Source organism: Stenotrophomonas sp. TEPEL, assembly GCF_004348785.1.
Lineage (GTDB): Bacteria > Pseudomonadota > Gammaproteobacteria > Xanthomonadales > Xanthomonadaceae > Stenotrophomonas > Stenotrophomonas indicatrix.
Window position 1 is genome coordinate 2,729,485 of the sequence record NZ_QQXJ01000001.1, and the last position, 51,085, is coordinate 2,780,569.

Consider the following 51,085-nt stretch of genomic DNA (forward strand, 5'->3'; position numbering starts at 1 on the left):
CACCGCACCGCGTATTTCTGGGCCAGGCGCAGGCCGGGCAGGGTCTTGCGGGTATCAAGGATGCGCGTACCTGTGCCTTCCACCGCAGCCACGTAGCGGGCCGTGGTGGTGGCGGTGCCGGTGGCTTCGTAGCCCTGGACGGAACGCATGAAATCGAGCCCCGGATTGGCAGCGCCATCCAGCGTCGAGCGCAGCGTGGACGTCAACTCCATCGTATGCGCCTGGTCGTTGGTACAGCCAAAATGACCGGCCATGCGGATCTCACGCTGCAGCGTATCCATTGCGAAACGGCTGTTCTCCTGCACGCGGGCAAGACCCTCGGACAGTTGATAGGCGGTGCGCGAAGCAGAGAACACCTGCACCACGGCCAACAGGATAATCAGGCCGATGACCAGCGAGATCATCAGCTCGATCAGCGACAGGCCGTGCATGCGTCGGGGGAAGGGACTGACGCGGCTCACAGGCGGGTACTCGCGGTGAAGGTGGTGTCGACCGCATCTGCCTTCCAGCGTTCGTCGCCCCAAGTGACCTGAACCGAATACAGGTTGCCGTTGCGGGTGACCGAGGCTTTGCTCTCCGCGCCCAGCGATTTACCCAGCCGGCAGCGCCAGTCGGTCATGTAGGTATCCTTGGCGATGGCCGTGCCGGTAGGTGGTGCGCACTTGGTGGTTGTTGCGGTGTAATCACCTACGTACAGCGGCGCTGCCACGCGGTTGGCACGGATCTGGTCCAGCAGTTCGTAGCTGAGATTGGTGGCTTGGGTGCGGAAATTCGCGCTCTGCACGTAGCGGACGTTCATTGTCTGCAGCAGCGCGAAGCCCAGCAGGCCGAAGCCCAGCACGAGGATCGCGATCAGCACTTCGATCAGGGTGAAACCCTGCTGCGTGCGCCCGGAAAAACGACGGCGTTGATGCGCTGCGCGTGTCACTTGCAGGCCTCCTTCTGCAGGCGGGTCTGCCCGGTAAGCGAAATGGTCAACCGCCGCTGCAGCGGTTGGCTGCCGCAGTCGCTCGGACGCAGAGTGATGTCCTGCGCGGTTACGGCGCGGCTGCGGCCACGGGGATCGAAGGCTATGGTAAGGGCTTGGTCGCTGACGCCCTGCATCTTCGTCCGCGCCTCTGCGTAGCGCAGCACGACCTCACCGGCATCGAAGCTGCCGTTGCCATTGGCATCATTCCAGACCATCCAGCCGTCGGCCCAGGTCTTGCCATCGCAACTGGTGCCGGCCGTGGAAGCACATACACCGCCGCCGTGTGTCCCACGGATGGCTTCCGAGCGCGCCAACGCCAGGGAGGCCATCAACTCGTTGCTGGTGGTGGCCATGCGATTGGAGCGGATCGTGCCCTGGAAGCTTGGATAGGCAATGGTGCTCAGGATCGCCAGCACGGCAATCGTGACCATCAACTCGACCAGCGTGAAGCCATTGGACCGACGCAAAGACATTGGACGCTCCCCAGCGTGTTGGTGGCCACGATGGGCCATCGCCCTGCCACCGGCAAGCGGCGGCAGGATGAACGGTCAATCCGGGGCGACGGGCGTCAAAGCCTTGACGACCCCTGCCCTGTCGGCCGCCCGTGGCGGGGGTCGGAGCCCGATGGGATCCGACCCCGGGCCGATCAGGCCAGCACCTGGTAGCAGGGCTGGTATTCGCCGGAGATCTTCATCCGGCGCTGCTCGACGAAGGCACGCAACAGCGCGTCCAGGGCCTGCATCATGTCGGGGTCGCCATGGATCTGGAACGGCCCGAACTCCTCGATGCGGCGCATGCCGTCTTCCTTCACGTTGCCGGCAACGATGCCCGAGAAAGCCCGGCGCAGGTCGGCTGCCAGCGCGTGCGGCGCACGCCCGTGGTGCAGGTCCAGCGCCGCCATCGCTTCGTGGGTCGGCACGAACGGCTGCTGGTATTCCCACGGAATCTCGATGGACCAGTTGAAGAAGAATGAATCCTTCTGCGCCAGGCGATGCTCACGCACGCGCTTGATGCCGGCCGACATCTTCTTGGCCACCGCCACCGGGTCGCCGATGACGATTTCGTAGCGCTCGGCCGCGGCGTCGCCCAGGGTCAGGCGGATGAAGCGGTCGATCTGCTCGAAGTACGGCGCAGCGACGGTCGGGCCGGTCAGGATCAGCGGGAACGGCAGGTCCTTGTTCTCCTCGCGCAGCAGGATGCCGAGCAGGTACAGGATCTCTTCGGCGGTACCCACGCCACCGGCGAACACGATGATGCCGTGGCCGATGCGGACGAAGGCCTCAAGGCGCTTCTCGATGTCCGGCATGATCACCAGGTGGTTGACGATCGGGTTCGGCGACTCGGCGGCGATGATGCCCGGCTCGGTCAGGCCGATGTAGCGCGTCACGGTCCGGCGCTGCTTGGCGTGGGCGATGGTGGCGCCCTTCATCGGGCCCTTCATCGCGCCCGGGCCACAGCCGGTGCAGATATCCAGGCCACGCAGGCCCAGCTCGTAACCGACCTGCTTGGTATACAGGTATTCGTCGCGTGAGATCGAGTGACCACCCCAGCAGACCACCAGGTTCGGGTCACCCGGGTTGAGGATGCGCGCATTGCGCAGCAGCCCGAACACCGCATTGGTGATGCCCTCGGACGACTCCAGCTCGGCCGCGTAGGCCGGGCCCATCTCGATCGCCATGTAGGCCAGGTCGCGGACCACGGCGAACAGCAGTTCGGCCACGCCGCGGATGATCTCGCCATCGACGAACGCCATCGCCGGCGCATTGGCCAGGTCGATGCGCACGCCGCGATCCTGCTGTGCGACCTGGATATCGAAATCGGGGTAAAGATCGCGCGCGGCGCGCGGATCATCGGAGGCACTGCCACTGGTCAGCACGGCCAGCGCGCAGCGGCGCAGCAGCTCGTGCATGCCACCACTGGAGGCGTCGCGCAGGCGCGCAACCTCGGCCCGCGACAGCACATCCAGGCCACCACGCGGGTAGATCCGCGCGTCCTGCACCGGCAGCGTCCGCGCTGCCTTTTCATTCGTTGTCATATCCACTTTTCTGCTTCCTTTAAGGTGTCCGACTGTACTGCCGCCCCCTTAAAAAGCAAAACGGCCGGGAAGCCCGACCGTTGGATGGGTGCGTCCCGCGTTCGCCGCTCCGGGACCGCTTCGGCGGCATCTGCGCCGCGCACGTGTCTGGATGCTACGCCGATGCACCACCTCCCGCAAGGACTTTCGCCTGAACGGAAAACGGCCGGGTTTCCCCGGCCGTTTCCGTATGCAGCAACTACGTCAGTTCATCAGAACTGGTAGCGGAAGCCCAGCTGCACCGACCACTGCGAGACACCGACGTCAAAGCCATCTGCGTCGTTGTTTGCCACTGCCGGCAGGTCAGCACCGCGGAAGTTGTACACGTACTTGCCGTCCTTCATGCCCTGCAGGGTGGCCACACGCGCATCGGCGAAGAAGCCGTAGTCGTAGATGTTGCCCCACTTCTTGTTCAGCATGTTGCCGACGTTCTGGATGTCCACCCACACTTCCGACTTGTGACCCTTCATGAAGCCCGGCAGCTGCTGGCTGATGCGGATGTCGAAGGTGTTGATCCAGCCGGTACGGAACTGGTTGGCCGGAGCGTAGCTACCCGCGTACTTGGCCAGCTGCGGGTTGGCAGCCAGCCACTCGTAGAACGACTTCTCCATTGCCGCATCGGGGGTGAAGGTGGTGCCCACCAGGTTTCCGAACAGCACGTCGCCCGGATTCGGCACGTAGAACAGGTCGTTTGCGGAACGGCTGTCGCCGTTGGCATCGTTGACGTACACGTAGCTGTACGGACGGCCGCTGCGGCCTTCGTACACCAGACCGACCTTGGTTTCGTAGTCGCCGAAGAACTTGTGCTTCCAGTTCAGCGAGCCCGACAGGCGGTCACGGATCTGGTAGCGGGAGGTGTTCTCGGTTTCGCTGTTGGCGTTGAAGGCGTACTGGTAACCCCAACCCGAGCTGGCGGTGGAGCTGGTCAGCGAGCCCACTTCGGTGGCGTCGGTGTAGGTGTAGCCGATGTTCCAGGACCAGTCGCTGGCTTCCGACCAAGGCTTGCTCAACGACACAGTGAACTGCGAAGTGCGGCCCTTGTCGGTGTTGGCGATCTCGTACACCGAGTCGTAGGCGCCATTACGCCCGGCACGGGCGTCGCTGTTGCTCCACAGGCTGCCGTTGCGCGCCGTTGCGTAGTAGAGCTCACGGCCGTCCGGGCCCAGCTGTTGCACCGGACCCAGGTTCAGGTTCTTGTAGTACAGCGCGTCCTTGACCTTGGTTACCAGCAGCTCGGCCGAAGCCACGATGCCGTACCACGGGGTCTCATGGTCGAAGGCCAGGTTGGCCTTGTACACCGACGGCATGTTGAAGTCGCTGCCGACGAAGTTGACGTTCTGACGGTTCGAGCCCGGGGTGGTCGGGACCGGCTGGCTGTCCTTGTTCGGGTTGAACGGCAGCGTCGGGTCGTTACGCGTGTAGGCGTAGACCGAGTTGTTGAAGCCGGTCGCCGAGTAGCTGTTGCTCAGCCACACCTGCGGTGCATCACCCTGGAACAGGCCCACGCCACCGCGCAGCTGGGTCGGGCGCTCGCTGTCGAAGGTGTAGTTGAAACCGAAGCGCGGCTGGATCAGGAACTTGTTGCTCAGCACATCGCTGTTGTTGCGACCGAAGAACGTCGACGCCGCAGCGTTGTAGGCCGGCGCCGGGCTGGTGTCAGCACGATCGCCACGCACGCCCAGGGTCAGGGTCAGGTTGTTGTTGACATACCAGGTGTCCTGCACGAACAGGGCCAGGTTGCTGAACTTGTAGTCAGCCGGAATCGAGCCCGGGGTGCGCTCCGGGTTGTAGTTGTAGCTGCTCCAACGGCCAGCGGCGAAGTTGTCCAGACCGTAGAAGGTGTAGGCACCCCACGAGTTGGCGCCGAAGTAGTTGTAGATGTCGTTGGTGTCGTACGACGCACCGAACTTGACGTCGTGGTCGCCCAGGGTCCAGGTACCGGCGGCGTAGTAGTTCCACGCCTTGGTTTCCAGGATGTTGTTCTGCGAGTTGACTTCGGTACCCAAGTACAGCGAGTCACCCGACGGCGAAGCCTGGCTGCCGCCGAAGAAGATGCGGATGCTCGGCGCGTCGGTGGACACGTTGCGGATCGCCGAGTACTCGCGGTACGAGGCCTTCAGTTCGGTCGAGAAGTTCGAGGTCCAGTCGCTGAACAGCTGGGCGACGTAGCTCTCGTTGGTCTTGTCATGCTGGTACCAGTACGAGCTCAGCGAGGCAGAGCTGGTGGTCATGCCGTTGATGCGCAGCTTGCTCTGGTCGATCTTGCTGTAACGGATGTTGGCACGGTGGTTTTCGCTGATGTTCCAGTCCAGCTTCAGCGCGTACTCTTCCATCTCCGTGTCGCCGTTGCTTTCCAGGCCACCGGCGTTGATGCCGTAGCCCTGCGCGATCTGCTGCGCGCGGGTCACGTCGGCCAGAGTGAACTGCGGGTTGGCCTTGCCCAGTGCGGTGCCGCTCAGGTCGGCGCCCGGGGCGGCCTGCTTGAACTTTTCGTAGTTGGCGAAGAAGAACAGCTTGTCCTTGACGATCGGGCCGCCCAGGGTCATGCCATAGGTTTCTTCCTTGGTGAAGCCCTTGAACGGCTGACCTTCCGGGTTGTCACCGAACCAGTCGCCATCACGGTAGGTGCCGTACACCGAACCGTGGAATTCATTGGTGCCCGACTTGGTCACCGCGTTGACGGTGGCACCGGCGGCGGCAGCGATGCTGACGTCGTAGTTGGACAAGTTGATGTCCAGCGCTTCGATGGCTTCCATGGCGACCGGCTGGCGGCGGGTCGGCATGTTGTTGCCTTCCAGGCCGAAGGTGTCGCTGGCCGAGACGCCGTCGATGTTAATCGAGTTGAAGCGCGGGTTCTGGCCGCCGGCCGAGATCGAGCCCGAGGCGCGATCGATGAAGGTCACGCGCGGATCCAGACGCATCAGATCCTGGATGTTGCCGCCGATGGACGGCGCAACTTCGATCTGCTGCTGGCTGATGTTGGTGCCCGAACCCATCTTGGTGGCGCTGAACACTTCCGAGCCGCCGCCGACAGCGGTGACCTGCACGGTGTCCAGGTTGGTCGCGGCGAGGTCGCCGGCCAGGGTGGCGTTGATGGTGCCGGTCTGGTTCACGCCCAGGTAGACGCCATCTTCGGTCTTGGTGCCTTCACCCGGCTTGGTGATGGTGATCGAGTACGGACCACCCACGCGCAGGCCGCGCGCGTTGTAACGACCCGCCGCATCGGTCGTGGCACGCGAAACGGTGCCCGACTCGGTGTGGGTGATGGTGACTTCAGCACCGGCGACGGGCTGGCCGGCGCGGGACACGACCTGGCCGCCGACACCGGCAGAGGTGCTCTGGGCGAAGGCGGGAGCGGCGGCGAGCGCAGCCACGAGACCAAGGGTGAGCTTGGACATCCGGAGTGGGTGGGTCATTTTTCGGTAGCCTCGATGCGAGTTGGGCGATGGCGGAAAAAAGCGCATCCAAGCAGCCTTGCGGGTGGCTGACTGGACATTTATCTGGGGTTCCCTACCGTGAACGGCAGCTGCCGCAACGGTTAACACTAGATTAACACGCTACGCCCTGAATGTGACGGTTGTGCGACAAACGGCACCGGATCGCAACGCTATCGTGACGGAACCTTCATTCCGCTTTACGAACGCCTTCACCCGCCGATGGCGGATTGCCCGCATCGAGCACCTGTCCACGCCATGCCAGCCCAGCGGCGGACAACAGGGTCACGGCCGCTGCAGCGGCGGCCTCGGGGCCGCATGCGGCCGGATCCTGGTCGATCGAATAGGCCCGCGCCCGCAGGGCGGTACGCAAGGGGCCGGGATACAGGCCACTGACCCGCACCGGGCTGCGGGCCAGCTCGTCATGCAGGCTGCCGATCAGCCCGCGCAGGCCGTGCTGGGCGGCACCGTAGCCGCCCCAATATGCCTGCCCTACCCGTTCGGGGGCATCGACGGTGAACACCAGCGCCGCATCTTCACGCTGGCGCAGCAACGGCAGGCAGGCCTGGGCCAGCCAGGCCGGAGCGGTCAGGGTGACGTGCACGGCGCGGGCAAAGCTGGCGGGGTCGGCGAGCTCGAACGGGGTCAGGCCGGGAAAATGCGCTGCACAGACCAGCAGGCCATCAAGGCGCCCCAGCTCCTGCGCCACCGCCTGGGCCAGTTCGGCATAATCGTCGGGACCGGCACCTTCCAGGTCCAACGGGTACAGCAGGGGCTCCGGCCCGACCGCCTGCACCTGAGCGTAGACCCGGTTCAGCCTTCGTGGCTTGCGCCCCAGCAGGACCACGGTCGCCCCCGCCTCAGCGGCCGCAACAGCGGCAGCGCTGCCGAGCCCGCCACCCGCACCGGCAATGAGCACCACACGGTCCTGCAACGGGCGGCCATCGAGCGCCCCGTGTGCCGGTGACGTCGATGGCCAGGCGCTCATCCCTGCGCGGCCTCTTCGACGATGCGCTTGAGCTCGCCGGCTTCGAACAGTTCCATGACGATGTCGCAGCCGCCGATCAACTCACCGTTGATGAACAGCTGCGGGAAGGTGGGCAGATTGGAGAAGCGCGGCAGATTGGCGCGGATCTCCGGCTCTTCCAGCACATTGACCGTGCGCAGTGCGACGGCGCCTGCGGCCATCAGCGCCTGCACGGCGCGGCTGGAATAGCCGCACATGGGGTATTGCGGGGTGCCCTTCATGAACAGCACGAGCGGGTAACGATCCACCTCGGCCTGGATTTGCTGCATTACCGCCACACCTCACTCCTTGCTTCGCCGGACGAACCAACCGCGATGGTCGGCTAGACTGCCCACGGTAGCTGCCATTGTAAGCCGATGGTACCGGCTGCCGCCGCCCCCTGGCCACGAACCTGTCCATGCCCGTCGAACTGCCCGCCCTGCCCTACCTGCCCTCGTCCCTGCAGCCGCACCTGTCGGCACAGACCGTGGAACTGCATCACGGCCGCCACCATCGCGCCTACATCGAGGCGGTCAATGCCGCCATTGTCGGCAGCGAATGGGAGGAATCCACACTGGAGGACATTGTCCGCCACGCCCAGGGCGCGCTGTTCGATGCCGCCGCCCAGGCGTGGAACCACGGCTTCTACTGGCAATGCCTGCGCCCGCGCGGCGGCGGCGAGCCGCAGGGCCGCCTGGGCGAACTGGTCAAGCGCCAGTTCGGCGACGGCCAGCGTCTGCGCGAAGAGTTCAATCGAACCGCGCTGGGCCTGTTCGGCTCCGGCTGGGTGTGGCTGGTGCAGCACCCCGGCGGGCAGCTCGGCCTGCAGGCCACCCGCAATGCGGGTACGCCGCTGACCGGCGACAGCACGCCGCTGCTCTGCTGCGATGTCTGGGAACACGCGTACTACACCGACTACCAGAATGATCGTGCACGCTATCTGGAAGCATTCTGGCAACTGGTGAACTGGGAATTCGCCGAGAGCCAGCTGCGCTGAGATCGACGGGCATCCGCATTCTCCGGGCATGGCCGGCGCTCCCGGCATCACGGCGCGTCGTGGTGGATGCCCACCTTGGTGGGCCCTGCTCTGGTAGATGCCCACCTTGGTGGGCGTTGCCGGCCAGCGGCCGGCATCACCTTGGTCAACCGTTACGCAGCGCGTGCACCGCGGGGGCCACCTGGGCCTGGCGGTCGAGCTCCAGGCCTACCTGTTCCAGCGCATCGGCCAGCGCATCGGCATCATCATCGCGCAGGGTGGCGTGACCCACCTTGCGCCCGTCTCGCGATTCCTTGCCGTAATCGTGCCAATGGCCACTGGCCTGCTGCAGCACCGGCGTCGGATCGGGCATCGCCCCCAGCCAGTTCAGCATGCAGGCATGGCCGAGCATGCGGGTACTGCCCAGCGGCAGGCCGAGCACCGCACGCAGGTGGTTCTCGAACTGGGACGTCTCGCTGCCTTCGATCGTCCAGTGACCGGAGTTGTGCACGCGCGGGGCCATCTCGTTGGCCAGCAGTTCACCGTCGCGGCAGAACAGTTCCAGCGCGAACACACCCACGTACTGCAGGTGCTCGGCAACACGACGGGCGTAGCCGATCGCTGCTTCGTGCTCGGCAGCGGACAGCACCGCAGGTGCCACGCTGGCCGACAGCACGCCGTCGACATGCCAGTTGCCGGTGACCGGCCAGGCCTGGAAGCTGCCATCGCGGCCGCGCACGGCAACCACGCTGACCTCGCGCTGGAAAGCGACAAAGCCCTCGAGGATCAGCCCTGTGCGCTCGACCTGGGCACCCAACGCATCCCATGCCGCATCGATGTCCGCTTCGCTGCGCAGGCGGAACTGACCCTTGCCGTCGTAGCCCAGACGGCGGGTCTTGAGGATGCACGGCAGGCCGAATTCGGCGGCCTTGGCAGCCAGCTCGTCGCGGCTGCGGATATCGGCGAAGGCCGGCAGCGGAATGCCCAGCTGCTGGAACAGGGTCTTCTCGCTCAACCGGTCCTGGGCCACCGCCAGCGCCGACGGCGGCGGGTAGACCGGCACACGGTCGGCCAGCCATTGCGCGCTATCCGCCGGCACGTTCTCGAAATCGAAGGTGATCACATCGACTCTGGCGGCGAAGTCCGCCAGTGCCTGGCGATCATCGAAGGCACCCACGGTGAGCGGTGCCAGCGGGCCACTGCAGGCGTCGGCCGCCGGATCATACAGTTCGAAGCGCAGTCCCAGCGGCGCACCGGCCAGGACCATCATGCGGGCGAGCTGGCCGCCGCCGAGGATGCCGACGGTCAGGCTCATTGGCGCGGATCGTCGTGGGCCATCACGTCTTCGGTCTGGCGCGCGCGGAAGCTGTCCAGCGCCTGGCCGATGGCCGGCTGGTCGCTGGCCAGCATCGCGGCGGCGAACAGCGCGGCATTGGACGCGCCGGCATTGCCGATGGCGAAGGTGGCGACCGGGATGCCGGCCGGCATCTGCACGATCGACAGCAGCGAATCCATGCCGTTGAGGGCCTTGGACTGCACCGGCACGCCCAGCACCGGCACCGCGGTCTTGGCCGCGATCATACCCGGCAGATGCGCGGCACCGCCGGCGCCGGCAATGATCGCGCGCAGCCCGCGCGCAGCCGCCTGTTCGGCATAACTGAACAACACATCCGGCGTCCGATGGGCGGACACCACCTTCACTTCGAACGGAACACCCAGAGCTTCAAGCTTCTGGGCGGCGTGCTGCATGGTTTCCCAGTCGGAGCGGGAACCCATGACGATGCCGACAAGCGGCGCGATCGGGTTGGGGGTCATTGGCCGTCACCTGCCTTAAAGACGTATTCTAGCCATCTTCCACGCAAGACGAAGAACCATGGATCGCAAGCTGCTTGACCTGCTGGTGTCGCCCGACACCCGCCAGCCCCTGTCCCTGCTGGATGGCAAGGGCCTGGAAGCCCTCAACCGGGCAATCGCCGCCGGTTCCGTCAACCGCGCCGATGGCAACCCGCTGGCGCAGCCGCTGCGCGAAGCCCTGGTCACCCGCGACCGCAAGCAGGTGTTCCGCGTCGACGACGGCATCCCGGTGCTGCTGGCCGAAGAAGCCATCCCGACCGCACAGATCGCCGACTTCCCGTCCGCATGAGCGCGCTGCCGACGCCGGATCCAGCCGTCGTCGCGGCCGATGTCGCCCGCGCGTTGGCCGAGGACCTGGGCAGCGGTGACGTCACCGCCGCCCTGCTGCCCGACCAGCCCGACAGCGCCTACCTGCTGTGCAAGCAGGATGCGGTGATCGCGGGCCGCGCGTGGTTCGATGCCACCCATCGCGCACTCGATGCGGATGTGCAGATCGAGTGGCGGGTGGCCGAAGGCGACAGCGTCAGCGCCGGCACCGTGCTGGCCCTGCTGCATGGGCGCAGCCGCAGCCTGGTAAGCGCCGAACGCACCTCGCTGAATTTCCTGCAGACCCTGTCCGGCACCGCCACCACCACGGCCCGCTACGTGGCTGCGGTGGAAGGCACAGGTACGCGCATCCTTGATACCCGCAAGACCCTGCCCGGCCTGCGCCTGGCCCAGAAATACGCGGTGCGGTGCGGCGGCGGCGACAACCACCGCTTCGGCCTGTACGACACGGTGATGCTGAAGGAGAACCACATCCGCGCGGCCGGTTCACTGGCTGCCGCTGTGTCGGCCGCCCGCCAGCAATGGCCACAGCTGCCGCTGGTGGTCGAGGTCGAGGACCTGGAACAGCTGCGGCAGGCGCTGGAAGCCGGCTGTGAACGCATCCTCCTGGACGACTTCAGCCCGGAACTGCGGCGCGAAGCGGTGCGCATCACCGAAGGCCGCATTCCACTGGAGGTGTCCGGCAGCGTCGGCCTCGGCGGCCTGCGCTCGATCGCCGAAGATGGGGTGGACTGCATTTCCATCGGCGGCCTGACCAAACACGTACAGGCAATCGACCTGTCGCTGAAACTGGGTCCGCCACCGGGTTGAGGGTGGATTCGCGGATCGTGATGTTGCCGGCCAACGGCCGGCACTACCGTTCTCACACCCGGCGTTCACAACGGCGCTGCGACGCTGCGGCCATCCCCCACAGGAGCCGCGCATGCGCCGGATGCTCTTGCCTGCCTGCCTGCTGCTGGCCGCGACGCCTTTCTCGGCCGCCGCTGTCGAAGCCTGCGATGTACCACCGCGTTTCGGCCTGAGCCCATTGGCGGTCGCCATCCGCAACACCACCTGCAACGAGCATCGGCTCTGGTATCGCCCCTTCATCGACCGTGACGGCCGCGCCGCCAGCCTCAGTGTCACCGAGGCCGAAGGCGATCATCTGGCCGACAACGGCCTGATCGCCTGGCAACGGGTCATCAGCTACTGGCGCGAAAGCGGCACGCTCAACGCGCTGGGCAGCCAGCCCGGCGCCAGCAGCTGCCTGGGGCCGCTGGGCACGCGTTACACCGACAGCGATTGCCGCGCCTTCCTGATCGACAATCCTTGGTCGGCGGCCTTCATTTCCTGGGTGATGGTGCGCGCCGGCGTACCCGGCTTCAATACTTCCCCACGCCATATCGACTACATCCGCGCCGCCTACCAGGCAGGCCCTTCCGGCGTGCCCTACCGCCTTGTGGACCCGGCCACCGCCAAGCCTGCGCCTGGCGATCTGCTGTGCTTCCTGCGCGACCGCAGCAGCACGCTCAGTTACAGCGGATTGGTGCAGGCGCTGGGCAACGGCTCGGTCGGCCATTGGAAGTCGCATTGCGAAGTGGTGGTGGCGGCCAACCTCGGTGGCGACCAGACGCTCTACCTGGTGGGCGGCAATGTCATGAACACCGTGGCAATGCGCCTGCTGCAACTGGATCGCACCGGCACGATCAAGCTGCCGCCGCCGCGCGAGCGCGACACCACCGGCATCGACCCGACCTGCACACCGGGCCGTGAGGACGAATGCAGCTTCAACCGGCAGGATTGGGCGGCGCTGCTGCAGTTGAATGCCACTGCGCCGCGGGTCGCACCGCTTCCAACAGTGATTCCCGCTGCACCGTCACCGGTGCCGCCGCAGCCGGCAACAGAGCCTGGCAGCAATCGCTGAGCAGATGCCGCTTGATCCGGTCGCCATTCGTCGCCATCTTTGGCGGATCGACACCTGACGGCTGATGCCATGCCCACCCTGCTGTTCCTGCTGATTGCCGGCGGTATCGTCTACTTCTTCTGGAACGCAGCACGTTCGGCCGCCGAACGTGCGATCGAGCTGGGCCGCAACGCCTGCCGTGCCGCCGATGTGCAGTGGCTGGACCAGGCGGTGCACGCCACGGGCCTGCGCCTGTCGCGCGGGGAAGACGGACGGCTCGGCTTCGAACGCACCTTCAAATTCGAGTATTCCTACGACGGCATCGATCGCCATGTCGGCCGCATGGTACTGCGCGGCGATCAGCTGGTTTCCTTCACCGGCCCGGGCGCGGCGCGGATCAGCCAGATCCGTGCGGACAACGAAGATGCCGAGGATGTGTAGGGCCTGAGGGTGGGCCGACCAACGGTCGGCCCCCACCATTACTTGACCACGCGCAGGGTCGGACGGCCCTTGGGCGGCGGACCAGCGGGCGGCGTGTCGTCCGGCGGCGCCTGCTCATCGTCGTGCAGCAGCTCATCACTGGCCGGCGCCGGCTCGCCACCGGGAATGTCATCCGGCAGGGCCATGCCCTGCCCGGTTTCGCGGGCATATACCGCCAGTACGGCGCTGATCGGCACCTGCACCGGATAGCTGGTGCCGGAGAAGCGCGCCGAGAAGCTCACCGACTCGTTGTCGATCACCAGCCGTACCACCGCGCGTTCGGCGATGTTGAGCACCACCCGGCCATCCTTGATGGCTGAAGGCGGAACCTGCACGCCGGGAACGCCGGCGTCGACCAGGATGTGCGGCGTCAGCTGGTTGTCATTGATCCATTCCACCAGTGCCCGCAACAGGTACGGTCGGTGGCTGGTCATGTGGAAGAAGTCTTCGGTCATGCGTGAAGTGTAGCGCCCGACGCCCCGGCCGGGGCGGATCGTCTGCACGCCGGTCGGCGTGCAGACGGGAAAGCGGGTGGCGGATCAGCCCGGCAGATCGCGCAGCTTCTTTTCCTGCTCGGTCAGGCTGCGGACGAAACCGGGGTGGCGGAAGATCCGGTTGCCGTAGTCCTCGATCGCCTTGCCGTCCTTCGGCAGCGGTACATCCAGCGACTGCAGGCGCCAGATGATCGGCGCCATCGCGCAGTCGGCCAGGCTCATTTCCGGGTTGAGGAAGAACTTGCTCGCCTTGAACAACGGCAGCGAGGCCGTCAACAGTTCCTTCAGCCGCTTTCGCCCTGCCTCGGCCTGGGTCTTGTTGCCCAGCTGGATCGCCTGCACCTGCGGCACCCAGTCGTGTTCGATACGCAGCATGGCCAGGCGGATCCGCGCGCGCGACAGCGGATCGACCGGCATCAGCGGCGGATGCGGATAGCGCTCGTCCAGATACTCGCTGACCACCGACGCGGCATACAGCACCAGCTCGCGCTCGACCAGGGTCGGCACCGAGTGGTACGGATTGAGATCGATCAGGTCTTCCGGCGGGTTCTGTGGATCGACCGGTACGAAGTCGAAACTCACGCCCTTGGCCGCCAGCACCAGGCGCACACGGTGGCACAGTACATCGTCGTTCGAGGAAAACAGCGTCAGTGTATTGCGCATGCGTACGCTCGCCGCCATCAAAGGCTCTCCTACGACAGGAGACCGCCTGCCGCATCGGCGCCGTCAGCACCGTGCTGACGGTCGACTCCTCCCCGAGTGTGCAACCGACCATCACAAAAGCCAATAGGCCCATTGCGATGGCTGGCCCTGGATCAGTGCACGTCCTTCCAGTATTCCTTCTTCAACAGGTACACCAGGAAGGTCAGCAGGGCCAGGAACAGGATCACCCAGACACCGAGCTGCTGCCGCTTCAGCGCGGCCGGCTCGCCGGCATATTCAAGGAAGTTGGTGATGTCGCGAACGGCCTGGTCGTACTGCGCCGCATCGACCGAACCCGGGCTTTCGATGCGCAGGCCCGTCACCGGCGGGTCCATGCCCGCCGCTTCGGCCTTGCCATGCACCGCATGCTGCAGGCCCTGCATCTCCCACAACGGATTGGGCATGGATGCGTTGGCAAACAGCGCATTGTTCCAGCCGAGCGGGCGGCTGCTGTCCAGGTAGAACGACTTCAGGTAGGTGTAGATCCAGTCGCTGCCGCGCACCCGGGAAATCAGGCTCAGGTCCGGCGGCATCTTGCCGAACCACTTTTCGGCCTGCTCCTTGGGCATCGCCACGGGCACCGGATCGCCGATCGCCGAGCCGGTGAAGTTGAGGTTGTTCATCACCTCTTCCTCGCTCAGCCCCAGGTCCTCGCCCATCCGCGAATAGCGCAGGTACTTCAGTGCATGACAGCCACTGCAGTAGTTCATGTACAGCTGGGCGCCACGCTGCAGCGACGCCCGGTCACCCAGATCGTTGCCAGCCTGCAGCAGCTTGGTGCCGCCCTCGGCGGCCATGGCCAGGGTACTGCCCAGCATCAGGGCGGCCGCCAGGGCCAGCCGGACCATCCAGCGCTCAGTCATGCGTGGTCACCCTTTCCGGTACCGGCTTGGTCTTGTCCAGCCTTGTCCATATCGGCATGGTGATGAAGAAGGCGAAGTACAGGAAGGTCAGCACCCGCCCGACATACGTCTCGTGTGCATCGGTGCCCGGGCCGGAGCCGATCACGCCGAGCCAGACGAAGCACACTGCAAACACCCCCAGCAGCACCCGCGAGAGCACGCCGCGGTAACGGTAGGACTTGACCTTGGCCCGGTCCAGCCAGGGCACCAGGAACAGGATGGCGATGGCCGAGAACATCACGATCACGCCACCCAGCTTGTTCGGCACCACCCGCAACATCGCGTAGTACGGCGTGTAGTACCAGACCGGCTTGATGTGCTCGGGGGTGACCAGGCGATTGGCTTCGGTGAAGTTGTCGTGTTCCAGGAACAGGCCACCGAAGGCCGGTGCGAAGAAGATGATGAAGGCGGCGATGATCAGCAGGAAGCCCGCGCCGACGCCATCCTTGAGCGTGTAGTAGGGATGGAACGGAATGCCGTCGGTCGGCGCGTTCGGTGACCAGCGGTTGCCCTTCGGGCCCTTCTTGATCTCCACGCCATCGGGATTGTTCGATCCCACTTCATGCAGCGCGCCCAGGTGCAGCACCACCAGCAGCAGCAGGACCAGCGGCAGCGCGATCACATGCAGCGCGAAGAACCGGTTGAGCGTGGCGTCGCTGGGCAGGTAATCGCCCATGATCCATTCGGTCAGGCCGTTGCCGATCACCGGAATGGCGCCGAACAGCGAGATGATCACCTTGGCGCCCCAGAACGACATCTGGCCCCACGGCAGCACGTAGCCCATGAAGGCTTCGGCCATCAGCACCAGATAGATCAGCATGCCCAGGATCCACACCAGTTCGCGTGGCTTCTGGTAGCTGCCGTACAGCAGCCCGCGGAACATGTGCAGGTAGACCACGATGAAGAACAGCGAGGCACCGGTGGAGTGCATGTAGCGGATCAGCCAGCCCCACTCCACGTCACGCATGATGTACTCGATGGAGGCGAATGCTTCGGCGGCATTCGTCTTGTAGTGCATGGTCAGGAAGATGCCGGTGACGATCTGGTTGACCAGCACCAGCAGCGCCAGCGAGCCGAAGTAGTACCAGATGTTGAAGTTCTTCGGCGCGTAGTATTCGCTGACGTGCTTGCGGTAGATCGGCATCAACCCCGGCGCGCGGGCATTGACCCAGTCGGCCACGCCGGTAGCGGTACGGCTGAGGATGTTGGACATCAGGCAGCCCCCTGCGGATCGACACCGATGATGATGGTGTTGTCGTCCTGGTAGTGGTGCGCGGGCACCTTCAGGTTGATGGGTGCGGGCACGTCCTTGAAGACGCGGCCGGACATGTCGAAGCGCGACTTGTGGCAGGGGCAGAAATAGCCGCCCTTCCATTGCGGATCGTAGGGCTCGGGGCGGATTTCACCGACCATTTCCGGCGAACAGCCCAGGTGCGTGCAGAGACCGACCAGCACCGAGATCTCGGGCTTGATCGAACGCAGCTCCGGGTTCTGCTTGAGCACGTATTCCGGCTGCTGGTCCTTCTCGCCGGACTCGGGGTCCTTCAAGCGGCCATCCAGCCCATGCAGCGCGTCAAGGATCGCCTTGGACCGTTTGACGATCCAGATCGGCTGGCCACGCCACTCCACGATCAGGCGTTGGCCTTCCTGCAGGGCGCTGATATCGGCCACCACCGGTGCGCCGGCAAGCTTGGCGCGGGCACTGGGGTTCCAGGATTTTATGAAAGGAACTGCGGTGAATCCGACGCCGACGGCGCCCACCACGGCTGTGGTGGCAGTAAGAAAACGCCGACGTCCGGTGTTGACTGGATCGTGTACCCCATCGTTGGCCATCCGGCACTCCGATATTGATTAGGTAGCTTTAAGGCTGCCAGCGGTTCCGGTGGGGGCCAGAGCCGCATTGAATCTCGGTCGAGTGTAGCGGAACCGTCGCGCGCCACACAACGCATTGCAACAACATAGTTTGCGGGATTGCCGGCCAACGGCCGGCGCCTACTGCTTGGTCAGGGCCGTGCGATAGCGCTCGGCCAACTGGCCGACCCGGCGCACGTAGTACTGGGTCTCGCTGTAGGGGGGCACGCCGCGATGGCGATCGACCGCGCCCTCGCCCGCGTTGTAGCCGGCGGCGGCCAGGGTCAGATCTCCATTGAAACGCTTCAACAGCCACGCCAGATACTGCACACCGCCACGGATGTTCTGCCCCGCGTCGTAGGAATCGCTGACGCCGAAGCGCGCGGCGGTGGGCGGCATCAGCTGCATCAGGCCTTGGGCGCCGGCACGGCTGAGTGCGGTCGGGTTGTAGGCCGACTCGGCATGGATGATCGCGCGTACCACGGCCTCTTCCACGCCGAATTCGCGTGCAGCCGAGGTGATCTCGCTCTGGAAGGCCGTGGTGTTCAGGCGCACGCTGCCGAAATCGACGCGCGGATTGACCCCGCAGGCGTAGCAACGCTCCATGAAGCTGTAGCGGATCGTCCGCACCGGGCCGAGGTTGGCCACCTGGGTCGGGCGTGCGCTGGTGTAGTGGCGCACCCCGTCCTGCATGTACGAATAGACCTGTCCGCTGACCATCCTGCCGCCGCGAGGGCTGGCCGACGTAGCGGCCGCTGAGGGTGCCGGGGTCGTTGCGACAGCAGCACTGGCCGCAGCGGCGGCAACCGCAACCGGATTGCGCTCGGCGCTGGCCACCACTGCAGCAGGTGCCGCAGGTGCTGGTAGCGGCGCCGGCACCGGCGTGGCAACGGGAGCGCGCGCTGCCCTGCCCGCGCTGCGGGTGTAGCTGATGGTGCTGCATTGGGCACCGGCCACCCGCTTGCTGACATAGCTGGTGACACCGTCGGCGCCGAGGCACTTGTACAGGGTGCCGGCGCTGGCCGGCGCAGCGGTCAGCGCAGCGATGATGATCGCCGTTGTCCCCAGTCTCCCCTTCATGGCCGCGAGTGTCCCAGCTTCGCTGCAGCTTGCCAAGGGCGCTGGCTCAGACCGTGACGGCGGGCACGGCCAGGACCTGGCCGAGCCCGGCCAGGCGCTGGGCCAGCTCCTCGCGCAGCTCGGCCGGGGTGGTCCACACCGCCACCGGCAGGCGATCCAGGCTGAGGATCTGCGCCAGCATCATGCCGCGGCTTTCCGCGCCCATCCGCAACAGGCAATGTTCTGGCCCGTCGGCCTCCAGCACACCGCACCAGGGCGGAATGCGCCCGGTCAGCTCCGCTTCGCTGCCGGCCAGGCGCAGGACGGCCTGCAGCGCGAACGGTGCCTGGCTGACTGCCTGCCGCACCATCACATCCGGCGGCGCCGGAGTGCGCCGATGCAGGCCGGGCTCGGGCAGATGCCGCACCGCGCCCATCCGGTCGACGCGCAGCGTGCGCCAATCCTGCCGGCCCAGATCCCAAGCCAGCAGATACCAGCGCCGCCCGTAGTTGACCAAGTGCTGGGCCTCGACTTCCCGTTGCGTCACCGCGTCCTGCGCGCTGCGGTACTCAAAGGCCAGCCGCGCGGCCTGCCGGCAATGCTGGGCCAGTCGCCCGAGCAGGCGCGCATCGGTGGACGGCAGGTCGGACAGGGTTGCGGTGGCGGCATGTACTTCGCCGGCCTGCTGGCGGCGACGCGCCGGCACCAGCGGATCGAGCTTGGACAGCAGGCCGCGTGCGGTGTCGTCGATACCGGACACCGTAGCCGACGCCGCGCGCAGGGCAATCGCCAGTGTGGTGGCTTCTTCCTCATCCAGCAGCATCGGCAGCACAGGTGCACCGGCGCCCAGCCGGTAGCCGCCACCTACACCGGCCGAGGCCTGTACCGGATACCCCAGCTCACGCAGGCGCTCGACATCGCGGCGGATGCTGCGCCGGTCCACGCCCATGCGCTCGGCCAGCTCGGCGCCGGACCAGTGACGGCGGGCCTGCAGCAGCGAGATCAGGCGAAGCAGGCGATGGGCGGTATGGCGCATGACGGATCGCGGACAGAAGTCGTCCGCAATTGTGCCCCAGCATGGGCCCCACTTCACCACCACCTGCAGGGAGCAATGCCATGACGTCACGCCAGATCACCCTCTACCACGCCGCCCGTTCACGCTCGAGCGGCGCTGTCGCCCTGCTCGAAGCACTGGGCGCCGACTACCGCATGCAGGTGCTGGACCTGAAGGCCGGTGCCAACCTGGCCCCGGCCTATCTGGCGATCAACCCGATGGGCAAGGTGCCGGCCATCGTGCACAACGGCGCCCTGGTAACCGAGCAGGTGGCGATCTACCTGTACCTGGCCGACCTCTACCCGGAAGCCGGGCTGGCGCCGCCGATCGGCGACGCCCTGCGCGGCCCTTACCTGCGCTGGATGGCCTTTTATGGCGCCTGTTTCGAGCCGGCGATGATCGACAAGGCCATGCATCGCGAGCCGCCGCCGCGCCTGATGTCGCCCTACAACGACGCCGATACGGTGCTGCAGGTGATCGAAGCGCAGCTCGCGCAGGGACCGTACCTGCTGGGCGAGGTGATGAGTGCGGCCGACGTGCTGTGGGGCAATGCGTTGGCATGGACCAGTGCGTTCGGCCTGGTGCAGCCAGCACCGGCGACGGCCGCCTACATCGATCGGATGAGCGCGATGACCGCGTTTGATCGCTCGCGGCAGATTGATGCGGAGCTGATCGCGGCGTAAGCGCACTCGCCGGGTACGGCCCGGCGCTACCGGACGGGACGGGATGCAGGTAGCGCGGGGCCATGCCCCGCGAGCGCGCAGCGTGGCGTCGCTGGCGTTGCGCCGGGCGCACGCCCTGGGATGCGGGTAGAATCGCCCCCTTTCCCGCCACCCGACTGGATTAAGCGCCATGAACGGGACGCCAGACGTCTTTCCGCCCGCCGCCCAGGGCGGCACCCCGCTCGTTGCCCTGCCCTCTGGTCCGCGCAAGCCTGACCAGGTGAAGGGCAAGCTGTACATCAAGACCCACGGTTGCCAGATGAACGAGTACGACTCGGCCAAGATGGCCGACGTGCTCGCCGCCAGCGATGGCCTGGAACTGACCGATCGCCCGGAGGACGCCGACGTCATCCTGGTCAATACCTGCTCGATCCGCGAAAAAGCGCAGGAGAAGGTGTTCAGCCAGCTGGGCATCTGGAAGAGCCTGAAGAACCAGGGCCGCGAGGTCATCATCGGCGTAGGCGGTTGCGTGGCGTCGCAGGAAGGCGAGGCGATCATCAAGCGTGCGCCGTTCGTCGACCTGGTGTTCGGCCCGCAGACGCTGCACCGCCTGCCGGAACTGATCCGCGCCCGTCGCGAGCAGCAGCGCCCGCAGGTGGACATCAGCTTCCCGGAAATCGAGAAGTTCGATCGCATGCCGGAGCCGCGTGCGGAAGGGGCCTCAGCGTTCGTGTCGATCATGGAAGGCTGCTCCAAGTACTGTTCGTTCTGCGTGGTGCCCTACACGCGTGGTACCGAGGTCAGCCGCCCGTTCGAGGACGTGGTGGTGGAAGTGGCACAGCTTGCGGCACAGGGCGTGCGCGAAATCAATCTGCTCGGGCAGAACGTCAACGCCTACCGTGGTCCCTATGGTGACGGCGAGCTCGCCGACCTGGGCCTGCTGATCCGCACCATCGCCGAGATCGACGGCATCGGCCGCATCCGCTTCACCACATCGCATCCGCTGGAGTTCAGCGATTCGCTGATCGACGCGTTCCGCGACGTGCCGCAGCTGGCCAACTTCCTGCACCTGCCGGTGCAGGCCGGCAGCGACCGCGTGCTGTCTGCGATGAAGCGCGGCTACACCGCACTGGAATTCAAGTCGAAGATCCGCAAGCTGCGCGCGGTGCGCCCGGACATCTCGATCAGTTCGGACTTCATCGTCGGTTTCCCCGGCGAGACGGATGCTGATTTCGAGAAGACCATGAAGCTGATCGAGGATATCGGCTTCGACCACAGCTTCTCCTTCATCTATTCGCGTCGCCCGGGCACGCCGGCTGCAGACCTGGAAGACACGATCAGCGACGCGGAAAAGCATGCGCGCCTGTCGCGGCTGCAGGAACGGATCAACGCGCATGCCGCGCAGATCTCCGAAAAGATGGTCGGCAGCGTACAGACCGTGCTGGTGGAAGGCCCTTCGCGCAAGAACCCGAACGAACTGACTGGCAAGACCGAGAACATGCGTTCGGTGAACTTCCCGGCGCACCCGCGCCTGATCGGCCAGTTCGTGGATGTGGTGATCACGGAAGCGATGGCCAACTCGCTGCGCGGGCGCGTGGTGACGGAATAAGGTGTGCCGACCAACGGTCGGCACCTACCGGGGTGGATGCCGACCGTTGGTCGGCATGCTTCAATCCAGGCGCTTGCGGAAGCGCAGGATGGCCAGGGTCATCATCGCCACGATGAACACCAGCAGCGCCAGCGCGTCCGGCCACAGTTCCCACAGCGAAGCCCCGCGCAGCATGATGCCGCGTACCAGGCGCAGGAAATGGGTCAGCGGCAATACTTCAGCCAGCCACTGCACCGGCCGGGGCATGCCGGCGAACGGGAACATGAAGCCCGACAGCAGGATGGAGGGCAGGAACAGGAACAGGGTCATCTGCATGGCCTGGAACTGCGAACGCGCCCGCGTTGAAATCAACAGGCCCAGCGCCAGGTTGGCCAGCACCAGCAGCACGGCGGCCAGATAGACATCAACCAGGCTGCCGCGGATCGGGACCTCGAACAACCACGTGCCCAGCAGCAGCACCAGTGTGGTCTGCAGCAGACCGATCGCCGCGTAGGGCAATACCTTGCCCACCATCAGTTCGCTGCGCGATACCGGCGTGGCGATCAGCAACTCCATGTTGCCGCGTTCGCGCTCGCGTACCACCGCCACTGCAGTGAACATCACCAGGGTCATGGTCAGGATCACCCCGATCAGGCCGGGCACGATGTTCACCGCTGACCGTCGTTGCGGATTGTAGAAGCTGATGACGCTTACCGGCCCGCTGGCAATACTGCCCTCGCGCAGCGGCCGTGTGTTGCTGGTCGGCCGCGTGTCCAGCGGCACCTGCGCCAACTGGATCGCCGCGCTCTGCACCACCGTGTCGCTGCCGTCGACCAGCACCTGCACCGCTTCGCGGCCTTCGTAGCGGCGTCGTTCGAAATCGGCGGCAATCACGATGCCCACGCTGATCCGGCCCCGTCGCAACGCTTCCATCAATTGATCGGGCGTATAGGCCTGCGCGCGCGGGGCGATCACACCGGTGGCGACCATGTCCTGCACCAGCGCGCGCGACGCCGCACTGTTGGCCTGGTCGGCGATGCCGGCATCCAGATGCCGCAGGTTGAGGTTGATCGCATAGCCGAACAGCAGCAGCTGCATCACCGGGATGCCGATGATCATCGCCAGGGTGATCCGGTCGCGGCGCAGCTGGCGCAGCTCCTTGAGCATGATCGCCCACAGCCGTCGCAGGCTCATGCCGCCGGCTCCCGGCCGCGGCCACGGGTAGCGGCAACGAAGACGTCTTCCAGGTTGGGCGCCACCGGTTCGATGCTGGCCTGCGGATCGGCGGTGGCAAGGGCCTGCGCCAGCACGGCGGTATCGGCCGCGCCCTCGCTGCACAGCACACGCAGCTCGGTGCCGATCTGCGCCACGCTGAGCACGCCCGGCAGCGCCGCCAGCGCGCGGCTGGCCTGCCGGGGTTGCGCGGTGGTGACAGCCAGGGTGCGGCCCTGCAGCTGCGCGCACAGTTCGGCCGGCGTGCCATCGGCTACCAGGGCACCGCGATCAAGGATCGCCAGCCGGTGGCAGCGTTCGGCCTCGTCCATGTAGTGGGTGGACACCAGCACCGTGGTACCGGCATCGGCGAGTTCGAACAGCGCTTCCCAGAAATCGCGACGCGACTCGGGATCGACCGCACTGGTCGGCTCATCCAGGAACAGCAGTTCCGGCGCATGGATCACCGCACCGGCCAGCGCCAGCCGCTGCTTCTGCCCCCCACTGAGGGTGCCGGCCAACTGCACCTGGCGATCCTGCAGGCGGTACTGCTGCAGCAGCGCATCGACCCGTTGCCGCGCCTGCGCGCGTGGCAGATCCTGGATGGCGGCAAGGAATTCCAGGTTCTCCCGCACCGACAGATCTTCGTATAACGAAAAGCGCTGGGTCATGTAGCCGATGCGGCGGCGCAACGACTCGGCCTGCGCCGGGATCGCCAGGCCCAGCACGTCGATCTCGCCCGCGCTCGGCTCAAGCAGCCCGCACAGCATGCGGATGGTGGTCGATTTGCCCGAGCCGTTCGGGCCGAGGAAGCCGTATACCTGCCCACGCGGCACCTGCAGATCGACATTGTCCACCGCCAGCAGGTCGCCGAAACGGCGGCTCAGGCCCCGCGCACGCACGGCGATGTCATCGACCGGATTCAGAAGCGCACCTGCACCGGCAGCCCGGCGGGCAGCGCCTGCATGTCGGCACTGTCGTCGATCTCGATCTCGGCCAGGTAGCTCAGCCGCGAGACGTCATCACCGGTCAACGCGTAATAGGGGGTAAAGGAAGGTTCGCTGCGGATCGACCGCACATGCCCTTTCAGTACGGTGTTGGCGCCGTCCAGCTGCACCAGCGCCGCCTGCCCGACCTTCACCTGCAGGCGCAACGGCTGCGGCAGGTACACGCGCGCATACGGCCGTTCGCCCACCAGCATCACCACCAACGGTGCACCGATCGGTGCCTGGTCGCCTTGCCTGTAGGGCAACGCATCGACCACGCCATCGCGCGGCGCGCGCAGCTGCAGTTTCTGCAGGTTGACGGCCTGCACGACCTGCTGTGCCTGTGTCGCCCTGGAGGCGGCCTGGCCCTGGGCGATGTCCTCACGACGGTTGCCGCGCTGCAGCTGCAGCCACGCCTGTTCGGCAGCGCGCACGCTGGCCACGGCGTTGTCGGCGGCCGCTCGCGCCCGGTCCAGATCAGCGGCAGCCACCAACCGCTGGCGGGCCAGCGGTTGCACCCGGCGGTAGTACGCGGTGGCTTCCGCCGCCTGCGCGCGCAGCGCGGTGAGCTGTGCCTGCGCCTGGGCGATCTGCTCCGGACGCGGTCCCACCTGCAGTTCCTCGAGCTGTGCCTGCGCGCGGGCCGTTTCGGCCTGTGCGGCCTCGAGCTGGGCTGCGCCACGGGCAGGATCCAGGCGCATCAGCAGCGCGCCCGCCTTGACCGCCTGCCCCTCGCGCACGTCAACGGTACTGATCACTTCAGCCGCCGGTGCGGGCACGCTGATCCGGTCCCATTCAAGCGTACCCAGTGCTGCTGGTGGTGCTTCGCCGCACCCCGCCAGCAGGCAGCTGCCCAGCAACCCCAACCTGCGCACCCACGTGACCACGGCCATGCGCCACCTCCTGCGATGGCGCCACGGTGCCATGCTCCCTGTGCACCCGCAATGATCCAGATCAGCGCTGGCCAATAATTGATCAGTTGCTGCCAACGCCACTGCCGCAAGGCTCGCTGCCACCTATCCACAGGTTCGTGGCAACACCGTCCACACCGCATGTGGAAAATCCTGCAGGCACTGGCACAATTTTCACCACGGCATCATCTTCCTTGTGGCACAAGCCCTGCGAAGGTCTATCCACAGGTTTCTTCGGCGCCGGTCCACACCCGGTGTGGAGAACTGTCGTCATGCCGGCTTGCGCGTTACCCTTGTCGTCCCTGACGCCATCGCGGTGGACGGCGACCCCGCCCCACCCCAAGCAATGAAAAGCATCGAGCATCGAGACTTCACCCTGTCGCCGGAAGACAACGCGCAGCTGGCCAACCTGTGCGGCCCGTTCGACGGACACCTTCGCCAGATCGAACTGAAGCTTGGCGTGGAAATCGCCAACCGCGGCTTCGTGTTCCGCATCAGCGGCCCGGCCGAGGCAAGCGCCGAGGCGCAGAAACTGATCGAGGCGCTGTACGAAGAAGCCGCCGAGACCACCTTCGACAACCACGCCATTCACCTGCGGCTGAACGCGGCCAACATCGAACAGATCGCCGACCGCTCCTACGAAGCACAGGACGTGGCGATCAAGGTCAAGCGCGGAACCGTGCGCGGGCGGGGTTCCAACCAGAGCCGCTACCTGCACCAGATCGTCAGCCACGACATCAACTTCGGCATCGGCCCGGCCGGTACCGGCAAGACCTTCCTGGCCGTGGCCAGCGCGGTGGAAGCACTGAACGAATCACGCGTGCAGCGCCTGATCCTGGTGCGTCCGGCGGTCGAGGCCGGCGAGAAGCTGGGCTTCCTGCCGGGCGACCTGAGCCAGAAGGTCGACCCGTACCTGCGCCCGCTGTACGACGCCCTGTATGAAATGCTGGGCGTGGAAAAGGTGCTCAAGCTGCTGGAAAAGAACGTCATCGAGATCGCGCCGCTGGCCTACATGCGCGGCCGCACGCTCAACGATGCGTTCGTGATCCTGGACGAAGCGCAGAACACCACCATCGAACAGATGAAGATGTTCCTGACCCGCCTGGGTTTCGGTTCCACCGCCGTGGTCACCGGCGACCTGACCCAGACCGACCTGCCCAAGCATGTGAAGTCCGGCCTGCGCGATGCGATCGACGTGCTGCGCGACGTGGAGGGCGTCAGCTTCACCTTCTTCGAAGCCCGCGACGTGGTCCGCCACCCGCTGGTGGCGCGCATCGTCAGTGCCTACGACCGCCGCGACCTGCATGAGATCCAACCTGGAGCGACTCCATGACCCGTGGTCCCGTACGACTGGATGTCGCCGTCAGCTACGCACTGCCCCGTGCCGGGCTGCCCTCTGCCGTCAGCTTCCGCAAGTGGGTGGCGGCTGCGCTGAAGGGCCGCATCCGCGAGGCCGACCTGGCCATCCGCGTGGTCGACAGCAAGGAAGGCCAGTCGCTGAACCGGCACTACCGGGGCAAGGACTACGCCACCAACGTGCTGAGCTTCCCGGCCGACGTGCCGGAGGGCCTGCCCAAGGGCGTCAAGTTCCCGCTGCTGGGCGACCTGGTGATCTGCGCACCGGTGGTGGCCCGTGAAGCCGAGGAGCAGGGCAAAGTGCTCAATGCCCACTACGCGCACCTGACTGTGCACGGCGTGCTGCACCTGCTCGGCTGGGACCACGAGGACGACAAGGAAGCCGAGGCGATGGAACAGCTGGAGCGCGAGATCCTGGCCGAGCTTGGCATCGACGACCCGTACGCGGGCGAGCGCTGACAGCGGGCCGGCGCCCGTATGGCCGAGCCCATGCTCGGCCGCAGTGCACCCTGCGCCTCGCCGACCTGGCCAAGAAGCAGCCGAGCATGGGCTCGGCCCTATTACGGAACCCGCTTGTGCTGCTGCGTACCCTCCTGCCACTGCCCTTACTGCTTGCCTCCACCGCTTCCGCGGCGCCGCTGGACCTGCCTGCCCTGATCGAATGCCGCCAGGGCGTGGCCGAGCACGCCGCACTGGCACCGCTGCTGGCTGACCCGCTGAAGGCCGTGGCGCATGGCCTGCAGCCGCTGCCGCAGGGCAACCAGTTCATGAGCGAGTACCGGCTGGCCAGCCCGATCACGGTGTTCGGCCAGCAGACCGAGCGTGTGGCTGTGGCCGGCGCCAGCATCATGGCGGTGCTGGACCAGGCCGACCCACGCCCCCTTGCCAAGCAGCTGGCGCTGGAGATCGGCTACGACCAGGACGGCAAGTTCATGGCCGGGCGCGAGCTGGTCAGCCGCGATGTGACCGACCCGAAGACCGGGGAGGCGCAGATCGAGTCGATCATCCTCAGCGTATCCACCGTCGCCAGCCACCCCGGCAGGACCCTGGCCGGCTGCACCTACAGCCTGGACCTGCCGGCCGAGGACGAAGGCCCGGCCGCCACCGCTCCGGCGGCCGACGGTCACTGACACGCCCCCACATCCTGCTAGACTTGGGCCATCGCCCGGCCTGCCGGGTGCCTTTTTTCCAGAGATGTCAGAAGACGACAGTAGTAGCTCCTCCGTGGAGCACAGTGAAAAGAAGCGCGGCTGGCTTGAACGCCTGACGTCTGCTTTTTCCGGCGAACCCCACACCCGCGACGAGCTGGTCGCTGTCCTGCACACCGCGCAGGAAGAGGGGTTGATCGCCGCCGATACCCTGAAGATGATGGAAGGTGCCATTTCGGTGGCCGAGCTGACCGTGGGCGACGTGATGATCTCGCGTTCGCAGATGGTCTCGCTGCCGGTGGAGGCGCCCTTCCTGGAGCTGATGAAGCAGGTGGTCGAGTCCGGCCATTCGCGCTTCCCGGTGCATGGCGAGAACAAGGACGACATCCTCGGCGTGTTGCTGGCCAAGGACCTGCTGCGCGGCGTGGTTGCCGACAACGGTCCCGGCAACGTGCGTGAACTGCTGCGCCCGGCGGTGCTGATTCCGGAAGCGAAGAAGCTCAACGTGCTGCTGAAGGAATTCCGCCTGTCGCGCAACCACATGGCGATCGTGGTGGACGAGTACGGCGGTGTCGCCGGCCTGGTCACCATCGAGGACGTGCTGGAGCAGATCGTCGGCGAGATCGACGACGAACACGACGAGGCCGAGGATTTCTCGGCGCAGATCGCCATCCAGGCCGATGGCCAGTACGTGGTGGATGCGCTCACGCCGATCGGCGATTTCAACGAACGCTTCGGTGCCGATTTCTCCGATGAGGACTACGACACCATCGGTGGCCTGGTGACAGAAGCGGTGGGCCATCTGCCGGAAGTCGGTGACGAACTGGCGCTGGACCGCTTCATGTTCCGCGTAGCCCGCGCCGATGCGCGCCGGGTCCAGGCCTTCCATGTAACGGTGCTGGCACCGGACGCGCAGGACGACGCTTGAAGCACCGTGACCTGATCCTGACGGTGTGGCTGGCACTGTGCGTGCTGGCCACGACCCTGCCACTGACCGCGTTCGCGCAGGCGGCGGCGCCGGCCGTTTCGACGGCCAGTGATGCCCCTGCCCCGCGCGTTGGTGTCGTCACCATGCAGCCCGGCACCGTGTTCTTCGAACGCTTCGGCCACGATGCCATCGTCGTGCTGGACCCGGTGAGCGGCGAGGCGATCTCGTACAACTTCGGCTACTTCGATCCGTCCGAACAGGATTTCATCGGCCGCTTCGTGCGTGGCGACATGATGTATTACCTGGTGGCGCTGCCGCTGCAGCAGGACCTGTCGTACTACGACGAGACCGGCCGCGGTGCCAGCGTGCAGTGGCTGGATATCACCCCTGACCAGGCGCGCTCGCTGGCCGCCGACCTGGCCGAACGGGCCAAGCCGGAAAACGCGCGCTACCACTACGATTACTACACCGCCAACTGCGCCACGATGGTGCGCGACACGCTGGACAAGGCGCTGGGCGGCGGCCTGCATTCACAGCTGTCGGGCCGTTCGCGTGGCAACACCTATCGCAGCGAGTCGGTACGCCTGGCGTCCCCGGCCCCGTGGATGTGGCTGGGCTTCGATATCGGCCTGGGTCCGTTTGCCGACCAGCCGCTGTCGCGCTGGCAGGAAGCCTTCGTGCCGATGCGCTTGGCCGATGCCCTGCGGCAGGCCCGCAACAGCGACGGCCGCCCGCTGGTGCAGTCCGAGCAGGAACTGCTGCCACACCGCATCGCCCCCGAACCGAAGGAATTCGCGCGCCACTGGTGGCCGTGGCTGCTGTGTGGCCTGGTGATTGCGGTCGGCGTGCTGGCGCTACGCAGGCGTACGCGCCTGCTGGCCGGCCTGGCCTTGCCGCTGTGGCTGCTGTGCACCATCGCCGGTGGCCTGCTGGTGTTCCTGTGGGGCTTCAGCACGCACTACGCTGCCTGGGCCAACCGCAACCTGCTGCTGCTGTCGCCGCTGTGCGTGCTGCTGTTGCCGGGGGCGATCAGCCTGCTGCGGCGGCGCGTGCCCGGCCGCATGTTCAGGATCGTGCTGTGGCTGGTGGCGGTGCAGGCCGTGGCTGCCCTGGTGCTGCACTGGCTGAGCCTGCAGGCGCAGTACAACGTGCAGTGGATCGTGCTGCTGCTTCCGGTCCATGCGGCACTGGCCTGGGTGCTGGGGCGCCGTCCTCACTTGTCGGAAACGCAGCACTGACGCACGATGGCGGGCATGTCATTGCCCGCCCCACCCCCACTGCCCCACTGCCCGCCCCTGCTGCCGCCTCCGCCGCAGCCAATCCCACCTGCGTCATCAACTGCGTCCACTACGATGACGACGGCAAACGCCACGACATCAGCCTGGATGCCATCAGCGATGTCATCGCCAGCAACAATGGTTTCGTCTGGGTCGGCCTGTACGATCCGAACGAAGACGTGCTGCTGAAGCTGCAGGAAGAATTCTGCCTGCACGACCTGGCCGTCGAGGATGCGCGCAACGCGCACCAGCGCCCCAAGGTGGAGGCCTACGGGAACTCGTTGTTCGTGGTGGTGACCACCGCGCAGATGGTCGACGAGCGCATCCAGTACGGCGAAACCCACGCCTTCCTCGGCCCACGGTTCCTGGTGACCGTTCGCCATGGCGCCTCGCTCTCGTACGCACCGGTGCGTGCGCGCGTGGAGCGCGAACCGCAGCTGCTGAAAATGGGCCCCTCGTACTGCCTGTACGCCGTGGCCGACTTCGTGGTCGACAATTACCTGCCCATCACCAACCGCTTCCGCGACACCCTGGAACTGCTGGAGAAGGATATCTTCGCCGACAGTTACAAGCGCAGCACGGTGGTGCGCCTGTACGAGCTCAAGCGCGAGTTGAACAAGATGCGGATGGCGGTGGCGCCACTGCAGGATGTGCTGGCACAGCTGCGCCGCTACCAGGGCGAGCTGTTCCCGGACGAAGTGAAGCTGTATATCCGCGACGTGCACGACCATGCGGTACGCATCAGCGATGTCATCGACACGCTGCGCGAGATGCTGGGCACGGCCCTGAGCGTGAATCTGTCACTGGTGACGCTGGCCCAGGGTGAGACGGTGAAGCGGCTGGGTGCATGGGCCGCGCTGCTGGCCGCACCGACCCTGATCACCAGCTGGTATGGCATGAATTTCAGCCACATGCCGGAATTGAACCAGCCGTGGGCCTACCCGCTGATGATTGTTGCTGTCGGTGGCATCTGCGTTGGCCTGTACCGGCTGTTCAAGCGGGTGAAGTGGCTGTAGGGCGTATCGACCAACGGTCGATACCCACCGGACCGGCAGGCCACGACCGTTGGTCGTGGCACATGACCTGCCACGGGTAGTGGCGGGAATCAAGCCACGTAGATGGTCTTGATGTTCATGAACTCATGGATGCCGTGGTCGGCCAGTTCACGGCCGAAACCTGACTCCTTGCTGCCGCCGAACGGCAACCGGGCATCGCTCTTGACGATGGCGTTGACGAAGGCCGCGCCGCATTCCATGCGCTGGGCGAAGGACTCGCCACGCACCGGGTCACGCGTCCACACGCTGCCGCCGAGGCCGAAGCGGGTGTCGTTGGCCACGCGCAGCGCTTCGGCTTCATCCTTGACCCGGATGACCGCGGCGACCGGCCCGAACAGTTCTTCGTCATAGGCCGGCATGCCCGGCCCTACCTGGTCGAGCACGCTGGCCGGGTAACCCGCGTACGAACCGGCAATCGACTCGCCACCGATCAGCACCCGCGCGCCTTTGGCGACGCTGGCCTGCACCTGCTTGTGCAGTTCGTCGCGCAGGTCGGCGCGGGCCATCGGCGCCAGCGTGGTGCCGCGCTCGTTCGGGTCGCCGTACTGGCGCTCGCCTGCGGCCTCAACGAAGCGCCGGGTGAATTCATCGGCCACCGCTTCAACCACAATGAAGCGCTTGGCGGCAATGCAGGTTTGCCCACTGTTGTCGAAGCGCGACTTCACCGCCGCGGCAACCGCCTTGTCCAGGTCGGCATCATCGAGCACCACGAAGGCGTCGCTGCCGCCCAGCTCCATCACCGATTTCTTCAACTGGCTGCCAGCGTTGGACGCGATGGAGCGCCCTGCCCGCTCGCTGCCGGTCAGGGTGACGGCCTTCACCCGTGCATCGCGCAGTACGTCGGCAGCCTGGTCGTTGTCGATGTGCAGCACGTCGAACACACCGTCCGGCAGGCCACCATCGCGGCACACCGCCAGGATCAGGTCGGCGCACTGCGGCACGTTGCTGGCGTGCTTGAGCAGCGCCACGTTGCCGGCCATGAATGCCGGGGCCAGGAAGCGGAACACCTGCCAGATCGGGAAATTCCACGGCATCACCGCGAACACGCAGCCGATCGGTTCATAGCGTACGTAGCTGCGCTGGGCCTCGGTATCGATCAGCTGCGGCTTCAGGTAATCGGCGGCGTGGTCGGCATAGAACTCACAGGTGGTCGCGCACTTTTCCACCTCGGCCAGGGCCTCGGCCTTCAGCTTGCCCATCTCGCTGGTCATGGCCTGCTGCAGGTCATCGCGGCGCGCACGCAGCTGGCCGGCAATCTGCTTGAGGATCGCCCCGCGATCCTGCAGCGAGCGCTCGGCCCAGCGTGGGAACGCCTCGGCCGCGGCCTGCAGGCGCTGCTCGATGGCAGCGGCATCCATCAGCTCATGGCGGTAGGTCACCTGGCCGGTGGCCGGGTTGATGATCTCGACGGTCATGGGGGGTCTCCATCAGGTAGACCCCCATTGTGCGCCGGCCGCCGTGAGCCGGATGTTGCCGGCTCAGCCGTTGTCCTGGCGGGCCAGCTGCAGGTCGCGCTGGCGTCGCTTCTCCGCACGCGCATTGATGTACCAGCCGATCACCGCAGCAATGGACACTGCAGACACCAGCAGCGTGGCGAGCGCATTGATCTTCGGGCTGATGCCCATGCGTACCGAAGCGAACACCTTCATCGGCAGCGTGGTCGAGCCCGGCGTGGCAACGAAGCTGGCCACCACCACGTCATCCAGCGACAGGGTGAACGCCAGCAGCCAACCGGCCACCAGCGCCGGGGCGATGATCGGCAGGGTGATGCGGGTGAACACGGTCAGCCGGCTCGCGCCGAGATCCATCGCCGCTTCTTCCAGCGACAGGTCCATCTCCTGCAGGCGCGAGGACACCACCACGGTGACGAAGCACAGGGTGAAGGTGACGTGGGCGATCCAGATGGTGGCCAGGCCGCGCGCCGGGAAGCCCGGTATCGCGCCCATCGAGGCCAGCAGCGCCATCAGTGAGAAGCCAAGGATCACGTCCGGCATCACCAGCGGCGCGGTCACCAGCGCACCGAAGAACGGCTTGCCGCGGAAACGCTTGAAGCGGGTCATCACCATTGCCGCCAGCGTGCCGAGCACGGTGGCGGTACAGGCGGTCCAGAACGCGACCACCAAGCTGGTCCACATCGCCTCCATCAGCGCGCGGTCGGCAAACAGGTCGCTGTAGGCACGGGTGGAGAACCCGGCCCAGACCATGGCCAACCGTGAGCTGTTGAACGAATAGAACATCAACAGCAGGATCGGCAGGTACAGGAAAGCGAAGCCGAGCAGCAGCACGCCCAGGCCCAGGCCCTTGGCAGAACGCGGGCTCATGCCTGCTTCCCTTCCAGCAACCGCTGCTGGGATCGATTGAACAGCAGGATCGGCACCAGCAGCAACAGGATCATCGCCGCCGCCATTGCCGAGGCACCGGGCCAGTTGCGGTTGTTGAAGAACTCGTTCCACAGCTGGCGACCGACCATCAGGGTTTCCGAGCCACCCAGCATTTCCGGGATCACGAATTCGCCGATCGCCGGGATCATCACCAGCATGCAGCCGGCGATGATGCCCGCCTTCGACAGCGGCAGGGTGATGCGCAGGAACGCCTGCCACGGCTTGGCGCCGAGGTCGTAGGCTGCTTCCAGCAGACGGTGGTCATGCTTGACCAGGTTGGCGTACAGCGGCAGCACCATGAACGGCAGATAGCAGTACACGATGCCGATGTAGGCCGCGGTCGGGGTGTCGATCAGCTGCAGTTTCGGCAGGCCCATCGAGGTCATCAGCGACTGCAGGCCGGTGTACTGCAGGAACTGGTCGAGCAGGCCGTTGCGGTCCAGGATCGCTTTCCATGCATAGACGCGGATCAGGAACGAGGTCCAGGACGGCAGCACCACCAGCATCATCGCCACGTTGCGCGCGGCCGGCGACAGGCGGGCGATGGCATAGGCCATCGGATAGCCGATCAGCAGGGTGAGGAAGGTCGAGATCGCGGCGATCTTGATCGAGCTCAGGAACGCCTGCGCATAGATCGAATCACGGAACAGCGCCAGGTAGTTCTCGAGGTTGAGCTTGAGCGAGAGCCCGCCATCGACGTACTGCAGCAGCCACGTGTACGGCGGCGAGCCGACCCGGCTGTGCGAGAAACTGATCATCAGCACGATCAGGAACGGCACGGCGAAGAACAGCAGCAGCCACAGGTACGGAATGCCGATCACCGTGGCACGCAGCCCCGGCAGCCAGCGCTTCAGGCCGGCGGCGCTCATGAGGTCAGCACCACGCCGTCGTTGTCGCGCCAGTGCACCCACACCTGATCGCCCCAGGTCAGGCCATCGCTGGCCCAGCGCTGCGAGTTGGCGAAGTTGGCCAGCACCTTGGCGCCGCTGGGCAGGCGCACGTGGTAGACCGAATGGCTGCCGAAGTAGGCAATGTCCTCGATCACGCCCTGCGCCTTGTTGGTGTGCCCTTCCGGCTCGTCCTTGCCGATCATCACCTTCTCCGGGCGCAGCGCGAACGCGACCGGCTGCCCTTCGTAGCAGGTGATGCCGTGGGCGATGTAGACCGGCGCCGGGAACAGCGGCGAACGCACGGTCACGTATTCGGGCAGGTCCTCGTCGATCACCCCGTCAAACAGGTTCACCGAACCGATGAACTCGGCGACGAAGCGGTTGGCCGGCTGCTCGTAGACCTCATCGGGCTTGCCGACCTGCTGGATCCAGCCGGCGTCCATCACCGCGATGCGGGTGGCCATGGTCATCGCCTCTTCCTGGTCGTGGGTGACCATCACGCAGGTCACGCCCGACGACTCGATGATGCTGACCAGCTCCAGCTGCATCTGCGAGCGCAGCTTCTTGTCCAGCGCGCCCATCGGTTCATCCAGCAGCAGCAGCTTGGGCCCCTTGGCCAGCGACCGCGCCAGCGCCACGCGCTGCTGCTGGCCGCCGGACAGCTGATGCGGCTTGCGCTTGCCAAGATGACCCATCTGCACCAGGTCGAGCATCTCGCCCACGCGCTTGGCGATGGCCTCGCGGCCGAGTCCGTCCTGCTTCAGGCCGAAGGCGATGTTCTGCTCCACGGTCATGTGCGGGAACAGCGCATAGGACTGGAACATCATGTTGACCGGCCGCTGGTACGGCGGCAGCGCGTCCATCCGCTGGCCATCGACGGTGATGCTGCCCTTGGTGGGTGTCTCGAAGCCACCGAGGCAGCGCAGCAGGGTCGATTTGCCGCTGCCCGAGCCGCCCAGCAGGGCGAATATCTCGCCCTTGCGGACGTCGAGATTGACGTCGTCGATGGCGACAAAACCGTCGAATTCCTTGCGCAGATCACGAATGGAGAGATAGCCGGGCACACCGGTCGTGTCGACGACGGTGGCTACCGGCTGGGCTTCAACGGGCATGGGGGCTCCGGGAGCGGGCGGTGGACAGCGGCCGCCATTCTACCGGCCGGGGGCCGATGGGGATATGACGACGGCGGGCGGGAAGGCGCCGCTGGCCGTCCTGGAGTACCGGACCGGTGTCGGGTTTGGCCCGCAAATGGCGCACTCCAGGCGCAACACGCGCCCCCCTGCGTGGCCGTTGCCTGGTGTTTCCGCCTTGGCCTGCGGGTGCCGCGCCGAATCTGCAACGCTTTTCAGAACCGGGAGCCTTGATCGCCCGCCACTACCCCGTCGCAATCCCCAGGATCGAGGCCGACCATGGACGAACACGCGTGACATCCGCAGACACTTCTGTCTTCGCCCCACCCACCCCCCAGCCCTCGTCAGCTGATCGGCTGGAGGTAGCCATCATCGGCGCCGGCCAGGCCGGGCTGTCACTCAGCGCGGTCCTGCAGGAGGCCGCCATCAAGCATCGCGTACTGGAGGCGGAAACCGTGGGCGCCAGCTGGAAGCGGCGCTGGGATTCGTTCCAGACCAACACCGCCAACGCGACGATGGCCCTGCATGGCCACGCCTATGCCGGCGACGACCCGCAGGGCTTCATGGCTGCACCGGAAGTGATCCAGCGGCTCCGCGACTACGCCAGCGAAAGGTCGCTGCCGATCCACGAAGGCTGCGCGGTCCTGCGTGTCACGCCCAAGGCGGGTGGCTACACCATCGAATCCAGCCGCGGGCCGATCCAGGCCGCTGCGGTGGTGGTGGCCACCGGCGAATACGGCCGTCCCCGGATGCCCCGCGTTCCCTTTGCGCCCGGGCCGGCGCTGGCGGTACTGCACTCCAGCAACTACCGCAATGCCGGGCAACTTCCCGACGGCGCGGTGCTGGTCATCGGCGGCGGCCAGTCCGGCGCGCAGATCGCCCAGGATCTCCGCGCCAGCGGCCGCAACGTGTATTGGTCGCTGGCCGAGCGCCATTCGCATACGCGACGGCTGCGCGGCAAGGACTCGATGACCTGGTGGGACATGGCCGGACGCATCCACCAGCATGTGAGTGAATCGGCCGGGGTGCTCGCCGGGGAGCCGGACGCGCTGCGCAAGGCCCGCACTGCAGAGTTCCCGCTGATTTCCGGCAAGGGACGCGCAGGCCTGGGCAGCTCGATCAGCCTGCTGTCGATGCACCGCGAGGGCATCACGCTGCTGGGCCGCCTGCAGGGCTTGGACGCGGACATCGCCCGCTTCGCCGATGTCCGCCCACAGCTGCGCACGGCGGTCGAGGCGACGCGGGCCGAGTACGCCTATCTCGATTCACTGGCAAGCGAGTACTACGCCACGCGGCCCGAACCGCGCACCGATGATGCCCGCTACATTCCCGAAGAGGTGTACCTGCACTGGGAGCCGGACGCCTCGCCGCGCGAACTGGATCTGAACGCTGCCGGCATCCGCTCGGTCGTCCTCGCCACGGGCTTCGTCGCCGAATGGCCGTGGCTGGATGTGGACGCCGTGCTGGACGAACACGGTTATCCGCTCGGCGAGTTCGGTGTCTCCCCGCAGCCCGGGCTGTTCTTCATCGGCATGCACAACCTGCAGCGGATGAGCTCATCATTCCTGTGCAACGGCGGTCGCGATGCCCGCGACCTGCTGCCCGCCATCCTGCGGCACCTTGGCCGGGCCGGTGGTGCCGCTTCCGGGAAGGGCTGAGGCCATCCGCCGGGCATGGCCCGGCGCCACCACCTTCTTCCAGCGGGCAGGACCGCTTACCTGCCGGTCTTCACCTCGGTCCACAGCCGCGTGTAGAGCTTGTCGGTCTCCGGCGTGTTGATCGAATAGGTGAACATCTTCGCCGCCACGTCGGCCGGCGGGTAGATGGTCGGGTCGGTGCGGATCGCCTCGTCCACCAGCGGCGTCGCGGTCGGTACCGGGTTGCCGTAGTGGATGAAGTTGGTGTTGGCCGCGGCGACTTTCGGTTCCAGCAGGTAGTTGATGAACGCATAGGCCGCTTCCGGGTGCTTGGCATCCTTCGGGATGGCCAGCATGTCGAACCACTGCGGCGCGCCTTCCTTCGGTATCGAGTAGGCCACGTGCACGCCGTTGCTGGCTTCCTCGGCGCGGTCGCGGGCCTGGATGATGTCACCCGACCAGCCCACCACCAGGCAGGTGCCGCCGTTGGCCAGCGAGCCCACGTACTGCGAGGAGTGGAAGTTCTGCACGTACGGGCGGATCGACTTCAGCAGGTCCGCCGCCTTCTGCAGGTCGGCCGGATCGCCGCTGTGCGGGTCCAGGCCCAGGTAATGCAGCGCGATCGGAATCATGTCCGCCGGCGTGTCCAGGATGGTCACGCCGCAGTCCTTCATCTTGCTGATGTTCTCCGGCTTGAACACCAGGTCCCAGCTGTTGGCGATGTCAGCGCTGCCACCGAAACGCTGCTTCAGCATGTCCACGTTGTAGCCGATGCCGGTGGTGCCGATCATGTACGGCACACCGTACTGGTTGCCCGGATCCTGGGTGGCGATGCGCTTCATCACCGCCGGGTCGAGATTGGCCAGGTTCGGGATCTTCGACTTGTCCAGCGGCAGGAACACGCCGGCCTGGATCTGCCGGCCGAAGAAGTTCAGCGTCGGCACCACCACGTCGTAGCCGCTGTTGCCGGCCAGCAGCTTGGTCTCGACCATCTCGTCACTGTCGAACACATCGTAGGTGACCTTGATCCCGCTCTGCTTCTCGAAGTTGGGGATGGTGTCTTCGGCGATGTAGTCGCTGTAGTTGTAGACGTTCAGGACCTGGCTGTCCTGTCCGCCGCCGTTGCCGCCGCCACAGGCGGAAAGCATGGCGGAGGCCAGGCCGAGCGTGAGGATACGCAGCTTCATCGGGTGCTCCAGAATGCGGAAAGGGGGGCCGGCCGGGCCGGCGACGGGTGCCAGCCTACCCCCCGGCGACGGATTTTTCTATTCGCGGCCTTCACACGTTCAGCAGCAGGAACTCGCGCTCCCACGAACTGATCACGCGGAAGAAGGTCTCGTATTCCTTGCGCTTGACCGAGGTGTAGGCGCGGCAGAAGCGCTCGCCGAGCAGCGCCTGCAGCTCGCTGCACTGCTCCAGCCCGTCCAGCGCTTCACCCAGCGAACGCGGCAGGTCGTAGCCCAGTTCCTTGGCGCTGCCGGTCACCGGCGCATCCGGCGCCAGGCGCTCACGGATGCCGAGCAGCCCGCAGGCCAGGGTCGCGGCCATCGCCAGGTAAGGGTTGGCATCGGAGCCGGCAAAGCGGCTTTCCACCCGCATGTTCTCCGGCGTATCCAGCGGCACCCGCAGGCCGCAGGTGCGGTTGTCGAAGCCCCAGTGCACGTTGCTCGGCGAGACCTCACCGAACACCAGGCGCCGGTAGGAATTCACGTTCGGCGCGAAGAACGCCATGGCCATCGGCACATATTTCTGCAGGCCGGCCAGGTAATGGGCGAACAGCGGACTGAAATCCTCACCACCGTGCTCGCCGGTGAACACGTTCTGGCCATCGCTGATGCGCAGCAGGCTCTGGTGGATGTGCATCGCACTGCCCGGCTCGTTCTCCATCGGCTTGGCCAGGAAGGTCGCGTACACCCCATGGCGCATCGCCGATTCGCGCATGGTGCGCTTGAACAGGAACACCTGGTCGGCCAGATCCATCGCATTGGCGTGGGTGAAGTTGACCTCCAGCTGCGCCGCGCCGGATTCGTGGATCAGCGTATCCACGTCCAGCTTCATCGCGTCGCAGTAGTCGTACATCAGGTCGAGGATCGGATCGAACTCGTTGACCGCGTCGATCGAGTACGACTGCCTTGCCGTTTCCGGGCGGCCGGAGCGGCCCGCCGGTGGCAGCAGCGGAAAATCCGGATCGGTGTTCTTCTGCACCAGGAAGAATTCCAGCTCGGGCGCGACCACCGGCCGCAGGCCGAGCTCGGTATAGGCATCCAGCACCCGGCGCAGCACGTTGCGCGGGGCCAGTTCGTGTGGCTCGCCGTTCTTGGTGTAGCAGTCATGGATGACCTGCGCGGTCGGGTCGGTCGCCCACGGCACCATGCGCACGGTGTCCGGGTCGGGGCGCAGGATCATGTCCGAGTCCGACGGCGAGGTCAGGTCGTAGTAATCGTCCGGAAATTCGCCGGTGACGGTGGTCGCGAAGATGCCTTCGGGCAGGCGCGTGCCGTAATCGTGCGAAAACTTGTCGGCCGGGATGATCTTGCCGCGCGCATTGCCGGTGATGTCCGGAACCAGGCATTCGACCTCGGTGATGCGCCGCTCCTTCAGCCAGCGCAGCAGGCTGCTTTCCTGCGGGGGCGGGGGCGTGGCCGTCTTGCGCGGGCGCGTTCGGGAACTCATGGGGATTCCAGTCGATTCTGTTGGTGCTGCCGGCAAGCTTGGCCGAACGCACGGAAAATAGCGTGATAGAACGGCGTCTGCATGACACGCCACTCCGGGTGCCACTGTACGCCGAGCACGAATCGATGGCGCGGGCTGCGTGCTGCTTCGACCAGGCCATCATCGGCCCAGGCCTCGATCTGCAGGCCTTCGGCAACCTGTGCGATGCCCTGCCCGTGCACTGAATTGACCTGCACCCGATCGGCGGCACTCCACTGCGCCAGCCACCCCCCATCGGCCAGGGTGATCGCGTGGGCCGGCCCATACTGCACCTCCACCGGCGCCTGTGGATCTTCGCGATGGTCGGCCAGGCCAGGCACTGCATGTACCTGCGGATGCAGCGTGCCACCGAGCGCCACATTCAATTCCTGGAATCCGCGGCAGATCGCCAGCACGGGTAGATCCATCGCCAGCGCCTCGCGCAGCAGCGCGAACGCAGTGGCGTCGCGCGCCGGGTCATGCCGGTTGCCGTTCCAGGTACGACCCCCTTCGTAATGCTGCGGCTCGATGTTGCTGACCGCGCCGGTCAGCAGCAGGCCATCCAGGCCCTGCAGCCAATCGCGCGCCGGCAGCGGTGGCTGCAGACTCGGCAGCACCAGCGGTGTTGCCTGCGCAGCGTCAACCAACGCACGCACATATTTTTCCCCGGCCACCGCGAAACGATGATGGCCGAGCACGGTGCTGTCGGTGGGCAGGCCCACCCAGGGCAGGCGGCGCATGGGGAAACTCCTTGGCGTGGCATCAAGGTATGCGCCCGGCATCGGCATCGGCAAGCCGCTGCCCTCACACCACGGGCGCCCGGCTTGGGCCAAACTATCGGCGTGAAGCCCGACCGTCCTCCCCCGCTCCGACGCCCTTTCCCGCTTCTGCGAGGCCGCCGGTGAGCGCCGCCTTCCCGCCCAGCTGGTACGCCAGCAGCCTGCCCGAACCGCCCGCATTGCCGCCGTTGCGCGGTGAACTGCGTGCCGATGTGGCGATACTGGGCGCCGGCTATACCGGCCTCACCGCCGCACTGGAACTGGCCCTGCGCGGCCAGCGGGTGGTGGTGCTGGAAGCGCAGCGGATCGGCTGGGGAGCCTCGGGCCGGAATGGTGGCCAGGCGCTGGTCGGCTACGGCTGCGAAGTGCACGAGCTGGAACGCCAGCTCGGCCGCGAGGATGCGCGCCGCCTGTTCGACTGGTCGCGCGAAGCGGTACAGGCGATGCGTGCGCGCATCGACCGGCATGGCATCGAGTGCCATTGGGTGGAGGGCCACGCCAGCGTTGCCATCCGCGCACGCCACGAGCGCGACCTGCGCGCCAACTGCGAACACCTGCAGCGACATTACGATTACCCGATGCAGTGGTGGGAGCGCGATACCCTGCGTGGGCAACTGGACAGCCCGCGCTACCGCGCGGCGATGTTCGACCCGCTCAGCGCCCACCTGCATCCGCTGGCCTACGCCCGCGGGCTGGCCGATGCGGCGCGCGCAGCCGGGGTGGTCATCCACGAGCAGTCGCCGGTGACGCGCATTCAACGCGGCGTACTTGCGGTGCTGCGTACCGACCACGGCAGCGTGCGCGCGCCGCAGCTGGTGGTGGCCGGCAACGCCCTGCTGCAGGGGCTGCTGCCTGAGCTCGAGCGGCGCATCATGCCGGTCGGCACGTATATCGGCGCCAGTGCACCGCTGGGGGCCGAGCGCGCCCGTGCCCTGATCGGCAACAACATGGCGGTCTCCGATACGGCCTGGGCGCTGGACTATTTCCGGCTCAGCCATGACCACCGCCTGCTGTTCGGTGGCCGCGCCAGCTATTCCGCGCTGCCGCCGCCGGGCCTGCACCGGGTGATGCAGCGGCGCATGCACGAGGTGTTCCCGCAGCTGGCCGATATCCCACTGCAGCAGGTCTGGGGCGGTTATGTGGACATCACCCGCAACCGTGCCCCGCACTGGGGCCGGCTGGATGGGAATGTGTACTTCGCGCAGGGCTTCTCCGGCCACGGCGTGGCAGCGGCCGGGCTGGCCGGTGAAGTGATCGCCGAAGCCATCGTTGGCCAGAGCGAGCGGCTGGACGTGTTCCAGCGCCTGCGCCATAGCCCCTTCCCCGGCGGACGCCTGCTGCGCATGCCGCTGCTGGTGGCGGCCATGTCCTGGTACAAGCTGCGGGATGCGTTGTGGTGAGCTGATCAGGAAGCGAGCTGAATCTACCGCCCGCCGAAAACTGTGAAACTCGTCGCCGCCGGTATTCCTGTGATGACTTTCTCACTTGCCGGGCCGAGCGCTGAGGCGATTGCATAATCGAACGCGTGTCGATACCGTCGCTAAGAACCGGGTCCCGCGGCGAATGGATGCTGACAGGGAACGTACTGTGAAGGGGTAGTGCGATTGAACTGGTGGAATGAAGGCCTGCAGCTGAAGTTGCGTATCCGCCCGGCGGGGCTGGTCCTTGCGCTGCTGTACGCCGTTGCATGCTGGGCGTCGCGCCAGTTGTCGCTCGACCAGTTCTATCTGCCGGCCGGCGTCCGCGTCGCTGCAGTGCTGTTGTTCCCCCCGCGTTGGTGGCCATACCTGCTGCTGGGCGAATACGCCTACTTTGCGCAGATGCGCGTGCCAATGATCGAGAAGTATGGGCTGGCCTGGATCGTACTTGGTTCGGCACTGCTGATGCCTGCCGTGATGCTGATCGTGCATCTCCACCGGAAGATGATGGTGACCACGAAGAATGCGTGGCTGATTTCAGTCGCGGTGGCTTCGGCGCTGGTGGTCACCGCGCTCAATCTGATGCTGGCACACCTTCTCTGGCCGACACCACCCGATATGCCGGTGATTGCCAGCATCGCACGCTTGGTGGTTGGCGACTTCATCGGCATTCTGACCCTTGCGCCGCTCGCATTGCTGTGGACACGACGGACCAGCAACGCCCGGTGGACGTCAGGCTTTGCCCCGCCTGCACTCGCCGCCCTGACGATGATGGCGATGATTGGTCTGTATGCCGCACAGCTGCCCTTGGACGAAGTCAATGCCAAGACGTCGATGCAGCTGCTGATGGCGCTGCCGGTCGTCGTGCTTACCTGCCTGTACGGCTGGCGAGGTGCGGCGATCGGAGTGCCCTCGCTCAACCTGATCATCGGCCTCACCACGCCCAGTCCCTACACGGGAGCATTCGATCCAGCCGCCTTCGCGACCCAGCAGATAATGGCGGTCACCGGCGCTGCACTGTTGGTGCTGGGGTCGCGCATTACCCACTACTACCACCGTTCGCGATTGGGCGAAGTGGGTGAAAGGGATGCGCTCAAGCATGCGCGAAATTCACTGGTGGCAAGCGAACTAGATCTCCGCGAGCGCGCGCGGCACCTGAGGAAACTGGGGGACGGTATCGACACCTCGCTCAGCGAGGTGGTGAACTGGCTCAATGCTCAGGGCCATCCCACCATAGCGAACAGCCTTCTGCACATGGCTTCGGTCCATTCGCGACAGTTCAGGGAACAGACCAGCATGGTCTATCCGGCCGCGTTGGAACATCTCGGGCTCTATGTCGCCCTCCAGGCCGGCGGCGTACGTGAAAGCTGGGACCTGAGCCATCGGGTGATGCGCCCTCGCCTGCTCGGCGATCCCTGCCAGCTCAGCGTCGGCCTGCAGCTAGCCGCCTATCGCGCACTCACCGATGCTGTTTCGCTGTTGATCAACAGTGAATCAGGCCAGATCCGCATCCGCGTACGTTGCGGCCAGACAGGCGGACGCCGCGGCATCCTGATGACGGTCGCACTACTGGATTCATACCGCAACCTGTCACCGTCCACCGTTACCGCCACGGTCGAGCGCTTGGCTGGCCGGACGATTGCGTATGGCGGGACAGTGCAGTGCCATCGGAACCGGATACGGATGGCGATGGTGGAAACGGATGATTCCGCCACCCTCGGCATGGCATCGTTCAACGCGATGGATCACGTAACGGCCTTCGGGCAGGGAAACTCGCAGACCCAGACCTGACGCCCGGGGTCTGCTCGGCCGCGTCCATCGTGGCAATCGCAGCGGCGCGGAGACCCCGACGCCGCTGCGCTCCTCACTGTCTTTAAGGTGTTTCGACCGACCAGATAACGTCGCTGCCGCTGCGGTAACGCACCATCGAGAAATCACTGGCGCTGTAGATCTGCGAGCGGGTGGCACCTGCCGGTATCTGGATCTGCTGTTGGGGCAGCGAAACCCGGGCCGCGTTGTTGCCTGCCGGCAGCACCCAGTATGTGCCTCCAGCATTGCCGATGATCAACTGCACGTTTCCGAGCAGGTCGTTCACCTGCAGATAGGTGATCCCATCGCGCTGGAATCCAAACAGCTGCCAGCTGGGGTCTTGACTGAGATTGATCGCGGCAGGATTTGCCTGACCCAGTCCAGCAGTTGCCAACGGCTTTCCATGGAAGTCCGACGGACCGCCCGCGAATGCCGGGGCAGCAGCGAGAATCAGAAATGCAGTGGTCGCACCAAAACATGAAAATCGCACAGTGACCTCCAGGTCGAAGTTAACGTCAGGAACCTCCAGCAGATACTAACCGCTTCCCATCCAATCAATGTGCCAGGCGGCGGGTACGGACGTTTTCGTCCTAAAGTTGCACCTGAAACCGCCGCTATCGGTGCCGAGCCCTCCCACGTGAGCCACCGCATCATGCCCGTCCTGCCGCAGGCCGCTGTCGATGGCGACCTGGCCGATCCGCTGCCGCAGCGCATCCTGCTGGTGGAAAATTCCCGTGCCTTCACCGGCATGCTGCGCGAAGCCATCGAACAGCGCCTGGAGCTGCCGGTGGTGGTGGCCAGCTCGCTGGCCGAAGCTGATCGCCTGCTCAGTGAAGAAGGCGGCTGGTTCCTGGTGCTGACCGGGCTGGTGCTGGCCGATGGCGACCGCGACGCGGTGGTCGAGTTCTTCCTCAAGCGCAACCTGCCGACCGTGGTGGTCAGCGGCGTGTACGACGAGGACCTGCGCAAGCGCGTGCTGCAGCAGCAGATCATCGATTACGTGCTGAAGAACACTCCGGGCAGCATCGACTATCTGGTCTGGCTGGTGCAGCGCCTGGAACGCAACCGGCGCATCGCCGCGCTGGTGGTGGACGACTCGCCGTCCGCACGCGGCTATGCCGCCGCCCTGCTGCGCATGTACGGTCATGAGGTGTACGAGGCGGCCGATGGCAGCGAAGGCCTGGCGGCGATCGAGGCGCACCCGGCGATCCGCCTGGCCGTGGTCGATCAGGAGATGCCGGGCATGCAGGGCGTGGAGTTCACCCGACGCCTGCGCACCCTGCGCTCGCGCGACAAGGTGGCGGTGATCGGCATTTCCGGCAATACCGATGCGTCGCTGATTCCGCGCTTCCTGAAGAACGGCGCCAATGACTTCCTGCGCAAACCCTTCTCGCGCGAAGAGTTTTTCTGCCGTGTCTCGCAGAATGTGGACCAGCTGGAACTGATCGGCACGCTGCAGGACTTGGCCACCCGCGATTTCCTCACCGGCCTGCCCAACCGCCGTTGCTTCCTGGAACAGAGCCAGCGCCAGCTGCCGCAACTGCAGCTGCATGGCCAGTGCGTGGCGGTGGCGATGATCGACATCGACCATTTCAAGCACATCAACGACACCCACGGCCATGAGGCCGGTGACGATGCACTGCGCGCGGTAGCCCGTGCTGTCGGCGACCACGCGCGAAGCCAGGACCTGATCGCGCGCTTCGGCGGCGAGGAGTTCTGCCTGCTGGTGCCGGACATGGAACAGGACGAAGCCCTGCTCTATTTCGAGGAGCTGCGCCAGCGCATCGCCGCGCTGGAAGTGGACATCGGCAGTGCCACGCTGCGCATGACGGTGAGCATCGGCCTGTGCTGCCTGCGTCCGCAGCGTGATGCGCTGCACCGGCTGATTTCCGAGGCCGATCGCCAGCTGTACCTGGCCAAGGCCGGAGGCCGCAACCGGGTCAGCTGCACCACGGTGGCCAGCCCGCTGCGCCTGCGCGAGGCTGCGCTGTCCTGACAGGCATGCCTTGATCGAGATCAACGCCGCCCGTGGGCGGCGCCTCTACAGTCGGCCCCGACATCAGCATGAAGGGGAGCCGGGGATGGCACTACTGGTCTGGCAGGACGATCTGAACATCGGCATCGATGTGATCGATCAGCAACACCGCCGCATCATCGAGATGCTCAACCACCTGCACGTGGCGCAGACCAGCCTGCAGCGGGCAGCGGTGGGCGAAGTGATCGACGAGGTGATGGACTACACCATGTCGCACTTCGCATTCGAAGAAGAGCTGATGGAAGAAGCGGGCTATCCATTCTGTGCCGCGCACAAGCGCGTGCATGAGGTCTTCATCAAGCGGGTATCGGAATACCGCATGCGCTTCCAGGCCGGTGAGGACATCAGTGACGAGTTGCGCACCATGCTCTCGCGCTGGCTGTTCAACCACATCCGCGGCGACGACCAGGCCTATGCCGAACAGGTCAAGCAGCACCTGAACCAGTTTGCCCGCGAGCACCAGAGCGGCGGCTGGCTGGGCCGCACGCTCAAGCGCTTCTTCGGCTGATCAGCGCTGGCGGCGCTGCAGGGCGAGCAGCGCGCACAGGGTGATCACTGCGGTCAGGCACAGGTAGTAGCCGACCGCGACCAGCCCATAACGCTCGGCCAGCCAGGTCGCCAGGTACGGCGCCGGGGCTGCGCCCAGAATGCCGGCCAGGTTGAACGACAGCGAGGCACCGGTGTAGCGCACTTCCACCGGATAGATTTCGGCCAGGAACGTGCCGCACGGGCCGTAGGTCAGCCCCATCAGGAACAGGCCCAGGCACAGGAACGTCAGTACCAGCCACGGGCTGCCGGCCTGGAACAACGGCGCGAACAGCACACCGAAGCCGATGATCAGCAGGCTGGCGATGGCCATCGTGCGGCGCGTTCCCCAGCGATCACCGTAGCGCGCCGACAGCGGGATGCCGGCGGCGAAGAACAGCATCGCCACCATCTGCATCAGCAGGAACTGCTCGCGGCTGTAGCCGAGCACGGCGGTGCCATGGCCGAGGCAGAACACCGTCATCAGGTAGAACAGCACGAAGGTGGCGAACGCACCCAGCGTGCCCAGCAGCATCGGCAGCGGATGGTCGCGCAGCACCGTCCACATCGGCAGGCGCACCGGCGCCTTGCGCTCCAGCGCGCGCTTGAAATCCGGTGTCTCGTGGATGTTCAGCCGCACCCACAGGCCAAGGCCGACCAGCAGCGCGCTGGCAACGAACGGAATGCGCCAGCCCCATTGCAGGAAATCGTCCTGGCCCAGAAAGCGACCGAGCAGCAGAAAGATGCCGGCTGACAGCAGGAAGCCGATCGGTGCACCCAGCTGCGGGAACATGCCGTACCAGGCGCGCTTGCCCGGCGGCGCGTTCTCGGTGGCCAGCAGCACCGCCCCACCCCATTCGCCGCCCAGCCCCAGGCCTTGGCCGAAGCGGCACAGCGCCAGCAGTGCCGGCGCCCACAGGCCGATCTGCGCATGGGTGGGCAGCAGGCCGATGGCGACCGTGGACAGGCCCATGGTCAGCAGCGCGGCCACCAAGGTGGCCTTGCGGCCGATACGGTCCCCGAAGTGACCAAACACCGCCGAGCCCACCGGGCGTGCGATGAACGCCACCGCGAAGGTGGCCAGGGACTGCAGCAAGGCGGCCTGGTCGCTGCTTTCCGGGAAGAACAGGTGCGGGAACACCAGCACCGCGGCGGTGGCGTAGATGTAGAAGTCGAAGAACTCGATGGTGGTGCCGATCAGGCTGGCCAGCAGGACACGGCGGGGAGAATTCTCGGGTGGCGCGGCAGCGGTGATCGTCGACATCGGCAAGGCGGGTAACGGCGGATCGACCGATTCTGCCACGCTTGGCCGCCTCGCCGGGGCAATGGTTTCAGGCGACACCGACGCCAACGAATTATTTCCGGGGGGCCGCTACGCTGCACCACCGGCCAAGGCAGCCAGGCATGATTTGGCTCTGCTTTTCCGGTAGATCCACGCGATGCGTGGAGGAATCCGTCCGGTACCGCCTCTACAGTAGATCCACGCCATGCGTGGATGAATCTGCCTGCCCGGCACCACCAAGGTTGGCGTCTACCAAAGACAGCCATGCATGCCTTGGCGCTACAGCTGGATCCAGGTGGCCTTGATCTCGCTGTACTTGTCGAAGGCGTGCAGCGACTTGTCGCGGCCGTTGCCGGACTGCTTGTAGCCACCGAACGGTGCCGTCATGTCACCGCCGTCCCAGCCGTTCACCCACACGCTGCCCGCGCGCAGTTGGCGGGCTACGCGATGGGCGCGTCCAAGATCCCGCGTCCACAGCCCCGCGGCCAGTCCATAGCGACTGTCGTTGGCCAAGCGCACGGCCTCGGCTTCGTCGTCGAAGCCGAGCACCGCCAGCACCGGGCCGAACACTTCCTCGCGGGCCAATGCCTGTTCCGGGCGTACCTGGTCGAACACCGTCGGCTGCACATAGCAACCGCCCGTCTCCACTTCGGCCCTCTGGCCGCCCAGCAGCAGGCGCGCGCCATCGGCTTGTGCCCGGGCGATGTCGGCCAGTACCTTGTCCACGTGCGCGGCATCGACCAGCGCGCCCATCGGTGAATCGGCCTCCAGCGGATGGCGGGGCTGCATGCGTTGGCCGTAGGCGATCACCTGGTGCACGAAGTCATCGCGGATCGAACGCTGCACCAGCAACCGCGAACCGGCGGTGCAGACTTCGCCCTGGTTGAAGAAGATGCCCTGCGCCACGCCTTTGGCAGCCGCATCCAGGTCCGGCGCGTCGGCGAACACCACGTGCGGGCTCTTGCCACCGCATTCCAGCCAGACCCGCTTGAGGTTGGAACGCCCCGCGTATTCCAGCAGCCTGGCGCCGGTAGCGGTGGAGCCGGTGAAGGCCAGCACGTCCACGTCCATGTGCAGGGCCAGCGGCTCGCCCACGCGTGAGCCGTGACCGGGCAGCACGTTGAGCACGCCGTCCGGCAACCCCGCTTCGGCCGCCAGTGCGGCCAGCCGCAACGCACTCAGTGGCGAGCGCTCGGAGGGTTTCAGCACTACTGAATTTCCCATCGCCAATGCCGGCGCGATCTTCCAGCACGCCATCAGCAGCGGAAAATTCCACGGCACGATGGCCGCCACCACGCCTGCGGCCTCGCGCGTGACCAGGCCCAGCTCGTGCGGGCCGGTGGGGGCGATTTCACCGTACAGCTTGTCCACCGCTTCAGCGGTCCAGGTCAGGCAGCGCACCACGCCGGGAAGATCGATGCGACGCGCATCGCGGATCGGCTTGCCCATGTCCAGCGTTTCCAGCAGGGCCAGCTCATCGGCGTGCGTCTCCACCAGCGCGGCCAGCGCCAGCAGCACGCGCTTGCGATGGGCGGGGCTGGCCTGCGACCAGTGGCCTGCCTCGAACGCGCAGCGCGCCGAGGCCACCGCACGCTCGACGTCCTGTGCATCACAGTCGGCCACCGCACCCAGTACACGCCCGTCGATCGGGCTGATGCAATCAAAGCGCGCGCCGCTGGCGGCATCCACGTAGCGGCCATCGATGAACGCTTGCGCAGGAATCGCCACGCGGCTGCGGAGGGCCTGCCAGTGGCTGCGGTCGGGGAAGTCGGCCATGGGTCGCTCCAGCAATCAACGTTCCTTGTTTATACCGGCGCGGCCGCGACCCCACCGTGATCGACCGCGCTGCGCGCTCGCCGGGCATGGCCCGGCGCTATCACAAGGTCGAGGCCCGAACCGTAGCGCCGGTCGATGCCTGCCGACAGAACCGTGACGCGGCTGCGCTAGAGTCGCAACCATCGGACCCGACGGAGCCGGCATGAAAACCCCTGCAAGCGACCTGCACGACCTGGCCACCCAGCGCCCCGATTCACTGGACGCGTACTGGATGCCGTTCACTGCCAACCGCCAGTACAAGGGCGCGCCGCGCATGCTGGTACGTGCCGAGGGCATGCACTACGAGGACGTGGAGGGGCGCGCCATCCTCGATGGCACCGCTGGCCTGTGGTGCTGCAATGCAGGGCATGCGCGCCGACGCATCGTCGACGCGATCGCCGAGCAGGCCGCCACCCTCGATTACTCGCCGGCCTTCCAGATGGGTTCGCCGCCGGCCTTCGCTCTGGCGCAGCGGCTGGCGGCACTGGCCCCGGCCGGGTTGAACCACGTGTTCTTCACCAGCTCGGGTTCGGAGGCGGTGGATTCAGCGATGAAGATCGTGCTGGCCCACCACCGCCTGCGCGGCGAAGGACAGCGCGCGCGCTTCATCAGCCGCGAGAAGGCCTACCACGGGGTCGGCTTCGGCGGCATGGCACTGGGCGGGCTGCCCAACAACCGTCGCCAGTTCGGCCTGCAGCTCGGCGGCGTGGACTACCTGCGGCATACCCTGGACCTGTCACGCAATGCGTTCAGCAAGGGCCTGCCACGCCAAGGCGCAGAGCTGGCCGACGATCTGGAACGGCTGATCGCCCTGCACGATCCGTCCACCATTGCCGCGGTGTTCGTTGAACCCATCGCCGGTTCTGCCGGGGTGATCCTGCCGGCGCCGGGCTATCTGCAACGACTGCGCGAGATCTGCGACCAGCACGGCATCCTGCTGGTGTTCGATGAGGTCATCACCGGCTTCGGCCGGGTGGGCATGGCGTTCGCCGCGCAGCGTTTCGGGGTCACCCCGGATCTGTTGACCTTCGCCAAGGGCGCCAGCAACGGCGCGGTGCCGCTGGGAGGCGTGCTGGTCGGCGACAGCGTGCATGCCAGCTTCATGCAGGGTCCGCCACAGGCCATCGAGCTGTTCCATGGCTATACCTATTCGGGCCACCCCTTGGCCTGCGCGGCGGCGTTGGCCACGCTGGACATCTACGCCGAGGAACGGTTGTTCGAGCGCGCGATCGAGCTGGGCGAATACTGGCAGGAGCGCCTGCACGCCCTGCAGGGGTTGCCGAACGTGATCGACATCCGCAACTTCGGCCTGGTCGGTGCGGTGGAGCTGGCACCGCGCAAGGATGCCCCCGGCAGCCGTGGCTACGAGGTGTTCCGCCGCTGCTTCCACGACGGGCGCCTGCTGGTCCGCTGCACCGGCGACATCATCGCGTTGTCACCGCCGCTGATCGTGGACAAGGCACAGATCGACCAGATCACCGGCACCCTGGGCGAGATGATCCGGGCCACCGCCTGAGGCCAGGGCGGTGCTGGCGAGCAGGTACAATGGGCGGTTCCGCTCCTGCCTGTTGCCGTGCCCATGAACATCGTCGTCAAAGAAGAACTCAAGGCCTACATCGACCCGCTCACCGCCGACGAACACGAGGCGCTGGAGCGCAGCATCCTCGCCGAAGGCTGCCGCGATGCGCTGGTACTGTGGGGCGACGTACTGGTGGATGGACACAACCGCTTCGGCATCTGCCAGAAGCATGGCCTGCCGTTCAACACCGTGCAGAACACCCGCTTCCAGAGCATGGAAGACGTGCACCTGTGGATGATCGAGCAGCACCTGGGCCGGCGCAGCGTTTCCGATTTCCAGCGCGGCGTGCTGGCCCTGCGCAAGCGCGACATCCTGTCCGCGCGCAAGCAGGTCGAACAGGCGCAGCTGCAGCGCGAAAGTGACGGCACCGCCGAGCCGGCCGACGAGGCCGGCGAAGACAGCCCGCCGTGGGAGCCGGCGCCGAAGATCAGCCGCGCCGAACTGGCCCGCGAAGCCAAGCTGAGCACCAGCCAGGTGAGCATGATCGAGCGCATCCACGCCCAGGCCGCGGCCGAGGTGGTGGAAGCGGTGAAGGCCGGCGTGATCTCGATCAGCGCCGCCGCCGCCGTGGCCGACCTGCCGGAAGAAGAGCAGCGCGCGGCGGCTGCCGGTGGCAAGGATGAACTGAAGCAGGCTGCAAAGCGCGTGCGTGAGTCCAAGCGCAAGCCGCGTGCGCCGAAGCCTGAACCGGAGTCGGCGGAGATGGACTTCGAAGAGGCCAACGAGGATGAGATCGCCAGCCGCGATGCCGAGGTACTGGCCGCGCTGGAGCAGCTTGGCGAGGATGCCCCGGCGCTGCGCCGCCGCGTGGTTGCCCTGACCCGCGAGAACGACACCCTGCGCGCACAGCTGGCCCACCTGCGCAGGCAGCTGGAAGCACTGTAACGGGTGGGTAGCGCCGGGCCATGCCCGGCGAGCGCGGCGGC

The 51,085-nt window shown here is 66.2% G+C and carries 49 protein-coding genes; 20 read left to right on the plus strand and 29 right to left on the minus strand.

The genetic code is table 11. The features are described 5' to 3' along the window. The 7 genes from TEP_RS19940 to grxD form a co-directional block, all read right to left on the minus strand. On the minus strand, positions 1-431 hold a 431-nt coding region (locus TEP_RS19940; RefSeq protein WP_132826528.1), incomplete at its 3' end, for a prepilin-type N-terminal cleavage/methylation domain-containing protein. Between the two features lie 26 nt (positions 432-457). After that, positions 458-928 carry a type IV pilus modification protein PilV gene (gene pilV / locus TEP_RS12410; RefSeq protein WP_132825469.1) on the minus strand — a complete coding sequence of 157 codons (471 nt, stop codon included), beginning with the start codon at positions 926-928 and terminating at the stop codon, positions 458-460. After that, complete coding sequence (locus TEP_RS12415; RefSeq protein WP_132825470.1) at positions 925-1,443, minus strand: Tfp pilus assembly protein FimT/FimU; 519 nt, start codon at positions 1,441-1,443, stop codon at positions 925-927. The genes pilV and TEP_RS12415 overlap by 4 nt, the downstream gene beginning before the upstream one ends. Positions 1,444-1,616: 173 nt before the next feature. Beyond that, positions 1,617-3,005, minus strand: coding sequence for a nucleotide 5'-monophosphate nucleosidase PpnN (ppnN, locus tag TEP_RS12420; RefSeq protein WP_025875258.1), 1,389 nt, complete (start codon positions 3,003-3,005; stop codon positions 1,617-1,619). Between the two features lie 251 nt (positions 3,006-3,256). Further along, positions 3,257-6,460, minus strand: a complete 3,204-nt coding sequence (locus TEP_RS12425) for a carboxypeptidase regulatory-like domain-containing protein (protein ID WP_240790699.1) — start codon at positions 6,458-6,460, stop codon at positions 3,257-3,259. A 208-nt stretch (positions 6,461-6,668) separates the two neighbouring features. Beyond that, the gene (locus TEP_RS12430; protein ID WP_132825471.1) at positions 6,669-7,466 is read right to left on the minus strand and encodes an SDR family NAD(P)-dependent oxidoreductase; all 798 of its coding nucleotides are present in this window, start codon (positions 7,464-7,466) and stop codon (positions 6,669-6,671) included. Next, positions 7,463-7,783, minus strand: coding sequence for a Grx4 family monothiol glutaredoxin (gene grxD, locus TEP_RS12435; RefSeq protein ID WP_025875264.1), 321 nt, complete (start codon positions 7,781-7,783; stop codon positions 7,463-7,465). The genes TEP_RS12430 and grxD overlap by 4 nt, the downstream gene beginning before the upstream one ends. Positions 7,784-7,902: 119 nt before the next feature. On the opposite strand from grxD, the gene TEP_RS12440 reads away from it, so the two are divergent. After that, positions 7,903-8,481: a superoxide dismutase gene (locus TEP_RS12440; protein ID WP_132825472.1), complete on the plus strand. Its 579-nt coding sequence runs from the start codon at positions 7,903-7,905 to the stop codon at positions 8,479-8,481. Positions 8,482-8,626: 145 nt separating this feature from the next. On the opposite strand, the gene TEP_RS12445 is transcribed toward TEP_RS12440, so the two are convergent. After that, the gene (locus tag TEP_RS12445; RefSeq protein WP_132825473.1) at positions 8,627-9,775 is read right to left on the minus strand and encodes a 5-(carboxyamino)imidazole ribonucleotide synthase; all 1,149 of its coding nucleotides are present in this window, start codon (positions 9,773-9,775) and stop codon (positions 8,627-8,629) included. Then, positions 9,772-10,275, minus strand: coding sequence for a 5-(carboxyamino)imidazole ribonucleotide mutase (gene purE, locus TEP_RS12450; RefSeq protein ID WP_132825474.1), 504 nt, complete (start codon positions 10,273-10,275; stop codon positions 9,772-9,774). The genes TEP_RS12445 and purE overlap by 4 nt, the downstream gene beginning before the upstream one ends. Before the next feature lie 58 nt (positions 10,276-10,333). Between purE and TEP_RS12455 the strand changes: the two genes are divergently transcribed. The 4 genes from TEP_RS12455 (at position 10,334) to TEP_RS12470 (ending at position 12,964) form a co-directional block, all read left to right on the plus strand. Further along, complete coding sequence (locus TEP_RS12455; RefSeq protein ID WP_132825475.1) at positions 10,334-10,603, plus strand: Trm112 family protein; 270 nt, start codon at positions 10,334-10,336, stop codon at positions 10,601-10,603. Further along, positions 10,600-11,451: a carboxylating nicotinate-nucleotide diphosphorylase gene (gene nadC, locus TEP_RS12460; RefSeq protein WP_032975701.1), complete on the plus strand. Its 852-nt coding sequence runs from the start codon at positions 10,600-10,602 to the stop codon at positions 11,449-11,451. Before TEP_RS12455 ends, nadC begins: the two co-directional genes overlap by 4 nt. Positions 11,452-11,563: 112 nt before the next feature. After that, positions 11,564-12,544, plus strand: coding sequence for a DUF2272 domain-containing protein (locus tag TEP_RS12465; RefSeq protein WP_132825476.1), 981 nt, complete (start codon positions 11,564-11,566; stop codon positions 12,542-12,544). 69 nt (positions 12,545-12,613) lie between these two features. Further along, the gene (locus TEP_RS12470; RefSeq protein ID WP_099820025.1) at positions 12,614-12,964 is read left to right on the plus strand and encodes a DUF3301 domain-containing protein; all 351 of its coding nucleotides are present in this window, start codon (positions 12,614-12,616) and stop codon (positions 12,962-12,964) included. Between the two features lie 38 nt (positions 12,965-13,002). Here TEP_RS12470 and TEP_RS12475 read toward each other — a convergent pair whose 3' ends face one another. From TEP_RS12475 to TEP_RS12505, 7 genes are all read right to left on the minus strand, one after another. Then, positions 13,003-13,458 (minus strand): ClpXP protease specificity-enhancing factor, encoded by a 456-nt coding sequence (locus TEP_RS12475; protein WP_100436050.1) that lies wholly within the window; start codon positions 13,456-13,458, stop codon positions 13,003-13,005. Positions 13,459-13,542: 84 nt separating this feature from the next. Continuing rightward, positions 13,543-14,178, minus strand: a complete 636-nt coding sequence (locus TEP_RS12480; protein ID WP_049466972.1) for a glutathione S-transferase N-terminal domain-containing protein — start codon at positions 14,176-14,178, stop codon at positions 13,543-13,545. Positions 14,179-14,312: 134 nt separating this feature from the next. After that, complete coding sequence (locus TEP_RS12485) at positions 14,313-15,062, minus strand: cytochrome c1 (protein ID WP_025875282.1); 750 nt, start codon at positions 15,060-15,062, stop codon at positions 14,313-14,315. Then, positions 15,055-16,314, minus strand: a complete 1,260-nt coding sequence (locus tag TEP_RS12490) for a cytochrome bc complex cytochrome b subunit (protein ID WP_132825477.1) — start codon at positions 16,312-16,314, stop codon at positions 15,055-15,057. Before TEP_RS12490 ends, TEP_RS12485 begins: the two co-directional genes overlap by 8 nt. Further along, a complete protein-coding gene (gene petA / locus TEP_RS12495) occupies positions 16,314-16,934 on the minus strand; it encodes a ubiquinol-cytochrome c reductase iron-sulfur subunit (RefSeq protein WP_025875286.1) in 621 nt (206 codons plus the stop codon). The genes TEP_RS12490 and petA overlap by 1 nt, the downstream gene beginning before the upstream one ends. Positions 16,935-17,093: 159 nt before the next feature. Next, complete coding sequence (locus tag TEP_RS12500; protein WP_132825478.1) at positions 17,094-18,032, minus strand: lytic transglycosylase domain-containing protein; 939 nt, start codon at positions 18,030-18,032, stop codon at positions 17,094-17,096. Between the two features lie 46 nt (positions 18,033-18,078). After that, positions 18,079-19,047, minus strand: a complete 969-nt coding sequence (locus TEP_RS12505) for a WYL domain-containing protein (RefSeq protein ID WP_132825479.1) — start codon at positions 19,045-19,047, stop codon at positions 18,079-18,081. An 80-nt stretch (positions 19,048-19,127) separates the two neighbouring features. Here TEP_RS12505 and TEP_RS12510 point away from each other — a divergent pair, with 80 nt between their 5' ends. Further along, on the plus strand, positions 19,128-19,748 hold the full coding sequence (locus TEP_RS12510; protein WP_099842221.1) for a glutathione S-transferase: 621 nt from the start codon (positions 19,128-19,130) through the stop codon (positions 19,746-19,748). A 169-nt stretch (positions 19,749-19,917) separates the two neighbouring features. After that, entirely contained in the window at positions 19,918-21,336 is a 1,419-nt protein-coding gene (gene miaB, locus TEP_RS12515) for a tRNA (N6-isopentenyl adenosine(37)-C2)-methylthiotransferase MiaB (protein WP_132825480.1), read from the plus strand. 60 nt (positions 21,337-21,396) lie between these two features. Here the strand turns inward: miaB and TEP_RS12520 are convergent, their stop codons facing one another. From TEP_RS12520 to TEP_RS12530, 3 genes are read right to left on the minus strand one after another with little or no spacing between them, the layout of a single operon-like run. Next, on the minus strand, positions 21,397-22,509 hold the full coding sequence (locus TEP_RS12520) for an ABC transporter permease (RefSeq protein WP_132825481.1): 1,113 nt from the start codon (positions 22,507-22,509) through the stop codon (positions 21,397-21,399). Further along, positions 22,506-23,429, minus strand: coding sequence for an ABC transporter ATP-binding protein (locus TEP_RS12525; RefSeq protein ID WP_132825482.1), 924 nt, complete (start codon positions 23,427-23,429; stop codon positions 22,506-22,508). Before TEP_RS12525 ends, TEP_RS12520 begins: the two co-directional genes overlap by 4 nt. A 20-nt stretch (positions 23,430-23,449) precedes the next feature. Beyond that, a complete protein-coding gene (locus TEP_RS12530; RefSeq protein ID WP_132825483.1) occupies positions 23,450-24,406 on the minus strand; it encodes an HlyD family efflux transporter periplasmic adaptor subunit in 957 nt (318 codons plus the stop codon). Between the two features lie 364 nt (positions 24,407-24,770). On the opposite strand from TEP_RS12530, the gene TEP_RS12535 reads away from it, so the two are divergent. The 6 genes from TEP_RS12535 to TEP_RS12560 all read left to right on the plus strand — a co-directional run bounded on the left by TEP_RS12535 (position 24,771) and on the right by TEP_RS12560 (position 30,149). After that, positions 24,771-25,757, plus strand: a complete 987-nt coding sequence (locus TEP_RS12535; protein ID WP_025875300.1) for a PhoH family protein — start codon at positions 24,771-24,773, stop codon at positions 25,755-25,757. After that, the gene (gene ybeY / locus TEP_RS12540; RefSeq protein ID WP_059063681.1) at positions 25,754-26,239 is read left to right on the plus strand and encodes an rRNA maturation RNase YbeY; all 486 of its coding nucleotides are present in this window, start codon (positions 25,754-25,756) and stop codon (positions 26,237-26,239) included. Before TEP_RS12535 ends, ybeY begins: the two co-directional genes overlap by 4 nt. Before the next feature lie 86 nt (positions 26,240-26,325). Further along, the gene (locus TEP_RS12545; RefSeq protein WP_132825484.1) at positions 26,326-26,910 is read left to right on the plus strand and encodes a hypothetical protein; all 585 of its coding nucleotides are present in this window, start codon (positions 26,326-26,328) and stop codon (positions 26,908-26,910) included. A 64-nt stretch (positions 26,911-26,974) separates the two neighbouring features. After that, positions 26,975-27,856: a transporter associated domain-containing protein gene (locus TEP_RS12550; protein ID WP_132825485.1), complete on the plus strand. Its 882-nt coding sequence runs from the start codon at positions 26,975-26,977 to the stop codon at positions 27,854-27,856. Continuing rightward, on the plus strand, positions 27,853-29,094 hold the full coding sequence (locus tag TEP_RS12555; RefSeq protein WP_132825486.1) for a DUF4105 domain-containing protein: 1,242 nt from the start codon (positions 27,853-27,855) through the stop codon (positions 29,092-29,094). Before TEP_RS12550 ends, TEP_RS12555 begins: the two co-directional genes overlap by 4 nt. A 47-nt stretch (positions 29,095-29,141) precedes the next feature. After that, positions 29,142-30,149 (plus strand): magnesium and cobalt transport protein CorA, encoded by a 1,008-nt coding sequence (locus tag TEP_RS12560; protein ID WP_032975737.1) that lies wholly within the window; start codon positions 29,142-29,144, stop codon positions 30,147-30,149. An 89-nt stretch (positions 30,150-30,238) separates the two neighbouring features. Here the strand turns inward: TEP_RS12560 and TEP_RS12565 are convergent, their stop codons facing one another. The 4 genes from TEP_RS12565 to potA all read right to left on the minus strand — a co-directional run bounded on the left by TEP_RS12565 (position 30,239) and on the right by potA (position 34,571). Then, on the minus strand, positions 30,239-31,603 hold the full coding sequence (locus TEP_RS12565; RefSeq protein ID WP_132825487.1) for an NAD-dependent succinate-semialdehyde dehydrogenase: 1,365 nt from the start codon (positions 31,601-31,603) through the stop codon (positions 30,239-30,241). Positions 31,604-31,666: 63 nt separating this feature from the next. After that, on the minus strand, positions 31,667-32,509 hold the full coding sequence (locus tag TEP_RS12570) for an ABC transporter permease subunit (protein WP_093817808.1): 843 nt from the start codon (positions 32,507-32,509) through the stop codon (positions 31,667-31,669). After that, positions 32,506-33,438: an ABC transporter permease subunit gene (locus TEP_RS12575; RefSeq protein ID WP_032975682.1), complete on the minus strand. Its 933-nt coding sequence runs from the start codon at positions 33,436-33,438 to the stop codon at positions 32,506-32,508. Before TEP_RS12575 ends, TEP_RS12570 begins: the two co-directional genes overlap by 4 nt. Beyond that, complete coding sequence (gene potA / locus TEP_RS12580; RefSeq protein ID WP_132825488.1) at positions 33,435-34,571, minus strand: polyamine ABC transporter ATP-binding protein; 1,137 nt, start codon at positions 34,569-34,571, stop codon at positions 33,435-33,437. Before potA ends, TEP_RS12575 begins: the two co-directional genes overlap by 4 nt. Before the next feature lie 275 nt (positions 34,572-34,846). Between potA and TEP_RS12585 the strand changes: the two genes are divergently transcribed. Then, complete coding sequence (locus TEP_RS12585) at positions 34,847-36,247, plus strand: NAD(P)-binding domain-containing protein (RefSeq protein WP_132826530.1); 1,401 nt, start codon at positions 34,847-34,849, stop codon at positions 36,245-36,247. Positions 36,248-36,303: 56 nt separating this feature from the next. Here the strand turns inward: TEP_RS12585 and TEP_RS12590 are convergent, their stop codons facing one another. From TEP_RS12590 to TEP_RS12600, 3 genes are all read right to left on the minus strand, one after another. Beyond that, positions 36,304-37,413 carry a polyamine ABC transporter substrate-binding protein gene (locus TEP_RS12590; RefSeq protein ID WP_132825489.1) on the minus strand — a complete coding sequence of 370 codons (1,110 nt, stop codon included), beginning with the start codon at positions 37,411-37,413 and terminating at the stop codon, positions 36,304-36,306. Positions 37,414-37,504: 91 nt separating this feature from the next. After that, positions 37,505-38,899 carry a glutamine synthetase family protein gene (locus TEP_RS12595; RefSeq protein WP_025875326.1) on the minus strand — a complete coding sequence of 465 codons (1,395 nt, stop codon included), beginning with the start codon at positions 38,897-38,899 and terminating at the stop codon, positions 37,505-37,507. Continuing rightward, positions 38,896-39,657 (minus strand): gamma-glutamyl-gamma-aminobutyrate hydrolase family protein, encoded by a 762-nt coding sequence (locus TEP_RS12600; protein ID WP_132825490.1) that lies wholly within the window; start codon positions 39,655-39,657, stop codon positions 38,896-38,898. Before TEP_RS12600 ends, TEP_RS12595 begins: the two co-directional genes overlap by 4 nt. A 161-nt stretch (positions 39,658-39,818) precedes the next feature. On the opposite strand from TEP_RS12600, the gene TEP_RS12605 reads away from it, so the two are divergent. Together TEP_RS12605 and TEP_RS12610 are read left to right on the plus strand one after the other, a co-directional pair. Then, entirely contained in the window at positions 39,819-41,096 is a 1,278-nt protein-coding gene (locus TEP_RS12605; RefSeq protein WP_132825491.1) for an FAD-binding oxidoreductase, read from the plus strand. 198 nt (positions 41,097-41,294) lie between these two features. Beyond that, positions 41,295-42,905, plus strand: coding sequence for an MASE1 domain-containing protein (locus TEP_RS12610; protein WP_240790700.1), 1,611 nt, complete (start codon positions 41,295-41,297; stop codon positions 42,903-42,905). Between the two features lie 82 nt (positions 42,906-42,987). Here TEP_RS12610 and TEP_RS12615 read toward each other — a convergent pair whose 3' ends face one another. Continuing rightward, the gene (locus tag TEP_RS12615) at positions 42,988-43,317 is read right to left on the minus strand and encodes a hypothetical protein (protein WP_240790701.1); all 330 of its coding nucleotides are present in this window, start codon (positions 43,315-43,317) and stop codon (positions 42,988-42,990) included. 258 nt (positions 43,318-43,575) lie between these two features. On the opposite strand from TEP_RS12615, the gene TEP_RS12620 reads away from it, so the two are divergent. Together TEP_RS12620 and TEP_RS12625 are read left to right on the plus strand one after the other, a co-directional pair. Then, the gene (locus TEP_RS12620; protein ID WP_132826531.1) at positions 43,576-44,919 is read left to right on the plus strand and encodes a diguanylate cyclase; all 1,344 of its coding nucleotides are present in this window, start codon (positions 43,576-43,578) and stop codon (positions 44,917-44,919) included. 85 nt (positions 44,920-45,004) lie between these two features. Further along, positions 45,005-45,466: a bacteriohemerythrin gene (locus TEP_RS12625; protein ID WP_132825494.1), complete on the plus strand. Its 462-nt coding sequence runs from the start codon at positions 45,005-45,007 to the stop codon at positions 45,464-45,466. On the opposite strand, the gene TEP_RS12630 is transcribed toward TEP_RS12625, so the two are convergent. Both TEP_RS12630 and TEP_RS12635 read right to left on the minus strand, forming a co-directional pair. After that, positions 45,467-46,747 carry an MFS transporter gene (locus tag TEP_RS12630; protein ID WP_132826532.1) on the minus strand — a complete coding sequence of 427 codons (1,281 nt, stop codon included), beginning with the start codon at positions 46,745-46,747 and terminating at the stop codon, positions 45,467-45,469. It abuts the gene before it with no gap. Between the two features lie 297 nt (positions 46,748-47,044). Then, positions 47,045-48,541, minus strand: a complete 1,497-nt coding sequence (locus TEP_RS12635; RefSeq protein ID WP_132825495.1) for an aldehyde dehydrogenase — start codon at positions 48,539-48,541, stop codon at positions 47,045-47,047. Positions 48,542-48,743: 202 nt separating this feature from the next. On the opposite strand from TEP_RS12635, the gene TEP_RS12640 reads away from it, so the two are divergent. Beyond that, entirely contained in the window at positions 48,744-50,096 is a 1,353-nt protein-coding gene (locus tag TEP_RS12640) for an aspartate aminotransferase family protein (protein ID WP_132825496.1), read from the plus strand. Positions 50,097-50,159: 63 nt separating this feature from the next. Continuing rightward, positions 50,160-51,044 carry a plasmid replication/partition related protein gene (locus TEP_RS12645; protein WP_132825497.1) on the plus strand — a complete coding sequence of 295 codons (885 nt, stop codon included), beginning with the start codon at positions 50,160-50,162 and terminating at the stop codon, positions 51,042-51,044. The last annotated feature ends 41 nt before the right edge of the window (positions 51,045-51,085 follow it).

Bases quoted from the DNA above. Each gene is read 5' to 3' on its own strand.
- TEP_RS12625 (WP_132825494.1), top strand. From the start codon at position 45,005: ATGGCACTACTGGTCTGGCAGGACGATCTGAACATCGGCATCGATGTG.
- TEP_RS12485 (WP_025875282.1), bottom strand. From the start codon at position 15,062: ATGACTGAGCGCTGGATGGTCCGGCTGGCCCTGGCGGCCGCCCTGATG.
- TEP_RS12445 (WP_132825473.1), bottom strand. From the start codon at position 9,775: ATGAGCCTGACCGTCGGCATCCTCGGCGGCGGCCAGCTCGCCCGCATG.
- TEP_RS12425 (WP_240790699.1), bottom strand. From the start codon at position 6,460: ATGACCCACCCACTCCGGATGTCCAAGCTCACCCTTGGTCTCGTGGCT.
- TEP_RS12520 (WP_132825481.1), bottom strand. From the start codon at position 22,509: ATGAGCCTGCGACGGCTGTGGGCGATCATGCTCAAGGAGCTGCGCCAG.
- TEP_RS12545 (WP_132825484.1), top strand. From the start codon at position 26,326: ATGGGCTCGGCCCTATTACGGAACCCGCTTGTGCTGCTGCGTACCCTC.
- petA (WP_025875286.1), bottom strand. From the start codon at position 16,934: ATGGCCAACGATGGGGTACACGATCCAGTCAACACCGGACGTCGGCGT.
- TEP_RS12505 (WP_132825479.1), bottom strand. From the start codon at position 19,047: ATGCGCCATACCGCCCATCGCCTGCTTCGCCTGATCTCGCTGCTGCAG.
- ppnN (WP_025875258.1), bottom strand. From the start codon at position 3,005: ATGACAACGAATGAAAAGGCAGCGCGGACGCTGCCGGTGCAGGACGCG.
- TEP_RS12575 (WP_032975682.1), bottom strand. From the start codon at position 33,438: ATGAGCGCCGCCGGCCTGAAGCGCTGGCTGCCGGGGCTGCGTGCCACG.
- TEP_RS12500 (WP_132825478.1), bottom strand. From the start codon at position 18,032: ATGAAGGGGAGACTGGGGACAACGGCGATCATCATCGCTGCGCTGACC.
- TEP_RS12570 (WP_093817808.1), bottom strand. From the start codon at position 32,509: ATGAGCCCGCGTTCTGCCAAGGGCCTGGGCCTGGGCGTGCTGCTGCTC.
- TEP_RS12530 (WP_132825483.1), bottom strand. From the start codon at position 24,406: ATGGCCGTGGTCACGTGGGTGCGCAGGTTGGGGTTGCTGGGCAGCTGC.
- TEP_RS12440 (WP_132825472.1), top strand. From the start codon at position 7,903: ATGCCCGTCGAACTGCCCGCCCTGCCCTACCTGCCCTCGTCCCTGCAG.
- TEP_RS12595 (WP_025875326.1), bottom strand. From the start codon at position 38,899: ATGAGTTCCCGAACGCGCCCGCGCAAGACGGCCACGCCCCCGCCCCCG.
- TEP_RS12550 (WP_132825485.1), top strand. From the start codon at position 26,975: ATGTCAGAAGACGACAGTAGTAGCTCCTCCGTGGAGCACAGTGAAAAG.
- TEP_RS12455 (WP_132825475.1), top strand. From the start codon at position 10,334: ATGGATCGCAAGCTGCTTGACCTGCTGGTGTCGCCCGACACCCGCCAG.
- TEP_RS12535 (WP_025875300.1), top strand. From the start codon at position 24,771: ATGAAAAGCATCGAGCATCGAGACTTCACCCTGTCGCCGGAAGACAAC.
- TEP_RS12490 (WP_132825477.1), bottom strand. From the start codon at position 16,314: ATGTCCAACATCCTCAGCCGTACCGCTACCGGCGTGGCCGACTGGGTC.
- potA (WP_132825488.1), bottom strand. From the start codon at position 34,571: ATGCCCGTTGAAGCCCAGCCGGTAGCCACCGTCGTCGACACGACCGGT.
- TEP_RS12510 (WP_099842221.1), top strand. From the start codon at position 19,128: ATGACGTCACGCCAGATCACCCTCTACCACGCCGCCCGTTCACGCTCG.
- TEP_RS12635 (WP_132825495.1), bottom strand. From the start codon at position 48,541: ATGGCCGACTTCCCCGACCGCAGCCACTGGCAGGCCCTCCGCAGCCGC.
- miaB (WP_132825480.1), top strand. From the start codon at position 19,918: ATGAACGGGACGCCAGACGTCTTTCCGCCCGCCGCCCAGGGCGGCACC.
- TEP_RS12640 (WP_132825496.1), top strand. From the start codon at position 48,744: ATGAAAACCCCTGCAAGCGACCTGCACGACCTGGCCACCCAGCGCCCC.
- TEP_RS12465 (WP_132825476.1), top strand. From the start codon at position 11,564: ATGCGCCGGATGCTCTTGCCTGCCTGCCTGCTGCTGGCCGCGACGCCT.
- TEP_RS12590 (WP_132825489.1), bottom strand. From the start codon at position 37,413: ATGAAGCTGCGTATCCTCACGCTCGGCCTGGCCTCCGCCATGCTTTCC.
- purE (WP_132825474.1), bottom strand. From the start codon at position 10,275: ATGACCCCCAACCCGATCGCGCCGCTTGTCGGCATCGTCATGGGTTCC.
- TEP_RS12630 (WP_132826532.1), bottom strand. From the start codon at position 46,747: ATGTCGACGATCACCGCTGCCGCGCCACCCGAGAATTCTCCCCGCCGT.
- TEP_RS12620 (WP_132826531.1), top strand. From the start codon at position 43,576: ATGCCCGTCCTGCCGCAGGCCGCTGTCGATGGCGACCTGGCCGATCCG.
- ybeY (WP_059063681.1), top strand. From the start codon at position 25,754: ATGACCCGTGGTCCCGTACGACTGGATGTCGCCGTCAGCTACGCACTG.
- TEP_RS12600 (WP_132825490.1), bottom strand. From the start codon at position 39,657: ATGCGCCGCCTGCCCTGGGTGGGCCTGCCCACCGACAGCACCGTGCTC.
- TEP_RS12565 (WP_132825487.1), bottom strand. From the start codon at position 31,603: ATGACCGTCGAGATCATCAACCCGGCCACCGGCCAGGTGACCTACCGC.
- TEP_RS12415 (WP_132825470.1), bottom strand. From the start codon at position 1,443: ATGTCTTTGCGTCGGTCCAATGGCTTCACGCTGGTCGAGTTGATGGTC.
- TEP_RS12475 (WP_100436050.1), bottom strand. From the start codon at position 13,458: ATGACCGAAGACTTCTTCCACATGACCAGCCACCGACCGTACCTGTTG.
- TEP_RS12480 (WP_049466972.1), bottom strand. From the start codon at position 14,178: ATGGCGGCGAGCGTACGCATGCGCAATACACTGACGCTGTTTTCCTCG.
- TEP_RS12470 (WP_099820025.1), top strand. From the start codon at position 12,614: ATGCCCACCCTGCTGTTCCTGCTGATTGCCGGCGGTATCGTCTACTTC.
- nadC (WP_032975701.1), top strand. From the start codon at position 10,600: ATGAGCGCGCTGCCGACGCCGGATCCAGCCGTCGTCGCGGCCGATGTC.
- TEP_RS12430 (WP_132825471.1), bottom strand. From the start codon at position 7,466: ATGAGCGCCTGGCCATCGACGTCACCGGCACACGGGGCGCTCGATGGC.
- TEP_RS12645 (WP_132825497.1), top strand. From the start codon at position 50,160: ATGAACATCGTCGTCAAAGAAGAACTCAAGGCCTACATCGACCCGCTC.